Origin of the sequence: Streptomyces sp. SID12488, assembly GCF_010548275.1 — a bacterium.
In the GTDB taxonomy this organism is placed as follows: domain Bacteria; phylum Actinomycetota; class Actinomycetes; order Streptomycetales; family Streptomycetaceae; genus Streptomyces.
Genome location: NZ_JAAGLT010000008.1, coordinates 115,344 through 172,135, shown reverse-complemented (window position 1 = coordinate 172,135; position 56,792 = coordinate 115,344). Strand labels below are relative to the sequence as shown.

Sequence of the window (56,792 nt, the reverse complement as noted above, 5' to 3'; positions counted from 1 at the left end):
TTAAGCGCATCAATCCCAGCGGGAGCACCCTATGCTCGTCCGCCATGGAAGCCACCACCTTGCGTCAACTCGCGGCGTACACGGCCGTAGCGCGGGCCGCGAGCTTCACCGCGGCCGCCGCGGAGATGCACGTGTCCCAGTCCTCGCTCAGCCGCGCCGTCGCGGATCTGGAGCGACAACTCGGCGTCCAGCTCCTGGAACGGGACACCCGCAACGTGCAGTTGACCGCGGCAGGCGTCGAGGCACTGCGTGTCGCCCAGCAGATCGTCACCGCTCACCGGGCGGGTATGAAGGAGCTCAGGCGATACCTGCTCGGCGAGTCGGGAACGGTCGCCGTGGCCACCCTTCCCTCCGTCGCCGCGGTGCTCCTGCCGCGGGTGATATCCGACTTCCGTGAGCGGCGGCCACAGGTGGCGGTACGACTTCTCGACGGCCTGGAGCGGTCGGTACTGGCCCGGGTCCTGTCCGGCGACGCCGACTTCGCGATCACCACCGTCGGCAACCCGCCGGAGCAGTTGGAGCACCGCCCCCTGGTCAGAGACCGCTTCGTCGCGGTGCTGCCGGAAGGCCACCCGCTCGCCGACCGCCACGAGATCACCTGGGACGACCTGGCTCGCCGGCCGTTCCTGGCCGTCGGGCGCGACTCGAGCGTGCGCCGGCTCACCGACGCGGCGTTCGCCCAGATCGACGCGCACGCGGCCCCGGCGGCGGAGGCGGGCAGTATCGCGACCGTGGGAGGACTGGTGACCGCCGGTCTCGGGGTGTCGGCGATGCCCGCCCTCGTGCTCCCGCTGATGGGTGCCGGACCCGTCGTCTGCCGACCTCTTGTGGACCCCGTGGTGGACCGGCGCCTGGACATCGCGGTGCGCGCTCGACGAACGCTCCCCACCGTGACGGAGCGGTTCCTGGAGACGCTGGAAGAGTTCCGCCTCCAGAAGCGTCCACTTCCGCCAGGGGTCTCGTGGGCCTGAGACCGCGTACCAGTACCAACCTCCCTCAATTCATGCGTTTATCGCATTGATTGATGGCCTTCTGATGCTCGACAGGCATTTCCGCCCTCCGGCAGTCTGAGGACAACGGCGACGGCCCCGCTGCACCAACGCGGACGACGCTGTCGGGACTCACGCGATACGCAGGGCAAGGGAGTTCAGCGGTGTCGGACGACGAACGGAACATCACCGGGAGCGGGCAGTTGCGCGGGCTGAAAGTGGTCGAGTTCGCCCATGTGGTTGCCGGTCCACTGGCGGGCTCGATGCTCGCCGACCAGGGGGCCGACGTCGTACACGTGGAGCCCCCCGGCGCCGGAGACGCGGCCCGTGCCATGGGGCCCCAACGTGACGGTGTTCCCCTGTGGTTCAAGGTCGCCGGCCGCAACAAGCGCTCGGTCACCCTCGATCTGCACCACCAGGCCGGCCGGCTCGTCGCCCACCGGCTCGTGGCCTGGGCTGACGTCGTCATCGTCACCCTGCGCGCAGGACGCCTGCGCAGTTGGGGGCTCGACTGGGACTCCGTGCACCGGATCAACCCCCGGGCCGTGCTGCTGCAGATCTCCGGCTTCGGCGCCACCTCGTCTCAGGCGGACGCCCCCGGCTTCGGCAAGGTGGGTGAGGCGCGCAGCGGAGTCGTCCACCTGACCGGCTTTCCCGACGGCCCGCCCGTGCACACCGGCTTCTCGCACGGCGACGCCGTGACCGGCCTGATGGGCGCCTACGCCGTCCTCGCCGCCCTCCACCGACGCGACCACGACCCCGGATTCGACGGCGAGTGGATCGACCTCGCCCTCTTCGAGTCCCTGTTCCGTCTGGTCGAGTGGCAGGTCATCGTCCACGACCAGTTGGGACAGGTTCCCGAACGCTCCGGCAACCAATTGGCGGTCGCCCCGGGGGCCGTGATCAACACCTACCGCTCCCGCGACGGCGAGTGGATCACGGTGACCTCCGCGACGCTGCGTTCGGTCCGCAACATCGTCCGCCTGCTGGGACTTCCCGAACGGGAGTTCACCACGGCCGAGCAACAGTACGACCGCCGCGAACAGCTGGACGAGAACCTGCGGGACTGGGTGGCGCAGCGCGTCACCCGAGAGTGTCTGGAGGAGTTCGCCCGTGCCGAAGTCGTGGCCTCACGGGTGTTCGACGCCGCGGACATCGCCGCCGACCCGGTGTACGCCGAACGCGAGGACATCGTCACTGTCGACGACCCCGATCTCGGGCCGGTGCGTATGCAGGCGGTGATCCCGCATTTCCGGCAGCGCCCCGGGCGGGTCTGGCGGACGGGGCCCGCCCTCGGGCAGGACAACCGCCTGGTCTACGGGCAGTGGCTCGGACTGAGCGCGGACGAGCTGGCCGCCCTGGAGAAGAGCGATGTCATCTAGGGAGTCGTCGAAGAGCCCTGCCGAGGTGGGCGCGGCAGTGGTCGACCGGCCCCCGCTGCGCTCCCTGCTCTTCGTCCCCGGCACCAGAACCGACTGGCTGCCCAAGGCCCGGGCGGCGGGCGCCGACGCGGCCGTCCTCGACCTGGAGGACGCTGTGCCCACCGCGGACAAGCTCACGGCCCGCGCACAGGTGGCCGACGCCGTCGCACGGGCCGCCGCCACGTCGGCCGAACAGGCGGGACGGATGGCGTTGTTCGTCCGCGTCAACCCGCTGGCCGACTGGGCGGGGGCCGAGGAACTGCGGGCGGTCGTACGGCCCGGGCTCGCCGGTGTCGTCCTTCCCAAGGTCCGCTCCGCCGAGGACGTGAGGCTTGCCGACCGCGTGTTGGGCTGGTGCGAACAGGAACAGGGCCTGCCGCCGGGACGGGTCGCCCTGGTGCCCCTGCTGGAGACGGCGCGCGGCCTGCGCGAGGCCTACGACATCGCCCGAGCCGCCTCGCGTATCGCCTATTTGGGCGCTCTCAGCGCCCCCGGTGGCGACGTGGAACGCGCGGTCGGCTACCGCTGGAGCACTGAGGGAACCGAAACGGTGGCACTGCGCTCCCGCGTTCTGCTGGACGCCAGGGCAGCCGGAGTGCCGTGCCCGGTCAGCGGACTGTGGACGCGCATCGGTGACCTGCCGGGGCTGCGCGCCTTCGCCGAGCAGAACCGCTCCCTCGGCTACGAGGGCATGATGGCGATCCACCCTTCCCATGTCCCCGTGATCAACGAGGTGTTCTCTCCCCGCCCCGCCGAACTGGCCCGCTGCGCAGAGCTGATCGCGGCGGTCGAGGCGGCGCAGAGGGACGGGACGGGTGCCGTGATCTTCCAGGGTGAGATGGTCGACGAGGCCATGGCCTGTACGGCCCGCCTTGTGCTCGAACGACACGCGGCACAGGTTCGCGTGGCACCTGCGGGTTAGGCGTCGAGACCTCGGGCCCGCGACGTTCAGCGTCCCCTGACGGACAATCACCCTCCCCCGGCATGAGTCGGGGGCCGGACCGGAGGCCCGTCCCCCGGTGCGTTCAGCCGATCTTGGCCATGTTCCACTGCTGAGCCGAGCCGCCGTCGGCGGACCACTGGATGACAGTGCTCCCCTCCGTATCGACGTTGGCGTTGTCCAGTACCGCGCGTAGCCCTCATGGTGCTCGGCCGTGATCACGAGGTACTTCATGCCGCGTTCTGGGCACGGTACCGCCGGCGAGCGCGCGAACCGCGCGACCTTCCCAGAGGCGGAGTCAGCGCCGGGCCGGGTGACGCCAAGATCGATTTCACGTCATCGACACGGACAGAAGAGTGAAAGGCGGTTCGAAATTTCGCGAGCCGTTCGGAAACCGAAGGCTTCACCAATACCAAGGAGACCATCGAGCATGTCAACACCCATCACCGCACTGCCTCCACGATCCGGCCATTACAGACGTAGCGGAGGTGGCGCATCTACATCATCCGGGCAACTGGCCTGCGATGACATGGGATCAAACATCTTCGAATGTTTCGAAGACATCATCGATTCATGCGAGAGGTATTGACGGGATTCACCGGCCTTCTATCATCCAGAATGCTCGGCAAGCCGATTCGCGTTCGACATCTCGTATACAGAGCAGCCGCTCCGCACGAACCAGCAGGACACCTCTGGGCAGCTCCAACCATCGTCGGCTGGGCCACAGAAGGGGAACGTCACGCGTGCAAATGTCATGGACCCATCACGTCGTGTCCCGTAGCCGCGCACTGCCGGCCGCCACCGGCCTGACCGCCGACGCCCTGTTTCCAGGGAAATGGGCGTCGCCGCCGGCCTTTCGGCGGAGCAACCGGACCTTCCACAGGCGGGGCCGGATCGACTTCACCCACCTCGGGCCCGCCTTCACCATGGGCGACGCCGGCAGTTCTTCATGGGCTGCCGCTTCGCCCTCCTCACCCACGCCACCCAGACTCTCGGCGGCGCCGTCCGCGTCACGCGATTCGCGCTGACCACGCCCTGAAGAGGCCCACCGATCGCACCACACAACCCCCCACCCACCCCACGAGGAGAACGATGAACCCGCTCAAACGGCTCGGCTCTCGCCGCGCCTCGATCCTGGGACTGCTGGCCGCGACCGCCCTGGCGACACCCGGCACCGCGACCGGCGCGGCAGGCACGACCGCCGCGACCGACACGGTTCGGGCCTCCACCCTGGGCGCCCAAGCGGCCCAGTCCGGACGGTACTTCGGAACCGCCGTGGCCGCGGGCCGGCTCGGCGACCGCACGTACACCGGCATCCTGGACCGTGAGTTCAACATGGTCACGCCCGAGAACGAGATGAAGTGGGACGCCACCGAGCCGTCCCGTGGCTCGTTCAACTTCGGCCCTGGCGATCAGATCGTCAACCGCGCGTTGTCCCACGGTCAGCGCATGCGTGGCCACACCCTGGTGTGGCACTCCCAACTGCCCGGCTGGGTCAGCTCCATCAGGGACGCGAACACCCTGCGATCCGTGATGAACAACCACATCAACACCGTGGCGAACCACTACAGGGGAAAGATCCACACCTGGGACGTGGTGAACGAGGCCTTCGCCGACGGCGGCAGCGGCCAGCTCCGCAGCTCGGTCTTCCGGGACGTGCTCGGCAACGGCTTCCTGGAAGAGGCGTTCCGCACGGCCCGGACGGCCGACCCGGGGGCCAAGCTCTGCTACAACGACTACAGCATCGACGACTGGAACGCCGCCAAGACCCAGGGCGTCTACCGCATGGTGCGCGACTTCAAGGCACGCGGCGTACCCATCGACTGCGTCGGCCTCCAGGCCCACTTAGGCGCCGGCGGTCCGCCCGGCAGCTTCCAGACGACGATCTCGAGTTTCGCCGCACTCGGCGTGGACGTCCAGATCACCGAACTGGACATCGCGCAGGCGTCGCCGAACGCGTACGCGAACACGGTCAGGGCCTGCATGAACGTGGCCCGCTGTACCGGCATCACGGTCTGGGGCATCCGTGACAGCGACTCCTGGCGCGGCAACGAGAACCCGCTGCTGTTCGACCGCAACGGCAACAAGAAGTCGGCGTACAACTCGACGTTGACGACATTGGGCGGCACGCCCGCCACCACCCGCAGCGCCCCCGACGCCGCCGCCCTGCCCAACAGGTACTCATGGAGTTCCAGCGGCGCCCTGATCGGGCCGAAGTCCGACGCGTCGCACAACATCGCCGGCCTCAAGGACCCGACGGTCGTCCAGTACAACGGCAAGTACCACGTGTTCGCCAGTACCGCGAGCTCCTCCGGCTACAACCTGGTCTACCTGAACTTCAGCGACTGGTCCCAGGCCGGCTCGGCCACCCACCACTACCTGGACCGCACCGCCATCGGGTCCGGTTACCGGGCCGCACCGGAGGTCTTCTACAACGCGCCGCAACGCCTGTGGTACCTCGTCTACCAGACTGGCAACGCCTCGTACTCAACCAACCCCGACATCAGCAACCCCAACGGGTGGAGCGCCCCGCGCAACTTCTACTCGTCGATGCCGGACATCATCCGGCAGAACATCGGCAACGGCTACTGGGTCGACATGTGGGTGATCTGCGACAGCGCCAACTGCTACCTGTTCTCGTCCGACGACAACGGACACCTGTACCGCTCGCAGACGACCGTCGGCCAGTTCCCGAACGGGTTCACGAACACCGTCATCGCGATGCAGGACTCCAGGAACGCGTTGTTCGAAGCGAGCAACGTGTACAAGGTGCAGGGCAGCAACCAGTACCTGCTCCTCGTCGAGGCGATCGGTTCCGACGGGCGGCGCTACTTCCGTTCCTGGACCGCCACCGGCCTCGGCGGCTCCTGGACGCAGCTCGCCGCGTCCGAGGGAAATCCCTTCGCCCGGGCGAACAACGTCAGCTTCCCCGCGGGCGCCTGGACCCGGGACGTCAGCCACGGCGAGATGATCCGCGCGGGCTACGACCAGACGCTCACCATCCCCTCGTGCCGGCTCCAGTACCTCTACCAGGGCCTGAATCCCAACGCGGGCGGCGATTACAACCTCCTCCCGTGGCGGCTCGGCCTCCTGACCCAGACCAACTCGACCTGCTGACCGACTGAGCGGTGGGGAGCGCTTCCGACGGCAGCGCTCCCCACCCCTACCACCGACCACCGACCACCGGACGTATCCCTGTCAGAGAACCGAGGTACCGTCATGCGCCGCAGACTGCTCGCCCTGATAGCAGCACTCTCCTCACTGCCGCTGGCGCTCGCCGCCGCACCGTCCGCCCACGCGGCGGACCCGACGACCATGACCAACGGGTTCTACGCGGACCCCGACTCCAGTGCGAAGCGGTGGGCCGCCGCCAACCCCGGCGACGGCCGGACGTCCGCGATCAACGCCTCCATCGCCAACACCCCGACGGCCCGCTGGTTCGGCTCCTGGAGCGGCACCATCGGCAACGCCACCGGCGCGTACGTGGGTGCCGCGGACGCCCGGGACAAGCTGCCCGTCCTTGTCGCCTACAACATCTACAACCGCGACTACTGCGGCGGGCACTCCGCGGGCGGAGCCTCCTCGGCGTCCGCCTATGCGAACTGGATCGCCCAGTTCGCGGGCGGGATCGCCGGCCGACCGGCCGTCGTCGTCCTCGAACCGGACTCCCTCGGGGACTACGGCTGCATGAACCAGGCCCAGATCAACGAACGCAGGGCCATGCTCACCGGCGCCCTCGCCGAGTTCAACCGCCAGGCCCCCAACACCTGGGTCTATCTCGACTCCGGCAACCCGGCCTGGGCGAGCGCGGCGACCATGGCCCAGCGCCTGAACGAAGCAGGCCTCCGACAGGCCCACGGCTTCTCGCTCAACATCTCCAACTACCTGACCACGGGCGAGAACACCGCGTACGGCAACGCCGTCAACAATGAACTGCGTGCACGGTACGGCTACACCAAGCCGTTCGTCGTGGACACCAGCCGCAACGGAAACGGCTCCAACGGCCAGTGGTGCAACCCCTCGGGCCGCAAGATCGGCACCCCGACCCAGCTGGGCGGAGGCGCCGAGATGCTCCTGTGGATCAAGGTTCCGGGCGAGTCCGACGGCAACTGCGGCGTCGGAAACGGCTCCTCGGCCGGCCAGTTCCTCCCCGAGGTCGCCTACAAGATGATCTACGGCTACTGATCCGACTGGGACGCCTGGAACCGACGCCACCCGTCGCGCGGCGCGGCGGGCCCGGCGGGGTAGGGCGCCGCGGCGCTGTCACCGGCCGTCGGACGGGGCCGGCCAGTCGGAGACTGGCGAGGCAGAGGGCCATGCGTCCGGTCGGACGGGTGGCCCGGTTGTCGGGGCAGATCCCGCTCATGGTCTGATTCCCGCCCAGGGCCTGGCGTGGCGGACCTGCCGTTCGACTCGGCCTACGACCTGACCAACGTGCCGTGCAGGACGGGCAGTTCCTCCCACCTGTGTTCCGGCCAAGGGTCGCGGTGGGTGAGTCCGGGGTGTATCCCGTCCCAGGCCGACGTGGCCGACTTTCCGTAGCGGGTGGTGTCCGTGGTGGTGCTGCCATCGGGCTCTCGGCTTGTTCCTGCGGGCTCGGTGGCCCCGTCGCGGATCTCTCGTCCCGCGACGGGGTCTGCCCGTCGGTCACACGGACTCGACGTCGGTGGTGGCGAGCTTCGCGTAGACCTCCGGCCGCTTGCGGCGGAGCCGCATCGCGAGGACCGCGCCGATCGTGAAGATGATCGGGGTGAGCGCGGCGAGCATCCAGTTGACGGCGGGCGGGGCGCCGGTGAAGAGATTGAGGCGCGTGCAGACCAGCCCCGTGATCACGGCCAGGAGGAGTGCGGCGGTCGCGGGTGCGGCGACCGTGCGCAGGCGTCCCGCCCCGCCGACACCGGGGTTGCGGCGGAAGAAGGCGACCACGGAGCAGGCGGCCAGCGTCTGCAGCACGAGGATGCCGACCACTCCGGGGGTGTTCACCCACAGCAGGAACTCGTTGTACGGGTGCGCGCCGATCGCGGCGAAGACGGCGGTGACGACGGCCGCCAGCACGGTCTGTGCGACGCCGGACACCCAGGGCGAGCCGTGCCGGGGGTGGATGCGGCCCAGCGGCGTCGGCGCGGCCCCCTCGACGGACAGCGCGTAGCCGTAGCGGGTGATGGCGTTGTGGAAGGCGAGCAGAGAGGCCAGGAGGCTGCTGACGATCAGGACGCGCTGGAGGTCGGTGGCCCAGTCGCCCACGTAGCGGGTCATGGCGGTGAAGAACATCTCGGCGGGGTTCTGCGCCGCGGCCCCGACGGCGTTGTCGTCGCCGAAGGCCTGGACGATGACCCAGACGACGAACGTGTAGAAGAGGCCGAGGAAGCCGACGGCCAGGTACATGGCGCGAGGCACCGTACGGTCGGGATCCCGGGCCTCTTCGCGGTAGAGGACGGTGGCCTCGAAGCCGATGAAGGCGGCGGTGGCGAGGCCCAGCGGTGCGGCCATCTTCGACGTGAAGACGTTGGAGGGGGCGAAGGAGGTCAGGCTCAGTCCGTCCGAGCCGCCCTTGAGGAGGATCGCGCCGGCGAGCAGCACCAGGATGGCGGTCTCCGCGATCAGCAGGACGGCGAGGATCTTGGCGCCCACATGGATCGACCGGAAGCCGAGGAACCACACCACGGCGATCCCGGCGAAGGCGTAGACCGGCCAGGGCAGGTCGACGCCCAGGAGGTCGTTCGCGGTACCGGCGGCGAAGAAGCCGAAGGCGCCGTACACACCGATCTGCAGGGCGTTGTAGGAGAACACCGCCAGCAGTGCCGCTCCGAGTCCGGCAGGGCGGCCGAGGCCCCGGGCGATGTACGAGTAGAACGCGCCCGCGTTGCGGATGTGAGGCGTCATGGCGGTGAAACCGATCGCGAACAGGCACAGAACAATGCCGACCGTCAGGTAGGCGACCGGGGCGCCGATGCCGCCGAAGAGGATGGCGAGCGGGGCGACACCCGCCATCACGGTGAGGGGGGCGGCTGCCGCCACGACGAAGAAGACGATGTCGGTGACGCCGAGCGTGGCCCGCTGCAGATGGCCGGTCGGCTCCGTCCCGGCAGCCGCTGGGGGCTGTTGGGGCGCGTGGGAAGTCTGGGGCTCGGTCATGAGGGTCTCCGCGTGCTGCGTGAGGTGACAGGTGAGTGGTGCTGACCCTGGTGAGCGGTTCGGCCGCGGAAGGCGCCGTGCGGCTACCGTCCTCCGGGAGAAACGGGGAAGGGAGCGTAGAAACCGTGCGTGCGCCGGCCGGCGAGCCAGGTGCCCAGGACGGGCAGGTCCGCGAGGTCGCGGGGAGCGGTCTCGACCGGGTCGGCGGCGAGATGCACCAGGTCTGCGCGCATTCCGGGGCGCAGGACGCCCCATTCCTTCTCCTCGAACGCCTGGTGGGCGCAGCCTGCGGAGTAGGCGGCCAGGGCGGTCGCGATGTCGATCCGCTCCTGGGGAAGCCAGCCGCCCTCGGGGATTCCTTCGGGTGTCTGGCGGGTCACGGCGGTGGCGATGCCCCGCAGCGGTTCGTAGTCGGTGACCGGCCAGTCGCTGCCGAACGCGATGCGTGCGCCGGAGGCGAGCAGAGCGGCGATCTGGTACTGGCGCGCGCCGCGCTTCGGGCCGATCTTCGGCAGGATGAGGTCGGTCATCAGCCGGTCGGGCTGGGCCCACAGCGGCTGGAGATTGGCGATCACCCCGAGTTCGGCGAAGCGGGGCAGGTCGGCGGGGTCGATCAGTTGCGCGTGGGCGACGACCGGACGGCGGTCGCGGGGTCCGTTGACGCGGGCCGCTGCCTCGATGGCGTCGAGGGCGACCCGGACACCGCCGTCGCCGAGCGCGTGGATGTGCGGCTCGAAACCGAGGGCGTCGATCGCGGTGACGGCCTCCGCAAGTTCGCCCGGTGTCCAGTTGGCTATGCCGTGGGAGTGCGGGCAGTCGGTGTAGGGCTCCAGGAGAGCGGCCGTGCCGGACTCGATGACCCCGTCGGCGAAGAACTTCACGGTGTGCGCGGTGAGCAGCCCGGGGGCGGCACCCTCCACGCGTTCGCGCCTGGCGGCGAGTCCGGGGAGCTGCTCACGCCACTGCTCCGGTCCCAGGAAGAAGCCGAGGTCGGCACGGACCGGCAGCCCCGGGCCGTTGGTCGCCGCGGTGATCCAGACCTCGGCGTGCTGCGGTTCCACCCAGGCGTCCTGCACCCAGGTCACCCCGGCGGCGGCGAATCGGGCGGCGGTTTCGCACAGCGCGTCCACGTGCGCCTGGTGGGACGGCTGGGGAACGAGGCCGAGGACGGGAAGCAGGGCGCCGAACTCGCGCAGGGTGCCCAACGGCTCGACGGAGCCTTCCCTGCGCACGATCTCCCCGCCGGCCGGGTCGGGCGTGGCGGCGGTGAACCCGGCCCGGCGCAGTGCCTCGCTGTTCACCCACGCGGTGTGGTGGTCCATGGTGCGCAGCAACACGGGCCGGTCGGGGACGGCCGCGTCCAGCCAGCGGGCGTCGAACCGGCCGTCAGGGGCGAGCCAGGCGTCGAAACCGTCGCCGGTGACCCACTCGGCCTCGGGATGCTCGTCGGCCCACTTCCGTACGGCCTCGACGATCCCCTCCACGGAGGTGCACTCGCGGACCGGTGCTCCGAGCAGGCCCAAGCCGCCCATCACGGGGTGCACGTGCCCGTCGCCGAACGCCGGCAGCAGGGCGCCTCCCCGCAGGTCGACCACGACGGTGCTGCCGCCGCGAGCGGCGAGCGCCTCCGCCCCGAGTGCGCTGATCCTGCCGTCCGTGACGGCGAGGGCGTCGAGGATCGGGCTTTCGGCGGCCCCGGTCCTGATGGTCCCTCCGGTGAACACGATGTCGGCCTGCATGGCGGCGGCGTCCTTTCCGTCGTACGGCAAACGAGTACGGCAAACGAGTCCGGCAAACAAACTGAAACTGATTCGGTTTCGGTAATGTAGGCGTCAGCCGAACGGTCGGGAAGCTCTTTACTGAAATTCATTCGGTAAAGTTCGCGTGACAGCCTCGAGCGGCGGTGCCGCCGCCCGGCGGGGAGACATACGAAGAGGAGCCCACGTGCCAAGGCCTCGCACCCCTCTGCTGGACCGTCGGCGCATCGGCACGGCAGCGCTGAGAATCGCCGATGAGCAGGGCACCCTCACCATTCCCGCCCTGGCCCGGGAGCTGGGAGTCGCTCCCTCCGCGCTCTACCACCATGTGTCCGGCCGCGAGGAGATCATCTCGCTCATGCGGGAAGAGCTGGCCCTGGAGACCGGCCCTGACGCCTGGGACTCGGCACAGCCCTGGGAGCAGGCCCTGGAGGCATGGGCCCGCTCCTATCGCACGGCCTTCGCGACCCACCCAGGGGCGGTGCCCCTGCTGGCGACAGCCCCGCTGGCCGAGCCCTTCATGCACGCGATGTACGAGAAGGTCGCCGAGCTGCTGCTGACCGCCGGCTTCGCCACCGGCCAGGTCATGCCCCTGATCACCGCGCTGGAGAGTTTCATCCTCGGTTCGGCCCTCGACCTCGTCGCGCCACCGGTGATGGTCTCCGCCGTGAGCCGCGAGACCGCCCCCCACCTCAGCGCCGTACTCGACAACACCCCGACCGACCACCGCCGGGCCGAGCTCGCGTTCGACATCGGTCTCCGAGCCCTGCTCACCGGCTTCCGGGAGCTCGTTTCCCGGTGACCGGCTCCGTACGGCCCCCGACCGCCTCCATCACCCGAGGAGCCCCTCATGACCGCCGCCTTCCACGTCCTGACCACCGGCTACGCCGACACGCGGGTGGCCGGCACCGTCACCCTGCTTGTCGACGGCCGGACGGTCGCGATCGCCGATCCCGGCATGGTCGCGGACCGCCGACTCATCCTGGACCCGCTCGCACACCACGGACTGAACCCCGAAGACGTCACCGACGTGATCTTCAGCCACCACCACCCGGACCACACACTGAACGCGGCCCTGTTCCCCCGAGCCCGCTTCCACGACCACATGGCGATCTACCAGAACGACATCTGGGAGGACCGCGATGCCGACGGATACGAGCTGTCGCCGTCGATCACGCTCATGACGACCCCCGGCCACACCGCCGAGGACGTCAGCACCCTGGTCACGGCCACCGAGGGCCTGGTGGTCCTGACCCATCTGTGGTGGACCGCCGAGGGACCCGCCGACGACCCCTTCGCGCCCGACCGCGAGCAACTGCGGGCGGCCAGGGAGAAGGTCCTGGCCCTCGGCCCGGCGCTGATCGTGCCGGGACACGGGGCGCCCTTCACGCCGTCGGCGTCGACGCCCGTCTAGCGAGCCGTCGGCAACCACCCGCACCGTCTCCACCGGAATCTCCCCAGGCTCCTGCGACCGCAGCGACACGCCGACCCTCCCCAAACAGCAAATTCGGCCTCCAAGACCACAACCACGTCTTGGAGGCCGACGTCACGCACAGGCCCGCATTCGCCAACAGCATCCGTGTACCGGGGGAAGGCCGAGGTCGGATCAGGGTGGTGCCCGGATTTCCGGGGCGCCCTCGGACGGGGATCGTCGAGGCCAGAGTCGGCTCGACGCGCGACAACGCAGGTCAGCGACTGTCACCCGGTGTTCTCGCCGCTGGGCTCCGACTTGGCTGCACCGACCTGGTGCCACCGCTGATCGGTGCCACAGGACAGCGGCCGACAGGTACATCCGTACCGTGCGTCACCATCCGTGAGTGAGTACGTCGTCGAGGGCGTCGACGAAGACGTCGGCGCTCGTCGTGGTCAGGCACAGCGGCGGCTTGATCTTCAGGACGCACATCCGGTCCGAAGTCGGCTGCATCAGCACGCCCAGCTCTCGTAGCCGTTCGCAGATGGCGGCTGTCTCCTCGGTCGCCGGCTCCCGTGTCTCGTGGTCTCTGACGAACTCGACGCCCAGATACAGACCACTGCCGTGGACGGCGCCGATCAGCGGGTGCTTGTCAGCGAGTCGCAGCAGCCGCGTTCGCAGGTGTGCGCCGACCGTGCGGGCGTTGTCCTGGAGACCTTCGTCGCGGAGCACGTCGAGCACGGTCAGTCCGACCACCGAACTGACCGGGCTGCCGCCGGCCGATGAGAAGAAGTAGCCCTGCGAACGGAAAGCGTCGGCGATCTCGCGCCGGGTGATCACCGCCCCCAGGGGGTGGCCGTTGCCCATCGCCTTGGCGACAGCGACGATGTCCGGTTCGACGCCCTGCTGCTCGAAGCCCCAGAAGTGGGAGCCCAGCCGACCGTAGCCGACCTGCACCTCATCGGCGATGCAGAGACCGCCGGATTCCCGGGTGGCGGCGTAGACCTGCTCGAGATAGCCGTCGGGCAGAGCCATTCCGCCGGCGTTGCCGTAGTAGGGCTCGCACACGAACGCCGCCGGCGGGCGTCCGGACCTGACCAGGTCGGCGATCACGGCCGCAGCCTCGGGGCCGTAGAGGTGCGACTCCGGGCCGCGGTGCGGGCCGCGGTAGCTGTTCGGGGTGGGGACCGTGTGCACCCACGCAGGGCGGGTGGCCAAGGCGTTCGGGTTGTCGGCCGTCGAGGTGGAGATGGCGTCGCCGGCATCGGTCCAGCCGTGGTATGCCTCCTCCACCGCGACGACATCGCGCCTCCCGGTAGCGGCCCAGGCCAGGCGCAGTGCCAGATCCACGGCCTCGGAGCCGCTGTTGACGAGGAAGACGGTGTCGAGTCCGTCCGGCAGGAGCGCGCTCAGCCGCTCCGACAGTTCCACCACCGAGGCGTAGTGGAAACGGGAGTTGGTGTTGAGCCGCTGCCACTGCCGGTGCACTGCTTCGACCAGTCGCGGGTGACCGTGGCCCAGGACGGTCACGTTGTTGAGCATGTCCAGGTAGCCGCGGCCACGGGTGTCCACCAGGTGGTGCTGCCAGCCTCGCTCGATCTGTGGAGGCGTTTCGAAGTAGTGCTCCTGCACGGTGGCGAAAGACCTCACTCGACGCTCCAGCAGGACGCTCTCCGGCTCCGTGCGCGTGTCCTCCCCGGGGCGGTCCGCCCCGGGGAGGATCAGGCCGGTGGGATCAGGACACATTGTCAGCCAGCCCGCGTCCAGCCCTGGCGGAGTGAAGCGTGGTGCAGTTCCCGTGCCCAGCCGGGACAGTTGCACATCCAACCGATACCGACTGCCCTGTGCGGCGACGGTGCCCAACTGCTGACCGGATACCGCCTCTCCCCCGTCGATGACCGCGACAGCCGGGTTGATCCCGTCGAGCACCAGGTGCAGCCCCCCGGCGGTCAGGGTCACTCCGTGCTCGGCGTGCCGGGTGACCGTGCCGGCCCACGGCGCGTGGACCGCCAGCGGGCTGGTGAGGTGCACCTCCACGCCGAGCGCGAGCGTGGCGCCCTGCTCCGTGCTGTCGACCCGTGTGCGGGTGAGACGGCACTCTCCGTGCCGGGTCAGCACTGCCGTGCCGCCCGAGGCGAGCGCCCGTGCGACCGCGGCGGACTCCGCGTCGGGATCGAGCCAGCCGCCGCCGTGCAGCGCGTCGCTGGTGACGGACAGGTCGAGCACCGTTGCTTCGGAGGGAAGTTCGGGGAGAAGAGGGTGGCTCGAGGTCGGCGGATCGCTGTGCGGGGCGGGTTCGCCGATCACCTGCCGGAAGTGGGCCGCCATCACCTCGGCCGGTATTGAGGCACCGGCCTCGAACATGGCCCACTCACGGTCAAGGGCCGCCGTGGCGTAACCGTTGCCGGGGTCCTGCAGTGCGGCGTGTTGCCCGCATACCACCAGCACGCAGCCGCGCAGCACGACAAGGGGCCACAGCACGTCCAGTTCGTCATCGACGAGCGGCCGTACGACGTGGAACGCGCGGACCGCGGGCAGCACCGCAGCCGGTGTGGCTCCGTGATGATGCAGGACGGAAGTGCAGGCGACCGCCAGCTCGGCCACGGCCCAACTGTGTGTGAGATCTCCGAAGTCGATCAGCCCGACCGGTATGGGGCGGCCGTCCAGGTCCGTCCGGCACACCACGTTGTTGTCGGCCACATCGCCGTGAACGACCTGTACGGGAAGCCGCGCGGCGCGCCGCTCCACGAGTTGTTGTGCCGCGCGGGCGGCTCGCAACACACGCTCGGCCCTTCGCTGGTCGACCATGTGCGGGGCCAGGACCTCGACGACTTCGAGGGCGTTGCGCAGGTCCCAGAGCATCGGCCTGTCCGGAGTCGGCATGTCGAGGCCTTCCAGGGCCGCGGTGATGCTTCCGGCCAGCTCTCCCAGCCGCGCCACCACCCGCGGAGCCAGATAGCGGCTGTCCATGATGGGTTCACCGGGAACATAGTCGAGCAATTGGCAGTCGTAGTCCTGGCCGTCCACGGAGACGGTCTGGATGTGCTCCCCGTCGACTCCAACCCGGGCCCGCGGTAGCCGCAGCTCCGGCAGCGCTCGGGCGAGGCGCTCGATGGCCTCGGCCTGCGCCCTCAGTACCGCGCGGTCGATGACCGGGTTGAAGACCTTGAAGACGTACCCGTGCTCATCCAGACCGGTGCGCACCCTGAAGTTGCGGTCGTGGTTGCTGCCCAGATCCTCGAGTGTCCCCTCGATGCCGAATCGCTCCATGAGGAGGGCTGCGGCCCGCTCCTCCTCGATTGCGACCATCGGCGCCACCTGCCACTCGGCAGAGGAGATGCCCATCGAATTCTCCGTTCATCAGTTGGTTGACCCGCGACAGCCCGGTCATTGCGGATCGGCGAGCGTGATCAGACAGAGGTGATGCAGGGCGGCGGGCCACGCCATCGCGCGGATCACTGAAGTGGGTGCAAAGAAACAAAGAGTTGGAGGTCCGCAGTAGCGTCGAGGGTTTTCCTCGCTGCCTCAGTCCGCCGCCACAGAGTCCATGGATGCCTCACTCGGGTGCGCACCGCGGTACTCCTGGCCCTCGACGACCGCGGCGGTCGATCTTCTGGTGCCCATCGGCGTTCGGCGGCCCGGCACGGTTCGGCGGCGACGTCAAAGGCTGCGCCGCATGGCAGCCAGTTGGGGCGCTGCTCAACCGACGTTCCAGAAGAACCGGTGTGTGTGAATCCCGAAGTAGGGGAAGCTCTCCACCCCTGTCACGCCCTCGATGGGACGCACGACGTCGTTGACGAAGTCCAACAGGTCACGCGGATCGCGACAGACCGCCTCAGCGAACAAGTCGAAGGAACCAGCGGTCAAGACGGCGTAGACGACCTCGTCGTGGTGTGAGAGTTCGTCGGCCACCGCCCGCGGATCGCCGTCGACGCGGAGCCCGAGTAGGGCCATGGCCTGCCCGCCCATCGCCATCGGGTCGGTGACGCCGACGACCTGCACCGCCTTGGTGTCGATCAGCCGCTGCAGCCGCTGCCGAGCGGCCGACGCCGACAGGCCGACCTTCGGGCCGAGATCGGCGTAGGGGATGCGACCGTCGGTCTGCAGTTCGCGCAGGATGGCCCGATCGATGTCGTCCATAAGGACACCTCCTAGGTGCGCGAACAGCTAAGCATGCAATCGATTCACGCGCAATATGTATTGCTCACCATCGAATCCATCGCCCAAGGAATCGAATCGATCGTTGGAATCTCGGAAGCCACGTGGCACCGGACATGGAACCTGCCTCGCCGACAGCCCTGCCGAAGCCCCGGCCAGGAGGCCCTGCCAAGACCCAGTGACCGACCGGCCACTCACGTTCGGCGCACGACCTGGCGGCTCCGGGCGGGATCGCCATGTCCCCCAAACGTTCCGGCTCCGCAGTTGACGCGGAAGCAGACCGATTCGACGACAGGCGGCCCTGCTCGCCGAGCGAGCCGGGCTGCAGGATGTTCTGGATCGACAAGGGCCGCGCGATGGCCGGGCGGCAGGTGCCGTGGCAGCGCGTACCGTCTCCCGTCGACGAGGCTCTCGTTGTCGCTCCGACAGGCCCGAACGTGCCGCTCGGCACCGGGATACGACACCGCTCGGAGGGTCTCCGCAGGGCGGGCGCTCCCACGCCGCTTCAAGCCGGGCGTCTTCCTTGGACCCTAGTGGCCACTTGGCCCCAAGGGCTCGTCTCTACCTCGGAGAAAGCCCCGAGAAGCCGCACGAGACTCACGGTCGCGGCCACGTCTCCGGAAGACCGTGCCCGCCATCGGCCACGAGAGCCGATCCGGTGACGAACGACGCCGATTCGTGCGCCAGAAACATGACGCAAGCCGCGATCTCGTCCGGTGTGGCACTGCGTCCGATCGGGCCCGCCGCGGCGGCCGCCGCCTCGAACTCCAGCTGGGAGCCGGTCGCAACATAGCCGGGGGCCACGACGTTCACGGTGACGCCGTACGACACCACCTCAAGGGCGAGCGCCCGGGACAGCCCCAGCAGCCCTGCCTTCGCGGCCGTGTAGGTGGCCTGCCCCGGCATCGCGCTGACCGTGCCGGTGGTGGAGCCGACCGAGACGATACGGCCGTACCGGGCAGCCCTCGATCCCTCACCCCTCGCGCTTTCCACAGCCCTACCCGTCGCCTTCCCCCTTGGCCTTCGTCGAGGCCGACGGCGACGCCACTGCCGAAAGCGGCCTGGCGATGTCCTCCAGTGAGCGTCGCTCGGCGTTCACCGCGAGGAACGCTGCGACGAGCCCGGCCGCGCACATCAAGCCGGCGCCGATCTGGAAGGCGAGCACGGTCTCCCCGACCACGCCGGACGCGGTGAGGTCGGCGAAGACCAGCGGACCGGTGATGCCACCCGCAGCGGTACCGATGGCGTAGAAGAAGGCGATGCACATGGCCCGCGTCTCCATCGGGAAGATCTCGGAGACCGTCAGGTAGGCGCTGGAGGCGCCCGCCGAGGCGAAGAACAGTACCGCGCACCAGCAGGCCGTCAGCGTGGTCGCAGTCAACGAACCGCGGTCGAACAGCCACGCCGTGCCGAACAGCAGCACGCCTGAGAGCAGATACGTCGAGGAGATCATCACCCGGCGGCCGACCGTGTCGAACAGCTTGCCCAGCAAAAGCGGGCCGAAGAAGTTGCCGACCGCGATCACGGCGAAGTAGTAACCGGTGTTGCCGCTCGGGACGTCGAAGAACTTCGTCAGGATCGCGCCGAAACCGAAGGTGATCGCGTTGTAGAGGAACGCCTGGCCGATGAAGAGGGAGAAGCCGAGCACGCTGCGCTTGCGGTAGGTCGCGAAGACCGTACGGGCGATCTCGCCGAAGCCGATGGTCTCACGCTGCTGAATGGTGATCTCGTGCTCGGCTTCCGGAAGCGGTTCGCCCTTCTCGGACTCGACCCTCCGCTCGATGGAGGAGACGATCTCCTCCGCCTCACGTTCCCTGCCGTGGATCAGCAGCCAGCGTGGACTCTCGGGGACGTGCCGTCGTACGACGAGGATGACCAGGCCGAGGACCACGCCCAGGGCGAAGGTCAGCCGCCAGCCCACGTCCTTCGCCAGGATGTCGGTGTTCAGCGCGACGATCGACAGCAGCGAACCGCCGACCGCGCCGATCCAGAAGCTGCCGTTGATGATGAGGTCGACGCGACCACGGTAGAACGACGGGATGAGCTCGTCGATCGCCGAGTTGATGGCCGCGTACTCGCCGCCGATGCCGAAGCCGGTGAGAAAGCGGAACGCGAAGAACCACCAGGTCGAGAAGGACACCGCGGTCAGCGCGGTGGCGGCCAGATAGACCGCCAGCGTGATCATGAACAGCTTCTTGCGGCCGAAACGGTCGGTCATGCGGCCCCAGAAGAGGGCGCCTACGCAGGCACCAGCCACGTACAGGGCTGCCGCGACCCCCGTGACCTGACCTGAGGTGATCGGCAGACCGCTGCCGGGCTCCGAGAGCCGGGCGGAGATGTTGCCGACGACCGTGACCTCCAGGCCGTCGAGGATCCATACGGTGCCGAGACCGATCACGATCGTCCAGTGCCAGCGTGACCAAGGGAGGCGGTCGAGGCGGGCAGGTACTGAGCTGGTGATGGTACGGCCGGTTCCGGCCGGAGCGGTGGCGCTGGACATGGGCTCCCTCCTCGTCGAACGAACCTCGGCGAACGAACCACCTCCATGTGCCCCTGCCCTGGCGCTTTACGCTCCGGCGCGGATCGTTCTGCCGACGGTCGCCGTAGAACTTCCACCGGAGGATCGCGTTGTTGTCGACTGTGCCGGAGAGCGTTCCGGCACAGCCCAGGTAGTTCACGGGCGGGGTGAGTGCGGGTATGCGACTCGCCAGGTCCGCGGGCCCAGCCCGGGCCGTGCGGTGCCCGGAGTGAGCCTGTCGGCTGTATCGCCTCACGCCGTAGAATCCGCCAGCCTCTGCACCTCAGTGGCTGACACACTGCCGGTGGCCACGGGGATGAAGTGAGCGTCGTCTACGTGCGCTTGTGCAGTTCGATGGCCAGCGGTGTGGCCGTGAACATCGAGGAGTACGTGCCCACCACGAGGCCGATGAGAAGGGCGAGGGCGAAGTCGGTCAGGGTATCGCCGCCCAGGACGGCCAGTGCGGTGAGGATGAAGGCGGCTCCCATGCCAGTGTTGACGGTGCGGGGCAGCGTCTGCAGGAGGGCCTGGTTGGCGATGCGGGCGAAGTGCTCCTTGCGGTCAAGTCGGCCCATCTCCCTGATCCGGTCGAAGACGACGACGGAGTCGTTGACGGAGTAGCCGATGACGGTCAGCAGAGCGGCCAGGAAGACGCCGTCGACGGGCTTGCCGAGCCAGGCGAAGGCGCCGATGAGGATCACGACGTCGTGGGCGAGGGCGGCGACCGCGGATGTTCCCAGGAGCCGGCGGAAGCGTGCCGTGAGATAGATGAGCTGGGCGCCGAGGGCGACGACGAGGGCGACGAGGGCGCCTTGACGCAGTTCCTTGCCGAGGCTGGGTCCGATGGCTTCGTCGCGGATCTTGTCGGTCTGGCGGGCAAGGTCGGTGATGGTGTCGGTGATGGTCGCTGCCTGGGTGTTGCTCAGGTGGTGGGTGCGGACGGTGAGCCGGTTCTCACCGGAGGTCTGGACGACTGCCCGGGGGAATCCGGCGTCGGCGAGCGCGGTGCGGGCCCGGTCGGGGTCGACGGGTGTGGCCGTGCTGTATTCGATGAGGCGGCCACCGGTGAACTCGACGCCGAAGTCGAGGCCGCGTGCAGCGATCCCGGCGGCGGCCAGGACGAGCGCGGCGGCGGAGGCGGCCAGCCACCGGCGCGGGTGGCGCATCAGGTTCGGGTTCGTACGGGTGAGGCGGTCGCGGACGGCGCCGGTGTGGGCGATACCGGTGAGGTGGGGGCGGCGGCGCAGGCGGGGGCGGGCGACGGCGTAGTCGGCGAGGGCGCGGGTGATGACCAGGGCACTGAGCATGGAGGCGAGGACGCCGATGCCCAGCGTGACACCGAACCCGCGCACTGGCCCGGAGGCGAGGAAGAACAGCAGGGCAGCCGCGATCAACGTGGTGATGTTGGAGTCGGCGATCGCACTGAAGGCCCTGCGGAATCCGGCGGCCAGGGACGACCGGGGGGGTAGGACGGTGACGCGAGGCGAACTCCTCGCGAGCGCGTTCGAAGACAAGCACGTTGGCGTCGACCGCCATCCCGATGGCCAGCACGAATCCGGCGAGGCCGGGCAGGGTGAGGGTGGCACCGAGGGCTGCGAGGGTGGCGTAGGAGATGAGGCCGTAGCAGGCCAGGGCCACGGTCGCCAGGGCGCCCATGATCCGGTAGACGGCGATGATGAACAACGAGGTCAATCCGGTGCCGATGACGGCGGCCCAGACACTGGCCGTGATGGCCTCGGCGCCCAGGGTCGGGCCGACGGTGCGCTGCTCGATGGTTTCGACCGGCACCGGCAGCGCGCCACCGTTGATGAGCAACGCCAGCTCCTTGGCCTCGCTGTCGTCGAAGGATCCGGTGATCTGGGTGGAGCCGCCGCTGATGCCGGACCGGCAGGAGACGGACGGGTCGACCTGCGGCGAGGAGACGATCTTGTTGTCCAGGACGATGGCGACCCGACGGGCCGGATCCCCGGCCGTACGGCAGGCGGCATCGCCGGTCAGGCGGGCCCACCCCTTTTCGCCCGATCCCCTGAAGTCGACGGTGACGTGCCATCCGGCGCCGCCCTGCTGGTCGAAGCGGGCGGCTGCCTCCTCGACGTCCTTGCCGGTGAGTGAGGCCGCCTGAAGTCGCAGAAGTTGGCCGGACTCGTCAGCCATCACCTGTTGGCGGGGCCGTTTGGGCAGCGGTTCGGGTTGGTCGTCGGCGCCGGTTGCCACTCCGACCACCTGGTGGAAGGTGAGCTGGGCGGTGCGGCCGAGCACGTCGGCCGCGTTCCGGGGATCTTGCAGGCCGGGTAGTTCGACGACGATCCGGTCGCTGCCGGAGCGGGCGATGGTGGGTTCGGCGACTCCGAGCGCGTCGATACGGCCGCGCAGCACCTCCACGGTGCCGTCCGTGGCCTCGTCGTCGGCGTCGGCAGCGGTGGTGGGGCGGGTTTCCAGCACGATCTGGGTGCCGCCCCGCAGATCGAGTCCGAGGTGGACGGGCACGGTGAGCGCGACGTACAGGGACAGGGCGACAGCGGCGAGGGCGATCAGTCCTCTGATGTGCGGGGATCGGTTCACAGCGGGCCTCCGGCAGGCACACCGCGGCCAGGAGAGTGGCGGCGGTCAGGAAGGGAGAGGGAAGGTTCAGATGCCGGAGAGTGAAGGTGGTGCCCGTACGCCGTGCCGGATTGCCGGTTGCTCCGATGCGGGTGGGGCTGTCGCCGAGAGCGGGGCCCGCGCGGGCTGGAGCGGACCGGTCGCCGCATCCATTGACACGCCCGGGGCGGAGACCGACGGAGCATGACGCTCGCCGGTGGCATCCCGGTGGCTGCGAACGGCAGCGGTGGAGTCGGCCTGGTCCGCGTTTTCCGCGTACGGCTCGCCCTGTGCCGGCGTGGCCTCGGCGGCGGACACTGCGCCGCCCGGTACCCGGAGGTGCTCACTGCCGAGAGTGGACGGGCCGAGCAGGGTGATGAGGACGGCGACCAGCACGGCCCACATCAGGCCCGCGCCCGCACCACGGGCGCCCGGGACGGTGCGCGTGCAGCGGACCACCCCCCTCCCCCTTCCTTACGGCCAGCAGACAACAGACAACAAACGGCGGACAGCAAACGGCGGACTCAGGCTTCGATGAGGCCGGCGCGGATCGCGTAGCGGGTGAGTTCCAGCCGGTCACGCATGCCGAGTTTGTGCAGCATGTTCTCCCGATGCCGGTGGACGGTCTTGATGCTGATGAAGAGCATCTCGGCGATCTCCTTGGAGGAGTGGCCCTCCGCCACGAGTTTGAGGACCTCCTCCTCGCGCGCGGTCAGCACCTGCTTGGGCAACTCCTCGCCGTGGCGGACCCGGTCGAGATAGTTGTGGATGAGCGCGGTGACCGCGCCCGGATACAGGAAGGGCTCGTCACGCATGGCCGCCCGGCAGGCCGCCACCAGGTCACGGTCCGCCACGGACTTCAGCACGTATCCGCTGGCGCCGGCCTTCAGCGCCTGGAAGAAGTACTGCTCGTTGTCGTGCATCGTCAGCATCAGCACCCGCGCTCCGGGCTTCAGCGCGAGGAGTTCCCGGGTGGCCTGCAGGCCGGTCATCCGGGGCATGGAGATGTCCATCACCACCAGGTCGACCTCGTGGGTGCGGGCCATCTCGATGGCCTCCGCGCCGTCCCCGGCCTCGGCGACGACCTCGAGGTCCGGCTCCCGGTCGAGGATCAGCCGCACCCCTCGGCGTACCAGCGCGTGGTCGTCGGCGAGGAGGATGCGGATCACGGATGTGTGCGGCGTGGTCATGGCTGCTTCCTGAGGGGGGCACGGTCAGCCTGACCGTCGTACCGGCCCGGGGCTGGGAGGTGACGTCCAGCGTGGCGCCGATCAGCAGGGCCCGCTCGCGCATTCCGCGAATTCCCGCGCCCTCGCGTGCGATCCCGGTTCCGCGGCCGTCGTCGGCGACGGCCAGCACCACGGCCTCGCCGGTGTGGTGCAGGCTCACCTCGATCTGGCCGGCCTCGGCGTGGCGGGCCGCGTTGGTGAGGGCTTCCTGGGCGACGCGGTACAGCACCAGCTCCGTCTGCTGGTCCAGCACGGGCAGGCCGGCGTCGAAGCGACGCACCACGCGCAGTCCGGCGTGGGTGGCGAACCCGGTGGTCAGCGAGGTCAGGGCGCTGACCAGACCTAGGTCCTCCAGCACGTCCGGCCGCAGTCGGCGCACCAGGCGCCGTACCTCGTCCAGGCTGCCTCTGGTGATCTCCTGTGCTTGCCGCAGTTCACCGCGCAGGGGTTCGTGTGCGTCGGCAGCGGCTCGCTCAAGTGCCAGCAGGATCGCGGTCATGCTCTGGCCCACCTCGTCGTGCAGTTCCTGGGCGATACGGCGCCGCTCCGCTTCCTGCGCGAGCAGGACTCGCGCGCTGCTGGACGCCCGTTCGTGCTCGAGGCGCTCGAGCATGGCGTTGAAGGTGCGGATCAGTTCGGCGGTCTCACCGCGTCCCCCTTCCGGCAGCCGTTGCCCGGGGCGCAGCAGATCGACGGTGGCCATCAGCCGGGTGAGCCGGTCGAGTGGGGCCAGGCCGATCCGCAGCAGGGCCGCGTTGGCGACCAGCATGACGGCCAGGCCGGCCACGAGGATGACGGCTTCGGTCAGTGCCACCGGCACGGAGACGGTCACCGGAGCCCACAGCAGAAGCGCGGTGGCGCTTCCCAGCACTACCGCGTTGAGCGCGAAGATCCGCCAGAACAGTGACAACGGGATGACGCCTTTCTGCGTGTGACACGGCTTTGTCTCTACTGTCGGCCACCGCGCACCCCGAGCGTGAGCTGCGGCCACTGGTCCTCACCGGCCCGTGTCCAGGCTGCCCGCTGCCGGCTCCCACGTCGATGGGCTCCAGTGCCCATTTCGCGGGCCTGGCCCGCACTCGCCGCGATGGGTACTGGCCATGGCGCAGATGGGTATCGCGCCCGATGTGTTCTACGGGGCATTGCGACCACGGTGGAGGCATGAAGAACCGCCGCCCCTGACTCCCCCGGCCCTCTCCCCCGACGACGTCCTGCCCGGCGCGCCCCGCCGCCGCCTCGTTGAAAGAAGGAATCGCCATGTCGCTCGATACGCCCCGGACCGAAACCCGTCGTGAGCGGCTGACGGCCCACGAGGCGCTCCAGCGCCTCGAACACGAACGCGCCTCCCGCCTCACCCAGTTGCGGGCCATCGACGAGGCCGGGCCTGACGCGGAGAAGCTGATGATGTCCACGCAGAGAGCCATCATCCGGCGGGTCCTCACCGAGGTGGAGGCCGCCATCACCCGCGTCCAGGACGGCAGCTACGGCGTCTGCCGCAACTGCTCGGGCCCGATCCCGGTCGAGCGCCTGGAGATCCTGCCCTACACACCGTTCTGTGTGCCCTGCCAGCGCGACGCCGCCTGACGACCGCCCGTCCACCTTCCCTTCTCCGCCCTGCCCAGGGGGTGACTTGGTGAACCACCAGACCATCGACGACCGCAACACCACTCTGTCGACCGAGGACTTCGCCGCACTGCGCGACAACCTGCACGAACAACGCCTGTTCCGCCGGGAACAGCTGCAGCAGCTCTCAGCCGCCGCCACGACGCGCGCCGACGCGCTTCTCGACCGGCAGGCCACCTCCCAGATCGAGGTCCGCGTGAAGCTCGCCGCCTCCGCCCGTATGGTCCTCGACGACGTCGAAGCCGCCCTCACCCGCATGGACCACGGCAGCTACGGCACCTGCCACCTGTGCCGCAGGCCCATCGCCCGCGAACGGCTGATGATCGTGCCGCAGGCCCGCTACTGCGCCCGCTGCCAGCAGGTCAGGGAGGCGGGCCGGTGACCACCGCACCCGGTCCCCGTCCCCCGGGCGCCCGGCACCGCTCGTGGCCCTGGTGCCGACAGTGCAGCGGCATCGCCCTGGACCTGGGCAGCGCCCGTACCCGCGCCTGGACGTCCGGACGGCGAGGTGCCCTCCTCGCCGGCGGGGGCGCACTACGGCCCGACATCACCTACCACCTCACCGGGCAGCTGCACGCTCCCCTTCAGCCCGTCCCCGCCCCGCACACCGCAGCGGTCCGCGGCGCCGCGAAACTCCTCCAGGCCGTCCACACCCACCCCTCCACCATCACGGTCACCGGGTCCGCGCACCCCCGCTGACGCACCGCTCCATCCTCACCCCCGGCCTGGCAAGCCCCTGGCGACGACCGTCCGGACCGTCCTGATCCACGGCGCGGCCCACGCTGTCGGCTCGGTCGCCGTCCAACCCGCCCGCGAAGCCGGAGCCCGGGTGGTCGGCAAGGGCCGCGCCGCCGACCGGGACACCGTGCTCGACCTGGGCGCGCACGCGTTCCTCGACCTGGAGACCGACCGGTTGGAGGACGCCGGGCAGGCGGACGTCGTGTTCGACGTGATCGGCGGCGACATCCTGGGACCACTCGGCTTCGCTCGTACGGACCGGCGGCACGCTTGTCACCGTCTCCCACCCGCGGCGCGTCCCCGGCCGCAGCATCATCCGGATCACTGAGGGATTGAGGGCGCGTGCGGAACCTGACGAGGCGGCACCGGTGGGGCCGGTCGCCGCACGATGCGGAAGGCAAAGGCCTGGTCTGCTCCATGCACTGCAGGTTCTTGTCAGGGGCTGTTTTCGCCTTCGGGCCGTCCCTCGATCTTCCGCAGGAGTCCCAGCAGCGTCTCTCGCTCCGTCTCCGCCAGAGCCTCGAAGCACTCGGCGAGCACCGAGTTCGCCACGTCGTGGCCCGCCTTCAGCACCCGCTCCCCTTCAGGGGTGAGGTGATGCTCGAACCGTCGGCCGTGCCCGGGGCGCCGGTCCACCAGTCCCTGTGCCACCAGTCGGCCTGCGAGCGTGCCGAACGCCTGCTCGCTCTGGAATGTCGACGCCGCCAGCTCCCGGGCACTGGCGCCGGGCGTGCGGCCGATCGCGCGTAGCGCGTCCCACTGCGCGAGCGTGCTGCCGACGGACGCGAGGCGGCTGTCGAGCGCTCGGTGCTGGCGGTACTGGGCGGCCTTCACGGCCTTGCCGAGGATCTGCGGTTCAACGGGCATGTCCAGCAGACTAACACGCAAACTAAGCTTGCTTATATAAATATCTTTAGTTACAGTCCTGGCCATGACTTCAGAACTGACACTCACTGCATCCGGCCCCACCACCGCCCGCCCTGTCCTCGTCCTGCACGGCGGCGGTGGCCCCGCCACCGTCACCCCGATCGCCGAACACTTCAGTACGACGGCCCACACCCTGCTGCCCACCCACCCGGGCTGGAACGGCACCCCCAGGCCCGACCACTTCACCACGGTGGCCGACCTCGCCGGCGCCTACCTGCGCCTTCTCCGCGACCGCCACCTGTCCGACGTCCTGGTCGTCGGCTCCTCGCTCGGCGGCTGGATCGCCGCCGAACTGGCCACGGCCGACACGGAGGGCCTGATCAGCGGGATCGTCCTGCTGAACTCGGTCGGCATCGAGGTCTACGGCGAACCGGTCCCAGACTTCTTCGCCCTCGACGCGCAGGGCGTCGCCGAGCACGCCTTCCACGACTCCGAGCGGTTCTACGTCGACCCGGCGACCCTCCCGGCCGAGCGACTCGCCGTCATGCAGACCAACATGGCAGCACTGCGCGTCTTCTCCGGCGGCCCCGCCATGAGCGACCCCACTCTCCGCCCCCGCCTCGCGGCCGTAACCGTTCCCACCCTCGCCGTGTGGGGCGAGAGCGACCGCATCGTGACCCCGGCCTACGGCAAGGAGTACGCCGCGTCGTTCGCGAACGCCCGCTTCGAAGTCGTGGCGGAAGCAGGCCACTTGCCCCATCTCGAACAGCCGGCGCGCACCTTCGCCCTGCTCGACACCTTCGCCGCCGAGACCGGGCGTCACTGACGAGTGTCCAGGTGGCCCATCGAGATCCATAAAGGCTTCGAAACATTCGAAAAATGGGTCTAGAGCATTTACTCCGAACTTCAGAGGAACGCCAATTGGAGTCACCGATACCCTTGCCGATCGAGCCAATTGCGTCACTGAACAGGAATTACCTGTCCCAGGTACAGTCATCAGGGATTTCGAATGTTTCGAAGTGAATACCGAAACTATTGACACCTGACGTGACCCGGCCAACACTGTCGCGTGTTCAGCAGCCCCCATCGGTCCCATGAGGACGAGGAGGAAACACGCACATGAACAAGGCACCCGCACCCGTATCCCGGCTCAGGCTTCTCATCAGCGGCATCACCACCATGCTGCTGGTCGCCGTGGCCGGACTGAGCCTGCCCGGCACCGCACAGGCCGCCACGGTCATCACCACGAACCAGACCGGCACCAACAACGGCTACTACTACTCGTTCTGGACCGACGCCCCTGGCACCGTCTCCATGACCCTCAACTCCGGCGGCAACTACAGCACCTCATGGAGCAACTCCGGGAACTTCGTGGCCGGCAAGGGCTGGAGCAGGGGCTCACGCAGGACCGTGAGCTACTCGGGCAGCTTCAACCCGTCCGGGAACGCCTACCTGGCGCTGTACGGCTGGACGTCGAACCCGCTCGTCGAGTACTACATCGTCGACAACTGGGGCACCTACCGGCCCACGGGAACGTACAAGGGCACTGTCACCAGCGACGGCGGTACGTACGACATCTACCAGACCACCCGCTACAACGCCCCGTCCGTGGAAGGCACCCGCACCTTCAACCAGTACTGGAGCGTCCGGCAGTCGAAACGGACCGGCGGCACCATCACCACCGGCAACCACTTCGACGCCTGGGCCCGCGCGGGGATGCCGCTGGGCGGCTTCAACTACTACATGATCCTCGCCACCGAGGGTTACCACAGCAGCGGCAGCTCCAACATCACGGTGGGCTAGCCATGACCCTCATGGAAGCAAGGCGTCTCCCGTTACTGGCCGCCGCCGCGCTGGCCGCCGCCACCGTCCTCACCGGCCACCCCGCCGCCCCTGCGCAGGCCGCCGCCTGCAACGGATATGTCGGGCTCACCTTCGACGACGGCCCGTCCACCAACACGACGGCACTGCTGGGCGCCCTCACGCGGAACGGGCTGCGGGCCACGATGTTCAACCAGGGTCAGTACGCCGCCGCCAACCCGTCCCTGGTCCGCGCCCAGGTGAACGCCGGCATGTGGGTCGGAAACCACAGCTACACCCACCCGCATCTGACCCAGCTCGGCCAGTCGCAGATCGACTCGGAGATCTCCCGGACCCAGCAGGCCGTCGCCAACGCGGGCGGTGGCACTCCGGTGCTCTTCCGACCGCCGTACGGCGAGACCAACGCGACGGTGAAGGCGGTCGCCGCCAAGTACGGTCTGACCCAGATCATCTGGGATGTCGACTCGCAGGACTGGAACGGTGCCAGTACCGACGCGATCGTGCAGGCCGCCGCCAGGCTCACCAACGGACAGGTCATCCTCATGCACGACTGGTCCGCGAACACGCTCGCCGCGGTTCCGCGCATCGCGCAGGGCCTGACAGGCCGCGGCCTGTGCGCCGGGAAGATCTCCCCGGCGACCGGCCGGGCCGTAGCCCCGTAGTCAACGCCTCCCAGTACAGCGGTACCCCGCACCGGTGGCGCGGCAGCCCACAGCTGCCGCGCCACCGCCCGCATACCCACCACCATCGACGACCGCGCTCCCGGGGTCCCTCCGGCCTCACCGAGGCGCCGACGACCACCTGGACGCCATCTGGCCGAACATCTGATGCCGGCCGGCCCAAGGCACGCGTGGGAAGGCGTCCGCTTCGCCGCCTCTTGAGGATCACGTGCTGAGCTGGACATCGTCCTGCTGCGCGCTGGTGCTGCGTCTGGAATCGGTCAAGAAGGCCTGGCCGCCGATACGGCGGTGACGGTCACGGTGTCGTCGCACTCGGCGAACTGCCCGTCGTCCAGGGCCACCTGGTGCGCCCCGGACCCAGGCAGCCGGACGACCATCGTGGGATACACCACGGGCGCCGAACCGGACACGCAGTATCCGTCGCCCTCTCCCTGCACCTGCACGAACGTCAGCTTCACCCACGCCTTGCCGCCGGGGGACACCTTCACCGGCGCCGCGGCTCCGGTCTGCTTGACGGTGAGCGGCACGTTCATCTCGGGAGAGCCGTTCCCGGCGCCGGCCACCGTGGGGTGCCCCTTGAGAACGCACGTCCGTCCGGACACATTGGTGAACTCGACAACGGCCGCCCCGGTCCCCGTACCGGGCGGCCGCACTGCGGCCTGACGGGCGGTCGCCTTCAGACTGCCCGCGGAACAGGTCGCTGGCGAACCGCCCGGAGCGGGTGCGGACGACGGGGCCGTGGAGGAGTCGGGCGCGGAGGATGCGGGCCGGGAGGCGGAGGGTGTCAAGGGGCCGGAGGGCGTGGAGGAACCGGAGGCGGAGCTGCCGGGCTCCGGAGCGCCTGGCGTGGAGGAGGACGCTGAGCTGACGGCCCCGGACGGGGTGACTCCGCTGTCTCCGGTGTCCGCACCGCCCCCATCGGGCTGACATCCCGCCACCGCCAGCGCCGCCGAAACCACGATGACCGCCACCGCCGAACCGCGCATTCCGTTCACGTACCGCATGCTGTCCCCCGAGTCTCAGTTGTCCGGAGCACGGCTCCTCGCCGCCCTCGTCGAACCAGACACAACCGTGGAGCTGGCAGTTCTCCCGCACTCCGACCTGTGACCCCCCGGTGACGAAATCCGGCCACAATCACCGTGGAACGCCCCGGCAGACCGAGTTCCTGACCTGCGGCCTCCAGGCCGCGGGCGTCGTTCTTGCGCACCGGACGCATCGGTAAAGATCTCCAGCGCCATGTCGCCGAGGACGAACTGCGCAACCCGGCCCGGATACGGGTTGCGCGGTCAGCGCCGACGTCGCCGAGCCACTATCGGCTCTCCGGACAGGGGGCACCGTTCCCCCTCGGGCATGAAGTGCTGGGCAAGAAGTTTTTTGTGCGTGATCCGGACCCAGGTACCGCACGCGCACTCGTAGCTGTTCCTCAGCTCCGGGCCGGTCAGGACCACTTCCCCGGGCTTCGGGCAGATCCCGGGGCGCCCCGGCACCGAGTGCTCGTAGAGGTGACGTTGCGCAGGCTCGCCTTCGTCGGGGCACCGCACTCAGGACAGACGCACACCTTCGTCGGTGCAACGCCGCACCTCGGCCTATGGTCACCCTTCATTCAGCCTGGCCCTGGTCCTCTGCGTTCCCGGCCAACTCACCTCATGCAGAAGGTCGTTACTGAGGATGAACTCGTGGAGTCGTAGGGGCTGACGACTCGTCGCCCGTGCGGTGTCACCGAAGGCATGCGGTATCCACAAGGGGGCGGGCTGACCGCCGAACGGCAGCAGTTCCGCGAGGAGTTACGGCTCAAGGCGTCCGAGAGGTTTGCCCAGGGTGAGGCGAGCTCGGCGATCGCGAAGGACCTGCGGGTCAGTGTCCGGTCGGTGCAGCGGTGGCGGCACATGTGGGACGAGGGCGGTCCGCGGGCTCTGCGGTCGCAGGGGCCGGCGTCGCTTCCGAGGCTCAGCCAGAAGCAATTCGCCCAGCTGGAGGCGGAGCTGGCCAAGGGGCCGGCCGCGCATGGCTGGGAAGACCGGCGTTGGACGCTGGCGCGGGTCAAGACGGTGAGCGGACGAGGCCGGTTCCATGGTCACGTCCCTCTCCGGCGGGGCGGGTTGGGCAGCCAAACGGCGAACCCCCGGCGCGCGGCCGGGGGTTCGGGCGGAGCTACCAGGTGCTCGGGGCGTACTTCTCGATCAGGTCCGTCAGCCACTCGGGCGTGGCCTCCAGGCCGAAGAGGTTCGTGCTGCGCAGCGTGATGCCGGCTGAGTCCATGTCGACCTCGCCAGTGTCCAGGACGCGGTAGCCAGAGACGGCGGCCTCCCAGGTGTGCTTCGAGGCACACTCGTAGAACTCGCCCCGGAAGCGTGGCGCTTCCGCGACCGCTTCCCTCCGGGCAGCAGACTCACCTCACGGCCTTCGTCGGGGTCACGTGCACCTTGGTCGGAGCACATGATCAGACGAAGGCCGCCTCCACGTCCGGCGAACTCCCAGGTGAGGACTCAGTTCGAGACGCCGTTCGAGACCGGAAGAAAAAGAAAGCTCAGTACAGCTTGTTCACCGCCGTGACGGTCGTGGCCTTGAAGTCGGCCACCTGGGCGTGCTGGAAGGTGCCCATCTGGCCCCACCGGACGACCGTCACGGTGGCGCCGTCGCGGCCGACCGAGAAGAGGCCGATGTCGGAGGAGCCCCAGGCGGAGGCTGTGTGGATGCCGTAGACGTCGGCGCCCTCCTCGACGTTCAGCCGGCCGTAGTACTTCTGCGTCGCCGTGATGTCCGGGTCCTGCTGCATGAGCTTCTTCGCGCAGCCGGCCAGGTCCTTGCGCAGCAGCGCCGCGAAGTCCTTCGCCCACTGTTCGCTGCGCCCCTCGACCGTGAGCTGCTGGGCGTTCGTGTCGTACTCCGTCCAGTACTCCCGGTGCGTGGTGGTGGACGGCAGCGCGTCGCCCACGCACATCGGCAGCGGGTCGGGCTGGCCGGCCGTGACCGCTCCGGCGTACCACGGCGAGGACGGGTGGGGCGGCAGGTCGGCCGGCTCCAGGAACCGCGGTGTGTCGGAGGCCGGCGTGGTGGCGGCGGCCGGGACAGCGGCTGCGGCGACACCGGCCACGGCCGCCAGCGCGGCCACGGTGGTACGGATGCCTCGGGTACGGATCTGCATGGTCTCCCCCATTGGTTCCCCGGTCGAATGCGCGGGCTTGTGCCCTTGCCCCCCGTACGACCCACCACGCCCCGTGACGGTTGCCCTGTACGTCCGCTACGGATCCGTCCCGATTGTCACCGTCCTGCCACCGGGTTCGAGGCCGGTGATCTCTCACTCCCGCCCGTGGTCGGCTCAGGTTCGGCGGTTCAGCTCACCGCGCTGAAGCAAGCCGCCTCATAGTCACTCAGCTGTCTACGGGTTGAGCGGTCCCAGGTAACGACCCAGTGTGCCGCGGGTCCCGGGTGCAGCTGTCATCTGCAGATGGGGATCAGGGTGTGCGAGGGCAGCGCGATCGGGTTCGTCGACGACCGTGGAAGTCGCACGATGCTGTCCTCGCCTGCGGTGGCGAGGAGGTGGCCGTCCGGAGAGAACACCACCGACGTGACGGGCCCATCGTGGTCAGTGAGTGGATCGCAGATTCAACAGGTCTGTCGGTAGGGGACGTTCGGGAGGTAGGTCTTCCAGTCGGACTTGGACAGTCCCGAGCCGGTGCGCTTGCAGACCGTGGTGACCAGGTGCTCGGGAGTCAGGTCGTACTTCTCCACGGGCACGTTTGTGCCGGCGGCGTACAGGGTGGTGTCGTCCGGGTCGAAGGCGAGTGCGAGTACCTGGTCACCCGGGGTCGGCAGCGTGGAGCCGAGGAGTCGGGAGGACGCGACGTCCCAGAGCTGTAGGGTGCCGGCCTCCCCGGCGACCGCCAGTGTGCCCCCGTCGTGTGAGAAGGCCAAGGCTGATATCCCGCCGGTGGTGTCCGCACCGGCGTCGGACGAGGAGCTGTCCAGCACGCCGTGGCGTGTGCGCAACGCCCCGTCCCAGAGGGTGATGCGGCCCATGGCGTCACCGACTGCGAGAAGGGTGCCGTCGGGGCTGAACGCCGCGACGCTGGCTATCTCATCGCCCAGCACGCGCGATTCCATGCGTTCCTTGCGGAGGTCGGTGACCGTGCCCTCCTGTGTCACCAGGCTGCCTCCGTCGGGGCGCAGAGCCAGGCGCACGCCAAGGGAGTAGAAGCCGCCGGCCGGGGACAGACTGCCGCGTATCGTCTTCACGCGTTTTTCCCTGGTCAGGTCCCACACCTCGACGGCCAGGGGATTGGTGGCCCGATACACCAGCAAGGTACGGCCGTGGAGGTCGAGGGCGAGCCCGTTGACAGCGATGGAACCCTCGGCGTCCGGCCGGATGTCCACGGTGGCGTGTGCGCGACCGGTCCTGACGTCCCACACCGTGATGCGTGTCTTGTCCGACGCCCCCTGGTGGTGGTTGCGCACGACGTATCTGCCGTCGCCGCTGAGTGCCAGGAGGTCGGCGCAGGCTTCCCCGGGCCCGGTGTCCTTGCTGGGGCACGCGGGTGTCGGCGGCTCGAAGAGGATCCGCCCGTCGCGGGTGTCCACGACTTGAAGGTGTCGTGCACGGTCCTTTACGGCGAAGCGTGCCAGGACCTGGCCGTCCTCGGAGAGTTCGGCCCGGTCCGCCGTGTGCTGCACCCACCCCTTTGTCGTCGCCGTGCCGATGGCCAGCGAGCGGACGACGGTGCCGGAGCCATTGAGGTAGCGCACGGCTCCGGCGACTCGGTCGATGGCGACGTCGTTCCAGTCGCCGAGGGTCAGCCGCTGACGCAGTACGGGTAGATAGGGATGTGCCAGCCGCCACACGAGGAGTTGGCGGGGTCCCGTGGCCACCAGGAACCCGCTGTCGGATCCGGACCACACCTTGGTCAGCCCGTCCGCTTTCAGGTGCAGCGTCTGGTGCCCGGTACGCAGATCCCATCCTCGGATTCCGTCGTCGGCGACGACCGTAAGTGACCTGCTGTCGGGAGTGAAGGCAAGGGTGTCGTCGGTGCAGTCACCGGCGCGGACCTTCACGGCCCAGGGCGCGGAAGCCTTCCGGCGCTGCGCAATGTCCCAGAGCTCCGGCGGGTGCTTGTCCTGGCACAGGGCGAGCCATCGGCCGTCGGGGCTGGCGGCCAGGGTGGGCACGCTGTCCTCGGGCAGGGAGATCCGCAGCATCCGACGCTGGGTGCGCAGATCCCATGCCTGGACGGCACCTCCCTCCCAGTCCACTGCTACCAGAGTGTGCTTCCGGAAGACGAGAGGTGCCTCCATCGCATCCACGCCGGTGAGTGTCCCTGTCACCCGTGCGGCCCGTACGTCCCACAGCTTGATCTCGCCCTGCGTCAGGAGCGCCAGCGTCAGTCCGTCCGGGCTCACCGCGACCGGGGTGTCGTCCAACGGCGGTCTGGGACCCCGTGCGGAGAGTGTGAGGCGGCGCGTGCGCAAATCCCAGATTCGGACCCGGTCTTTCGTGAAGGACACCACTGACCTGCCGTCGCCCGTCAGCCGGCGCACCTGGTTGCCGGAGCCATCGAACCCGGCGTCGGCTCCCGGGACGGCGAACGTATCCTCCTGTGGCTGGGCCATCGCCCCGATCAGCGCCGACCGTGTCTCCGTGGTGTCGGCCAGCCGCCACGCGGCCACGCTGAGCTTCATCGCCGTGACCGGGTCGGAGAACCGCATGCTGTCCGCGACCGCCGCGATGCGGCGGGCCTCGGCCTCCCCGTGGCGGCGGTCGCTCGTGCGGTTCTGCTGCCATGCGGTGAGGGCGGCGACGAGACTGAGGACGACGAGGACAGACAGGGCGGCCGTGCGGGTGTGCCGCTGGCGGCGGTGCCGGTTGCGTGCGGCGAGGCTGGTGGTGAGGAACTGCCGTTCCGTCGGGGTGAGATCGTCCCGCTGTCCGGGGCCGGCCCAGTGGTCCTCGGCGACGGACAGGCGCACTCCCCGGTAGAGGGAGCCGGGGTCCTGGCCGAGTGTCTGCCAGGTGTGGGTGGCCTCGGTGAGGTGGCGCTGGGTGCGCAGCCGGTCGCGGTCCTCTTCGATCCATGCGTGAAGCCGGGGCCAGGCGGACAGGACGGCTTCGTGGGAGAGGTGGACGGTGTCCTTGTCGAGGGTGACCAGACGGTCGTGGGCCAGACGGTCAAGGACCAGGTCGGTGTCGGACGCGGCGGCGGGGCCCAGCTTCGTGATCTCGCCGCGGTCGGCCGGACGGCGGGTGTCCTGGTTTCCCTGGCCGGGCGTCACCAGCCGCAGGAGGATCCGCCGGGCGGTCTCGGCCTGTTCCGGGGTGAGGTGGCCGTAGAAGTCTTCCGCCGTGCGGGCGATCGCCCCCTGGATGCCGCCGGCGGCATCGTAGGCTGCCTCGGTCAGGACTCGGCCGCTGCGCCGACGCCAGGTTTCCAGCAGGGCGTGGGACATCAGGGGCAAGCCGCCGGCTTCGTCGGCGACGTCCCGGATGATCCGGGTGGTCAGGGCGCGTTCGACGACGAGCCCGCCCAGTGCGGCCGGCCGGACGATGGCCTCCCGCAATTCTTCGTGGTTCATGGGCGGGACCAGCAGGGTGGCGTCCTGGGCGGCCTCGGCGATACGGCGGTGGTGGGTGAGGTGGCCGTAGAAGTCGGCCCGGACGGCGACCACGACGCGGATGCCCTGATGAGCGGACCGCAGGTCGCACAGCAGATCTAGGAAACGGGTCCGCTCGGCCGGATCGGTGCAGAGCGTGAAGACCTCCTCCAACTGGTCCACGACGATCACTGTGCTGGCAGGGGCCGTCCCGGGATCCAGGTTTCCGGCGTGCGTGCGGGCCGGGCTCGGCCCGGGGGTGAGGACACGGATCGCGGCAGGTCCTTCCTGCCGGGATGCGGTCCGCTGTATTCGGGCGATCAGTCCGGCGCGCAGCACAGAGGACTTGCCGCTGCCGGAAGGCCCGGTCACCACCACCAACTGCTTGTGGCCGACCATGTCCACCAACTGGTCGACGAGCCGGTCCCGGCCGAAGAACCGCTCGTGATCGTCGATGCCGAAACGGGCCAGACCCCGGTACGGAGGCTCACTGCCGTCCTCGGCCTCGCGGGCCTGCCCGGACACTTCCCGCGCGGTCTCGCGCCACCGCTGCTTCCACTCCGCACGGTCACCACCGCACGCTTGGGCATAAGCCAGGGCGATGGACAGCGACGGCAGCCGGTCCCCGGCCGCAGCCTGCGCCAGGGTCGCAGCAGAGTAGTGCGCCGTGCCCGCCATCACCCGGTAGGTGACGCCACCGGCCTCCTGCCGCAACTTCCGCAACTCATAAGCGAACCGCGCGACCGGACCCTCCGCCGGATCCAGCGGCCGTTCCCGACGCCCCATGACTCCCCCGTCACTGCACCAACGTGCCTCACCTGACGCTAACCCCTGCCCCTGGGCATCCCCAACACCCGCTCAGCCAGGGCCTGCAGATTGTCCGAAGTGGTGAAAGGGACCTGCCAGACAATCCGCCGACCGCCAAAACTCTTGTCCAGCGCCCCACAAGCGGACGGCGCATCGATCGAAGCCGGGGCCTCCCCAAGCCCGCGCTCCGACGTAGCGAAGGAGAAGGTATGCGTGGCACTTCAATGCTCGGCGACCGCCTGTTGAGTGTGGTCACCCCCAACACCGGCGCTCACGCGCAATCGTCCGGAGCCCAGGCCTGCTGGATCGAGCAGACCGTCTGCAGCCCCGACTGCGCGTTCTGGTAGCGGAGCGGCGACTGTGACCAGGAGACACGCCTTGCCCGGTGCGGAGACGCCGGGTCGGCGGCAACCGGAATCGCTTCTGCGATCATGGCGACCACATCGAGGGAAATTCAGCATGGAAACGATCATCGTGCAGCCGCCCGGCCCGTCACGGCCGGGTGAAGCCGGCGCGTCCGGGACCGAGTTACTGCATATGGGGCCGGGCGACGTGGCCGACTTCGGACGCGGGGTACCCGGCGGCCGGGAGGTCTCCATTGTTCTGCCCGATCCCGGGATCTCCCGGCGCGCTGGGCGGCTGGAGGCGGCCGAGGACTACTGGCGGCTGTCGAACTTCAGCCGTGACACCGCGTATGCGGTCGAGAACCTGGAGGGTGCCGGAGAGTACATCACCGTCGCGCCCGGTCGGCTCGGAGTACCGGTGCCCTTCGAGTTCTCCCGAGTCGTCCTGCCCGCGCTGTCCGGGACCGTCGACTTCAAGGTGTTCGCTCCGCAGCACGCCTATCTGGACGAGCAGTCCTCGCCCTGCGCGGAGGAGTCGACCGTGCACCCCTACGCGCTCGATGCGACGGCGAAGTACTTCCTGGTGCTGGTAGCCCTGTGCGAGCCGAGGCTGCGCGCCCCCTCGGACGGCACGCTGCCGGGCGTCGGGGACATCGCGGAGAGGCTCCGCCCGCTGGAGAGCTGTCGTGGGCTGACCCGTTCCGCGGTGAACTACCACATCGACTATCTGACCTTCGCCAAGCTGCGTCTGGACGTCGGCGGCGAGCCCGGAGCGGACGGCAACACCCGCACGGGTGCCAAACGTGCCCGACTCGCCTCACTCGCCCTGCGCTTCGGCCTGGTGCGTGAGGAGCATCTCGCCCTGTTGCCGTCCCGCAGACGGCCCGTCCCGCAGACGAGCGGCGCGTGAGCACGCCAGGTGCCGAGGAGGGTGCCCTCGGGATGCCGCGGCTGCCGACGGGTTTCCGGATCGACGGCTGGGAGTTGGACGCCGTCATCGGGTCGGGCGGCTGGGGGACCATGTACGGCCCGCGCTTTCGCGGACGGCACGGTCGCGGCAGTTTAGGTGCTGCCGACCGGTGCCCTGGCGCCCGGTCAGCGTGCCGCGCTCGGTGAACTGGTCGCCCCCGAGGTGTGGTTCAGCGCCGAAGCGGACCATCCGCACCTCGTACGGACGCATGCCGTGTGCACTGTGGACGCGCCGGTCTGCCCGCGCTGAACGGGGCGATCGCGCTCATCATGGACCGTGCCGAGGCCAGTCTGCGGCAGGCGCTGGACACTGCCGGGACAGGCGGACCGATCCTGGACGCCGTGCGGGTCCTGTTCGGCGTCGCCGCCGGGCTCGCCCATATGGACGGCGCCGGCTGGGTGCACGGCGACCTGCGCCACACCGCCGCGAGCCTCTCGGTCCGGATTGAGCAACTGGCAAGCCCGCGTGGCCGACGCCGGCTGATGCCGGTCGCCGCCGTGGCGCTCGCTGCGGCGTCGGCCGCGATCGCCGGGGCCGCGCTGCTCGGGGGGGGCGACGGAGGCGGGGATGACGACGACTGGGCGCGCGGCACACCGGCCGTCGTCACCGACGCGCACAGCCCGGCCGCCGGGGAGATCCCTCAGGCCTCCGACGTCGCCGAAGCACTGCGGCCGGTCATCGTGAAGGCTGCCCACCGCTGCACCGACGCGGAGGTCACGCCCGCTTTTCTCGCCGCCATGCTCAAGGAGGAGAGCGGTTTCGACGTGAACGCGGCCCGCCCGGCGAGCGAGGAGTACGGCATCGCCATGTCGACGCTGTCGGCGTTCCGGGCCTGGGCGGTCGACGGCGATGGCGATGGCGATGGCGATGGCGACAAGGACTATCGGTCGCCGCCGGCCGCGATCTCCACGATGTCGCTGTACGTGTGCCGGCTCGACCAGCAGTCCAAGAAGGCCGACATGCCTGCCGAGAATCTTCCCGCACTGATGGCGGCCGGCTACCGCACGAGCGACCGCACGGTCATCACGGAGGGCGGCGTCCCCGAACGAGTGCGGCCCCACGTCGAGAAAGTGCTCCGCTGCCTCGCCGCCTACGAGCGGTGAGGCAGCGGAGCTGTCGCTCAAGGCCATTCAGCAGTCCTTGACGTCCGGCATCTTGTTGTCGGGCGAGTTGATGTAGATGTTGGAGATCCAGCCGTTGTACTGCGGGAGGTACGCCCACCACTCGTTGGTGTACGGCGGTACCCTGACCTCCTCACCCCTTGCCTGGCAGCTCACCAACACCTCGACGCCTGCGGGGAGTTGGGTGATCGGCGAGGTGTCCGTGTCGGGGTTGGGACGGACGTTCACATGGTCGCTCCACGTGCCGTACCACCATCCCGCGGCCCGCGCGGCTCCGGGGACGTTCAGGGAGCGGGTCAACCGGCCGATATCCGTGTACGCCTTCCCGTACGACGTGCCGACGGGATGCAGCGTGAACACGGCCACGATGGAGCGGTCACCGGCGCCGACGGTGCCCGTGCTGTGCAGCGCAGGCCGGGTCAGGTCCACGCCCGCGGGGGCGGCCGGTGCCGGGCTCGCGGTGCCCGTCGCGGTAGCGGCGCGCGGCGGGCCGCAGGTGCCTTTCTCGTACGAGGACCCAGCCCAACCCTGCTTCACCGCCCAAGGTTTCTCGAACGCCCCGGCGACACCGAAGTGCTGGTCGAACCTGTCCGAGGCGCAGCGGGTGGACTGGCGCAGGTTCCCCATCACGAAGTCGCGCATGGGGCCGGGCGCCGAGTCCAGGAGGTAGCGGTAGATCGTCACCGTGTCGCGAGCGGAGAGCGCGGTGTAGCCCCAGTAGCCCTCGTAGCCGGTGGGCGGTGGTGCCGTGTCCTTGAGGCCGAGGCGGCTCACCATGCGGGTGATGATCGCCGTACCGCCGTTGTCCGACCAGTAGTTGTTGGCCGCGTCGTCGTTGCTGCTGCGCAGCATCGGCTCCAGCCATGCCCGGTCGGCTGAGGGCACGGTGTAGTCGGGGCCCCGGTTCCACAGGTAGTCCAGCGCCAGGAGCAGCTTGACGACCGAGGCGGAGCGGAAGCCCGCGCTGGAGTTGAACTGCTCGGTGAAGGTACCGGTCCGCCGGTCGAAGACGGCGACCCCGGCGCTGACGCCGGCGGGCACCTCGACGGACGCGGCACGGGGCTGCACGGGCTGCCCAGCCGGGGTGTCGGCGGCTGCGGGCCCGGCCGCGCCGCCGATCAGCAGCAGCGCGGCGGCAGCGAGAAGACGGAGCTTCACAGGTAGTGCTCCCTGAGATCGATCGAGTTGCGGAGGAGACGACGTGGTGTGGCTCGGCTGCGGTTGTCGACCGGGATCTGATGTCCGATCGTCGTCCCAGGCGTTGGCACGCCAGTGATACAGGCGTCCTGGAACGAGACAGGCGCATGGGCCCTGTAGGGCGTCCCAGACCTTGACGTAGGCGATGTCGTCGTTCGCCCGGTCACCCACATACAGGGTGGCGGAGCCGAATTGGCAGAAGGTGGTCCGGCCGTCGTTGAGGACGGCCTGCTGTTCGTCGCAGTTGTTGTACGTCTCGAATGACGAGATCGCGGAGCGCGACAGGCCGGTGTCGAGAAGGCGGCCTGCTGCGTCACATGGGCCGTGGTCTCCCCGTACACGTGGGTCATGTCGCCGCCGAGGTCTCCGTGCCTCCCTGTCGTAGCCGGCCCTGACGGGGCGGCGGAGGCCGCCGCCCCGTCAGTCCGATGAAACTCCACGGCCACGGTGAGACGCGTCATGACCACGTACTTCTGTCGTGCCGTGGCAACGCGCGTTCTCACCCTGGTGGTCAGGGTGTTCGTGGGACGTCCTGCCCGGTGGTCCGCCTCACCACCAGGTGGAGCACTGGACCACGCCGTTCGACTTCAGCGAGCCGCATACACGGAACTGGTAAGCCGAGTCGTTGCTGGTCCGCCGGAAAGGAGTGGTCAGGCTCTGCTTAGCCGTCCCGACCGTGAAGGGCCCGCACTGGAGCCACGGGGACTGGGCGTTGGGCTCGCCGATTCGCGCCTTCCAGTCCATCCACAGGTTGTCGCCCGGGTGGGTGGTACCGCTGATCTTGCCGAAGCCGATCTGCGTGTCGTCCCACACGCCCTTCTCCAGGGTGAGTACCACGCCGTCGCCCAGCTGGACAGTTCTGGGCTTCGCCGTGTCCCCGGACGCGTCGTCCGGGTGGTCGTGGAATCCGTTGGCGCCTTTGACGCAGTCGACGGTCCCGGCCCGCGCCACGACGGTGCCGCCCGCGAGGGTGACTCCCGCGGTGAGTACCACCAGCGCGGCGGCCGAGGCGAGAGTGGGCCTCAGTGTGAATGCGAACATCGTCATCCGGTCCTTTCGGAAGAGAAATGAAGCGCCAGCGCGGGGAGCCGCGCGGCCGTGGTCAGCAACTGTCGGTCCACGAGTGCGAGGCGATGTTGTTGTAGAGCGGCTGGCCGTTGCCGGTGCCCCAGTGGTCGAAGTGCTCGGCGTGGATCGACAGGTCCAGCCAGTGGTCGCCCTGGCCGAGGCAGGCGTACGAACCGCCCTGGTCGATGCCCCAGTAGAGGTTGACGTCGTCGTACGACCCGCTGTAGCCGGTGTTCTCCAGCGAGGTCGCACGATTTTTCATGCTCAGCCTGAGTGAGGGCGCGGGGCGCGGCCGTGGTGGGGCCGGGGTTGGCGGTCGCCGGGGTGGCGGCCTCTACGGCCGGGGGTCCAGGGGTGCACGCCGTCAAGGCCGGCACCGCCAGGCTCAAACAGACGGCGGAAGCTGCCGCGACCCGCCCGGTGCGTCCGATCATGCTCTCTCCCCCATTCCGACATTCCGAAGACGTTCGCCAGCAACGCCCTGAACGCTAGGAGGACGAACGCGTCGGCGGTCCTGACATACGTCAGGGCCACCGGCGGACCGCGCGGGAAAGAATCAAGGAAAGGAGGTCAGCGGAACACCATCACCGCGAGGTACGCCGTGCCCCGCGTACCGAAGAACGGGTGGCGTCCCGCCATGTGGTGTAACGGATCAAGGCGCCGGAATTCGCAGGTCATCGCCGCGCATGGTGTTGACGGCAGATCAGCCGCTACGCGACCCGGGAGCCGTGTCCCATGGGGGGCCGACGCGCGGCTTACCGGAGCGCGTCGAGCGAGGTCTCTTACACCACGAAGCGGGACACGACCGAAGAACGACCGAAGTTGAGCCGCGCCGCTCCCACTCAGCACGGTCAGGCGGCGGTCGCCACTTCCCCACAGAGCAGGCGGACCGGCCGGACGGCGACGTCCGGCGCGAGCTCGGCGGATCCACTCGCGCAGAGGATCCGCTCGTTCGCCGATGCGGACCAGGTGCTTGCCATACGCGGCTTGAAGGCTTCTCCGGGCATCCCAGGTCCGAAGACCTTCGATACCCGGACTTACCTGAGACAGGACAAGCGGCGCCGAGGCGTTGTACGCAGCCACCAGGCCGTTTGGTCTCGGCCCTCGCTCTCAGCGCCGTCGGCCACCGCAGGCCCGGGTGACTACCCCAGGCGTCGCCATGGCGTCCCAGCAGGTCGATGCTAGAGCAGCCGACAACTTGAACGCCGGCATCGTCGGCGTCTCATCGCAGGCCCTCAGTCCTTGCCCATGCACCGCCGCCTGCCTCTACACCGACACCTTCTTTGGTGGACGAATGTTCGGGCTGTATCAGTGCGGGCGCTACACCCTTACCAACTGGGACGGCTGGGGGTCGGTCTACAACAACCAGACCCGTCACCCGCGGCCTCCCGTGTGCAGAACCGATCCGCCGTCACTCGATCGAGAGTAATTGTCAATTCCTGTGGATCGCTGATTTAGGGCAAGGGGTTGGTGCCTTCGATGACCTGCGACCTGGAGGCCAAGGTTCCCGACTTGAGATGCTGAACGCCCTGTCCTCGGAGCGTCACGAAGGCGGTAAGGCCAGTGTCGAGTTCGGCCACTCGATGCCCGTAGACGACGGCCTGCGTCAGCGCCAGGTCGATTGCTTGGGCTGAACCGCTGAGCCGGTTGAAGCGGACACCGCGACGGACCGGTCCCCGCAGGCAGCGCACATGGACAGTGGCCTGTTCGAGGGATGCGACGATGACCCGTTCAATCCGCAGTTCTACGCTGCTACGACGACTGCCGGGGCCGGGGATCTCGCTCACGCGGCTGCCCCCTCTCGCTCGACCAGGACGCCGTTCTTGAACCGGGTACCGCGCGGACCAGAGGGACGAGGTGGGCGCCGGTGGGCGCCGGTGATCGCGCGCCAGCGGGCCTGGGCCGACTCGACGAGCTTGAACACCATCGCGAGGGCCGCGGCCGGGCTTCCGGCGCCGCGGGTGACCTTGGTGCGGAGCTTGACGGTGGAGAACGTCGACTCGATCGGGTTCATGGTCCGCAGGTGGATCCAGTGCTCGGCCGGGAAGTCGTAGAACGCCAGCAGTTCCTCGGCGTCGTCGGTGATCTTCGCAACGACCTTGGGCCACTTGGCGCCGTAGGTGCGCGCGAACGCCTCGATCGCCTTCTCGGCGTGGGCCCGGTCCTCGGCGTGGTAGATCTCCTGCATCGCCTTCGTCGCGCCCGGCTGAGCGGACTTCGGAAGGCAGTTCGTGACATTGCGGGCCTTGTGGACCCAGCACCGCTGATGCCGGGCCGCCGGGAACACCTCGGCCAGCGCCTTCCACAGTCCCATCGCACCGTCGCCGACGACCAGCCACGCAATCCGCGCACAGGCTGGAGACGAAGGCGTACCCGGAGCTGGAGACCCGCCCGTCCCGTCCCGTCACGTCTGCCGGGACGGGAGCGCCTGCGTCCCAGAGAACGGCTCGCCGATCGGGTCGGGGCCGCCCAGCCGGCCGGCGAGGTGAAGTGGTCGGTGACCGGGCTGTTGTCCGGCCGGCCGACCTCGAACTCCCCACCGTCCACCGACATCCGCCGCCTGCGCATCGGATCACGCAACGGTGAAGTCGGCGGCCTTGGTGACGAGCTTCGTGTCGCCGTCCTTCGCGGTGGCCAGCACGGCGACGTGCCACACACCACGCTCGGACGTCTCGGCGTCGGCGCGGGTCACGGGAACCGTGTAGGTGCAGCGCACGGTGTCCCCGCCCGACGGCTTGCACACGGCCGACTCCACGGAAGCCATGTCCTTGGCGGTCAGCCCCTGCTTGGCGAAGAAAGACGAGTTCGACGGCCAGGCCAGGACCTTCACGCCCTTGACACCGGCGGACGCCGTGACGTCAGTGGTGAAGGTCAACGAGCCGGCACGGTCACCGACAGGAGCCGCATAACGGGCGGCACTGTGCGCCACCGAAAGAGGCTGCTCCCCGGCATAGGCGAGAGCAAAGGCTCCGGCACCACCGAGAACGACGACACCGGCAGCCACAGCCAGAACGATACGACGCGCCATGAGAAATTCCCCCAACAGGATCAGCAGCTTCGGACCGGCGCTCTTGTCCGCGCCGTTGCACCAATCCTGTCCGCCCGGCAGCCGCCGGGAATGAGCACACGTACTCAACTCCCGCCTGAGTAACAGCTGTTCGGCAATGAGAACGAACGCGCGGGACCGGCAGACCTACAGGGCTGCGTCCGACTCGGCGGCGCGGGCATGGTTGCGGGCCGCGATCAGGCCGGTGTCCGGGGGTTGGTGGCGGGGACGCCGAGGGCGAGCAGGGCGGTGTCGTCGTCGAGTCCGTCGGCGAAGCTGTGAAGCAGGCCGATCAGGGCCTGGATGACGGCTTGCGGGGTTGTACCGGCGTGATCGGCGGCGAAGGCGAGGAGCGCTTCGTCTCCGAAGAAGGCGGTGCGGTCCTCGCCGATGCGGGCCTCGGTGAGGCCGTCGGTGTAGAGAAGGAGCGTGTCGCCAGGGGCGAGGACGGTGGTGGCGGTGACGAAGTGCGCGTCGGGCAGGACGCCGACAAGGAGACCGCCGGGGGTGGGCAGGAAGGCGGCGGTGCCGTCGGCGCGCAGGACGAGGACCGGTGGATGGCCACCCGAGGCGAGCCGGACGGCGACGTGACCGGTCGTGGGGTCGGGTTCGAGGAGTCCGAAGACGGCGGTGCAGTAGCGCGGGTCGCCGCTGCCGGAGTAACGCTCGTGCAGCACCTTGTTGAGCGTCGACAGCGCGGCGATCGGGTCGGAGTCGTGCAGAGCCGCGGCGCGCAGGGTGTAGCGCGTCAGCGAGGTGACGGCGGCGGCCTGGGGGCCCTTGCCGCACACGTCCCCGAGGAAGAAGGCGAAGCGTTTCCCGTCGACGGGGAAGACGTCGTAGAAGTCGCCGCCGAGCCGGTCGGGGGAGGCTGTGTGGTAGTGGGCGGCCGTCTCCACGCCGGGCACCGGCGGCAGGGTGGCGGGAAGCAGCGACTGCTGGAGCACGGCCAGGGCCTCTTGGAGGCGGGCGCGGTCTGCCTCGGCCTGTCTGCGTGCTTCTTCGGCCACCTTCCGGCCGCGCAGGAGTTCCTCCTCGTAGGCACGGCGGTCCCGGGCGTCGAAGACGGTGCTGCGGATCAGCAGCGGCTCGCCGTTGGCGCCCTGCTTGACGACGGAGGAGATCAGCACGGGCATCCGGGCGCCGTCGGCCTGCTTGATCTCCAGGGCGATTCCGCCGATCTGGCCCTGCATCCGCAGCAGCGGCGCGAAGTGCGTCTCGTGGTAGAGCTTGCCGCCCACGGTCAGCAGGTCGGTGAACCGCATCCGCCCCACCACCGCGTCCCGCTCCAGGCCGAGCCAGCCCAGCAGCGTGGAGTTGATCTTCGCTATGGTGCCGTCCATCAGCGTGGACAGGTATCCGCACGGCGCGTTCTCGTACAGCTCCTCGGCACCGTCCTCCAGCAGTGCGGCGAACGCCGCGTTCGCGGTTCTCTCCTCGCTCGTGCCGTGCGGGTCGGGCTGCTGCCCGGTACGGCACATCAACGCAGGCCCGCCAGGAAGTCGGTGAGTGCTTCGTTGGTGGCCTCGGGTGCGGACAGGTGCGGGCAGTGCCCGGTGGCATCGAGGGTGATCAGCGTCGAGCCGGGGATCGCCTGGTGGACGAAGGCGCCCACCTCCCGGGGAGCGATGACGTCGTGGGCGCATTCCAGCACCAGTGTCGGCACGCTCACGCTCTTCAGCTCGTCCCTCGAATCCGACAGGAACGTGGTCCGGGCGAAGACGCGCGCCATGGCGGGGTCGGTGGCGCAGAAACTGTTCGTCAGCTCGTCGCCGAGCTCGGGACGCTCCGCGTTCCCCATGATCACCGGTGCCATCGCCGCCGACCAGCCCAGGTAGTTCGACTCCAGGGATCCCAGCAGCTCATCGATGTCCTCCGCACTGAACCCGCCCCGGTAGCTCTCCTCGTCGATATAACGCGGAGACGGGGCGACCATCACGAGCGCCCCGATGCGCTCCGGAGCCAGGCCGGCGGCCAGCACTCCGATCATCGCGCTGACCGAGTGCCCCACGAACACCGCGTCATGCAGGTCCAGTGCCTGACAGAGCTCGACCACGTCGCGGGCGTAGCCGTCGAGGGAGGCGTAACGCTCCTCCGAGAAAGCGGACGGTTCAGCGCGGCCTGAACCCACGTAGTCGAACAGCACCACTCGGTAGTCCTCGACGAGAGCCGGCACCGTCAGCCGCCACATGTTCTGATCGCAGCCGAACCCGTGAGCCAGCACCACCGTCGGCCCCTGGGGGTTGCCGATGACGTTGACGTTGTTCCTGCGGCTGATGTCCATCCGGCCAGTCTCCCAGGTCCCGCTCATCCTTCCGCCGAGGCTGCCCATTGGTTCCACGACCCGTACAACGCCCCCACAACGCCGAGCGGCCGAATCGAAGCGGGCCCGGCAAGCCCATGAACAAGCCGACAGCGGGTAGGCGAAACCATGCGAGAGCGACAACCCGCGATGAAGAAAAAACGATCCACGGGAAGAGTTCTATGGTCATCCCACGTAAAACCCGGGCATCGGAGGAACAGGCACCGACGGCTTTGCGATACAGCGCCGCCTGGGACACGACAGACGCGTCGCTCACGGACGCCCGAGCGGCCGTGCGCACGCTGCTGGCCGATGCCGGCCACGACCCCGACCACCGACCGAGCCAGGACGCCCAGCTCGTCGTCAGTGAGCTGGTCACCAACGCGCTGCGCCACGCACCCGGTCCGGGCGGCCTGGCGCTGGAGGTGACACCCGACGCAGCCCTGCTGCGCATCACCGTGCGCGACAGCTCCCCCCGGCCACCCGAACTGCGCGCGTACGACGTCCGTCGCGTCGGCGGGCACGGACTTCAGTTGGTCACCCGTCTGTGCGACCAGTTGCACACCATCGGCCTGGAGACCGGCAAGCAGATCGTCGCCCACCTGAGCCTGCCACGGCCCGTCGGCTAGCCGGCCAGGACCAACCGGGTGGTGGGGCGCTGGAACGCCCCGGGCGAGCGGCCCGGAGAGCGGGGCCCCGCCGAAGGTCGCGACAAGCGGCGGCCGGTCGGCTCGTGGGGTTGGAGGGTTCAGCCCGTCAGCCCAGTCGCCTCGACGCCCGTTGGAGAAGTGTCCGCAGGACCTGGCAGAACGGCGACGTCGGGCTCACCCCCGGCTTCGACGGCGACACCGAGGCGGCGCTCGGCTCCATTCAGAGCGACCACGCCCGACATGCCCGCCGAGAAGGACCTCTACTTCCCGCCGGAGGACGAGGCCTGGGCCGTCAGTCACATACCGGGCGCCGAACTCCGGGTGATCCCCGCCATCTGGGGCCACTTCGCCGGTCACGACAGCAATCCCAAGGACACCGAGTTCATCGACGCGGGTCTGAAGGAACTGCTGGCCAAGCCGGGCGGGCTGGCATGACCAGGGCCACCGGCCGCATCAGACTGCCCCACGAGGTCAGCGCGTCGATCGTCGCCTTCGCGACCGTCTTCCGTCCTGCGGGGCGGGAAGTGTCCGTCCCAGGCGGGCGAGCGGGGAGATCGCCATCAGCACGGGTGACAGCAGCATCCCTGCGGCTGTCACCAGGAGGCTGGTGCGCAGTCCCCACTCCTGTGCCAGGAATCCGCCGAGCAGCGAGCCGAACGGGGCCAGCCCCATGCCCACAAACGTGATCGTCGCCGCGGCGCGGCCCTGCATCCCGTCCGGAGTGACGGCCTGCCGGACGGCCATGACCGTGACAGTCACCAACTGACTGCCGGTCCCGAACACGAAGCCGGCCGCCAGCAGCACGGGAACGGTCACCGCGGGGGAACCGTCCAGCGCGGGCACGCAGAGGAACGCGCCGTCGCCGAGTGCCGCCGCGGTGACGAGTACCGTGCCATGGCCGAACCGGCTCGGCAGGCGGGCAGCCAGCATCGAGCCCAGGAGCGCGCCGGGCCCCGTGGCGGCGAGCGCAAGCCCGACGGCGGTTCCCGACAGGTGCAGTTCGCGCGGCAGGAAGAGCAGGTAGACGGTCATCACGGCCGCGAAGGAGAACTGGAAGGCGGCCGAGGCGAGACACACGGCTCGCAGCGAGGGGTCGCCGACGACGAAACGGAGGCCATCATGAATCCGCCGCCCCAACCGAGGAGGGCGTTCCGAGTGCTCCGGGATCGCTTCGGTCCGGCGGATCCGGCGGATCGACAGAAACGACAGCGCGAAGAACAGCGCGCTGGACGCGGCAGCGATGGGCGCCGACAGGATGGAGACCAACGCACCGCCGAGGGCGGGGCCGCCGATCTGGGCCGCGGACCGGCTGCCCTCGAGCGCGCTGTTGCCCCGCACCAACTGCTCGCGTGTCACCAACCGTACGAGAGACGACTGGTACGCCACGTCGAAGAACACGGACAGGGCACCGACGGCGAAGGCGACCACGAACAGCTCCGGCAGGCCGAGCCGGCCGAAGAGGCCGGCCACCGCGGCGGCGCCCAGCGTCAGGGTCCGGCCGATGTCCGTCAACACCATCACCGTGCGGGTCCGCCATCTGTCGACCCACGCGCCGACGAAGAGCGAGAGCAACAGGACCGGCGCCTGCCCCACGGCGCGGAGAACACCCAACTGGTCGGCACCGGCGTCGAGCGTCAGAACGGCGAAGAGCGGGAGAACCACCAAGGTCGCGTGCTCGCCGAGTTGGGAGGCCGTCTGACCCACCCACAGTCTGCGGAAGTCGCGGTCCCGCCACAGGCTCGGCGGAACAGGTCGACCGGAATCGGGTACGGCGGAAGATGCGGACGGCACGGCGATCCCCTTGGTTGCCTCGTACGACGCCCGCCGGCCGGCGTACGGAAGGCGCACCGGATACAGGCGGGGAAGGCTCGCTGTGCCACAACATCAAGGGCAGCACGCGATGACTGGCCGATCTGGGCCTACGACGTCAACGCGCGCCTGGACGACCGGGCATGTCCTGGCTCCTCATGGGTTGCTCGCTGGAGCCTGACACTAGCCCGCGGCGGCCCGGCACGAAAGGCGATTTCCCCGGCGCACACGCGGACCCAGCACGGTGTGGTTCGGGCGATGGTGTGGTGTCGGCCCGCCCGGTTGCCGGGCTGACAGGATGGCGGCATGGAACGTGTGCTGGGAATCGGTGGGTACTTCATGCGGGCGTCCGACCCTACGGCCCTGAACGCGTGGTATCGCGATTGTCTGGGCCTGGGCGCCGATGAGAACGGCCTGTGGCGTCAGGGAGCAGGGCCGACGGTGTTCGCGACGTTCGAGTCCGAGACCGACTACTTCGGGTCCCGCACCCAGCAGACCATGCTCAACTTCCGGGTACGCGACCTGGATGCGATGCTCGCGCAACTACGCGCCAATGGGGCGGACGTCGCCGACGGTACGCAGGACATGGACGGTGTCGGTCGATTCGGCTGGGTCACCGATCCTGAGGGCAACCGAATCGAGTTGTGGCAGCCCGCCTGACCGCTTCCGGACGAACCCGACGGCCCGGTTCGGCTCCTCGGCGCGCGACGCCGCGATCCCGGCGGCCGGCGGCCGGGACATCTCCCCGGGCCAGGGCAGCGGCCTCGCGCAGGAGGTCCCGGCCGGCCTGAAGCCGTCCGGCCGGGCCTAGGCCACTGGGCACCGATGTTTGAGACACGCTTTACGCGGCACACGCAACTGCGGCCCACGCCGTCGCCGTCTCACAGTGCGGCAGGCTCGTCAGGGCCACAGAGCGAGAGAGCGGGGCAAGTCGTGCGACGGCGCAAGGGCAGCATAGGGATCGCACTCGTCACGGGCGTGATGCTGGTGGGCGCGAGTGCCTGCGGCGGGGGCGGCAGTGACAAGGCGAGCGGCGACGACGCGAAGGCCCCGGGAAACCCCAAGGCGAGCTCGTCGCCGTCACCGACTAAGCCCGCGGGCCCGCCGATGCTGCTGGAGACGATCACCCCGCAGACGGGAACCACGGTAGGCGTGGCCATGCCCATCTCGGTGGTCTTCACGAACCCGGTGGCGGCCAAGGCGCGGGCCACGGTCGAGAAGCACATGAAGGTGAGCACTTCGCAGCCGGTGGCCGGCGCCTGGCACTGGTTCGGCGACCAGCGCGCAGACTGGCGCCCCAAGACTTACTGGCCCTCCGGCACGACGGTGAAGATCGACGCCGACATGAAGGGCGTCAGCAACGGCAACGGACGTTTCGGCGTACACGGATACACGCACACCTTCAAGATCGGTGACGATGTGCGCGCGGATGTCTCGGTGACCGGACACACCATGAAGGTGACCCGGAACGGCGCGCCGGTGCGCACCCTGTCGATCAACGCGGGCAGCGCCGAGTATCCGACGTGGAACGGCACGATGGCCGTCATCGACAAGCAGGAGAAGGTCCACATGACCTCCTGCAGCGTCGGTATCAGCTGCGACAAGGGCAGCCCCGACTACTACGACCTGACACTCCCCTGGGACGTCCACCTGACCCAGTCCGGCACCTACGTGCACTACTCGACCGGCGACCCGAACCCGGGCGGCGGCAGTGCCCGCGGCTCACACGGCTGCGTCCATCTGTCCATGTCGGACGCCAAGTGGTTCTACGACCAGGTCAAGCAGGGCGATCCCATAACCGTCACCGGCTCACCGCGCGCCAAAGCCTCGCCCGACAACGGCTACGCCGACTTCAACCTGGGATGGACCCAGTGGCTCGCGGGCAGCGCCGCCGGTGAGGACACGACCGCGACGCTGTGACGCGCTGCGGCGGCGAGGAAGGGCTTCACTCGGTGCCGCCGACCCCTGAGAAAGCGACGATCCACAGCCGGTCGTGCGTGGTTGGGGGTCTTCGTGCCCATGGTGCGTGCGGCGACGCGATGATCGCCTCACCAGCGGGCGAACTGCTCCTCCCGCATCGACAGTTCACCGGCGCGGCCCGGCCACCCGGCAGCCCGACCGTACGCGGGCTCAGCTCCAAGTGGCGCTCCTTGACGAATCTCCCAGCTCACTGAGGGGAACGTTGCTGGTCATGCTCCCCAGCATGAGTGCGCGCCCTGCGGCCGGACCGGCTGGGGCCGGCGCTCGGCGCCGCGATGCTGATCATGGGCGGTGGGCTGGCGACGTACACCTGTGTCACTCCGTGGCCGACCTGCCGTACAGGCGCCCGGAAGGCGCGGTTCCGCTCGTCCGTGTCGCCTTCTCCTTCGGCGTCGGCTCCCTGGGCGGTATCACCAGCGGGGGCCGCCTGGGGGACCGCCGCCCGATGGACCACCACCCCCACCGCCGCCCCGGCCACCGCTACGACAGGCCCTCGACCTGCCCGTCGCCTATGTGCGGGCGACGGGCTCCCTGCGTACCCACGACGAACGCCTGCGACTCCTGCTCACCGATCGGCCTCGGTCTCGGAACCCGCAGGCCCGAGGCGGCTGTCTCCATCACCGCGGAGATCATCGGGCAGGTCAATCAGGTCATGGGCCCGGACCCTGGCCCAGATCACCGGCAGAGCCCGCGCCGGGAACGCCGAGAAGTGACGACGATCGGCGCCCTCGCTGGGGCTCTCAGCCGGCAGCAACCCGCTCCGGATCGTCGGCCGGCGTCCCGACGCGCAGCCACCGGTACCCGTAGGCGGGCAGTTCGACGCTGAGCAGACCGTCGTCGGACACCGTGAGCCCGGCGTGGTCCTCGGCAAGGAGGTCGGTCAGCCTGTCACCGGGTGCGGTCTCCGGGAGCCGCAGTCGTACGGTGAGGGAGCGGCCCGCGAAGTTGTGCAGGGCCAGGACCCTCCCGTCCGGGGTACAGCTGATGTGGGCGAGCACGGAACGCTCCCCCGTCTCCACAAGGCGGTACTCGCCCCAGGCCAGCTCGGGAGCTTCCCGGTAGCGCTCGACGAACAGCCGTATCCGGCTCAGGAGCGAGCCGGGGTCGCGGCTCTGCTCGTACACGTTCACCTTCTGGGGTGCGTACGCGCCGTCCGCCAGCGGGTTCGGGAAGGTGTCCGGCGCGGCCGTGGAGTAGCCGGCGCCATCCTGCGGGGTCCACTGCATGGGGGTGCGTACCGCCTGGCGGCCCTCGGCGGCCAGGTTCTCGCCCATGCCGATCTCCTCACCGTAGAAGAGCACGGGGGTGCCCGGCAGGGTGAAGAGGAGGCTGTAGGCGAGTTCGATACGGCGCCGGTCACCGTCGACCATGGGAGGCAGCCTGCGTCGCAGCCCCCGGTCGTACAGTTGCATGTCCTTGTCCGGGCCGAAGGCGGCGAAGACCTCGGCACGTTCGTCGTCGCTCAGCTTGTCGAGGGTGAGTTCGTCGTGGTTGCGAACGAAGGTGGCCCAGTGGGCGTCGCGCGGGGCGGCGGGGCGATCACGCAGCGAGGCGGCCAGCGGCCCCGCCTCCTCGCGTGCCATCGACAGGTACATCTGCTGCATCCCGACGAAGTCGAAGCACATGGTGAGTTCGTCGCCTCGGTCCGAGTCGGGATCGCCGAAGAACCGGACGAGGTCGCCGTAGGGCAGGTTCACCTCGCCGAGCAGCACCGACTCACCGTTGCGGCGGCCGAGGAAGGCGCGCAGGTCGGCGAGGTACTCGTGCGGGTCCGGCAGCGCGCCGGCGTCGTCCTGGCCGTCCGTCTCCAGCAGGAAGGGCACGGCGTCGACCCGGAACCCGGACAGTCCGAGCTGCGTCCAGAAACCCATGATGCGGGCTATCTCGTCCCGTACCTCGGGGTTGGCGACGTTGAGGTCGGGCTGCTCCTTGTAGAAGCGGTGCAAGTAGTACTGGCCGCTGCCTTCGTCGTACTCCCACACGCTGTCCTCCGCGTCGGGGAAGACCACGCCTTCGGGGCTGTCCTCGGGAGGCTCGTCCTGCCAGACGTACCAGTCACGGTGGGCCGAGTCCCGGCCGGAGCGGGCGTCCTGGAACCAGGGGTGGTGCTCGGAGGTGTGGTTGACCACGAGGTCGGCGATCACGCGTATGCCGCGGTCCTTGGCCGTGCGGACGAACTCGGTGAAGTCGCCCAGGGTTCCCAGGCGGGGGTCGACACCGTAGAAGTCGGTGATGTCGTATCCGTCGTCACGTTCCCGGGTCGGGTAGAAGGGCATCAGCCACACACATGTCACGCCGAGGCGGACCAGATGGTCGATGCGCTGGGTGAGGCCCGCGAAGTCGCCGATCCCGTCTCCGTTGCCGTCCTGGTACGTCTCGACGTCGAGGCAGTACACCACCGCGTTCTTCCACCACAGGTCGGATGTGCGGGTCAGACGCATCGGTACTCCTTCGCCGTGGCGGGAAGCGGGCGGGTGACGTCGAGTCGGGGCAGTACCTCGGCGCCGAACGTGTCGATGAACGAGGCCTGTTCACGGCCCACGTGGTGGAGCATCACGGTGTCGAACCCGAGGTCTGCGTACTCCTGGAGCCAGGCGGTGTGCCGACCGAGGTCCGACGACACGTTGACCGTGCCCGCCACCTGTTCCGGCGTGACGTGCTCGCTGACGACGTCGAACAGTTCCACGGAGTCCAGGTCCCAACTGACCGGGGGCGTATGCACGTTGGTCCGCCACTGGTCGTGTGCCAGCGCCAGGGCATGGTCCTCGTCGGGTGCCCAGCTCAGATGCACCTGGAGATGCAGGGGCCCGCGGCCACCCGCGTCCCGATAGGCGTCGGCGATCTCGCGCAGCCGTTTTGGCGGGGCGTTGACCGTGATGAGGCCGTCGGCCCACTCGGCGCACCAGGCGGCGGTGGCCGTGCTGCACGCGGCTCCGATGAGCGGCGGCACTTCGGCCGGCAGCGTCCACAGCCGGGCCCGGTCCACGGTCACCAGTCCGTCGTGGCTGACCTCCTCCCCTCCCAGCAGTGCGCGGATGATGTCGACGCATTCCCGCAGGCGGGCGTTGCGCAGATCCTTGCGCGGCCAGGGGGCGCCGGTGATGTGCTCGTTGGAGGCCTCACCGCTGCCGAGCGCCGCCCAGAAGCGGCCCGGGTACATCGACGCGAGGCCGGCGATCGCCTGGGCGACGATCGCGGGATGATAGCGCTGCCCCGGCGCGTTCACCACGCCGAACGGCATCCGGTCAGTGGCCTGGAGCGCGGCACCGAGCCAGGACCAGGCGAATCCCGACTCGCCCTGACGGACACTCCAGGGTGAGAAGTGATCCGAGCACATGGCGGCGGTGAATCCCGCGCGTTCGGCGTGCACCACGGCGTCGAGCAGGCCTGCGGGCGGGATCTGTTCGTGCGAGGCGTGCAATCCGTAGACAGTCATGTCCCGGCGGGTACCCCCGCGATTGATCCTCAGCGGTGATGCCACAGGGCTGATCCCGGCAGCCCGCGGGAGGCGGGCTGCCGGGATCAGTGGACGTGCGCCTACTTGGGCTTGATCGCGTCCTTGGCCTTCTCCTTGGCGGCACGCAGGTCTCCCTTGGTCTCCTCGGCCTCTCCCTTGGCCTTCAGAGACTCGTTGCCCACGGCACCGCCGACCACCTTCTTGACCTTGCCCTTGGCCTGCTCGCCCTTGGCCTGACTCTTTTCGTCGGCAGCCACAGTCACTCACTCCTGTCTCGCTCGAAAGAACCTTCCTTCCCCCGTGTCGCCTGAGATTCCTCTCTCAAACGGGTCTCTGGGCACGCAAAAATTGCTTCATAGGACTGTTCGGCCACACCACACCGACCCGGGAATCCGGTGCTCACCTGCGCGGCGATCCCGCCCGCGACCTCCACGGCGATCTCGATCGCCCGCGCCGCGAGTGGGGAGTGAGTGCCATGCGCCTGCCACAGCAGGAAGATCTCGCGTGGCGGTAGTCCTGGCTTGAGCTCGTGGACACACAGTGACGCATCGGAGCCGATGTCGGCGCTGAGGAGGGCGAGTTGCGGCAGGATCGCCGAACCCATACCGGCGCGCACCATCGACAGCACGGTCTCGTTGCCCGCGGTGCGGAACACGATGTGCGGCCGAACACCGGCCCGTGTGAGCGCCTGCTCCATCCGGGCCTGGTCGCAGATCGGCGGGTGCGCCACCATCGGTACGCCGTCGAGTCGGGCCGGGTGCACCGGCCCGTCGGGAAACGTGCCGCGGCGGGCCACCAGCAGGTAGGGATCGTCGAGCAGTTTGCGGTGTTCGACGTCGCCGTCGACACGGCCGTCGAAGAACATCAGGTCGAGCTCCCGGACTTCCGGCCGGTCGGTCTCCTCCTCGAACAGCCTGATGTCGCAGCCGGGATGCTCGTCCCGAAGCTCTCGTACGACCAGCGGCAGGATGACGTTGGACACGCTCTGGAAGGTGCCGATGTCGACCCGGCCGTCGCCGGCCTTGAACCGGTCGACGGCTGCCGCCATCGCCTGGGCCTTCGCGAGCAACTCGCGTCCGTGTGCCAGCAGCACTGTGCCGAGTGGGGTGATCCGCACCGGTTTCGGCCCGCCCGGCCGGTCGAACACGGCACCGCCGACGGCCTTCTCCAAAGCCGCGATCTGCTGGCTCACCGTCGACTGGGTGTACCCGAGCCGTCCGGCCGCCCGCCCGAAAGACCCCTCGTCGGCCACGGCGGCCATCGCGGCGAGGTGCCGCAGTTCAACATCGGACATGAGCCCACCATAGCCAATAGCATCGCAAAACGCGATTGAATTGATCGAAATCAATCGCTTTTCACGATGAATCTCCAAGTCTAGCGTGATGTTCATGACCGATCACCATCACCTTTCGCACGGAGAGAAGCTCGTCGAGATCGACGATGTCGAGCTGTGCTTCGAGACCTTCGGGAACCCCGCTGACCCGGCGATCCTGCTCATCGACGGTGCGACCGCCTCGATGCTCTGGTGGGAAGCCGAGTTGTGCGAACAGATCGCGCGCGGCGACCGGTTCGTGATCCGCTACGACAACCGGGACACCGGCAGATCCACCAGCTACCCGCCGGGGCGCCCTGGCTACGTGTTCACCGACCTGGCCGGGGATGCGCTCGGCATCCTGGACGCCCTGGACGTCGAGCGCGCACACATCGTCTGCCGGTCCATGTCCGGCGGAATCGGGCTCATCATCGGGGTGGACCACCCCGACCGGGTGGAGTCACTGACGTTCGTCTCCACCTCCACGGGCCAGGACGGTCTCCCAGCGCCGTCGGCCGAGCTCGCCAGCGGCGTCCCCGCCGACCCGGACCCCGCCGATTCCGGCGCGGTGGTGGACTTCGTCGTCGCATCGGCAAAGGCGTGCTCGGGAGGCTCGCCCTACTTCGACGAGACCGCCGCGCGCACGCTGGTCGAGCGGGACGTGGCCCGCACTCGCGACATCGCGTCCACCCTCGTCAACCACTACGCGATGGCCTTCGAGGGGTCGTCCCGCGACTTCGCCTACATCGACGCACCGACCCTGGTGGTGCACGGCGACCACGACCCGGTTTTCCCGCTCCCCCACGGACACGCGCTGTGCGACGCGATTCCCGGATCGACACTGCTGGTCCTGGAAGGCGCCGGGCACGACCTGCCGAAGCCGCTGTGGGACGTGTTCGTTCCGGCCCTGCTCCAGCACACCCGAGGCGGCCGGCGATGACCCGGTTCCGGTCGGCGCTCTGGCTGCCGATCTTCGACGCTCGCCGACCCGGTGGTGGTCGCACGTCTGGCCGCCGAGGCGGAGGAGGCCGGCTGGCACGGCGTGTTCGTATGGGACCACCTCCGCTGGCGGGAGCCGGTCCGGCAGGTGGCCGACCCGTGGATCACGCTGGCCGCGATCGCCACCGCCACCGAACGCCTGCGGTTCGGCCCCATGGTCACACCCCTTGCCCGGCGTCGGCCGGCCAAGGTCGCCAGGGAAACCGCGACCCTGGACCGGCTCGGCGACGGCCGCCTCACACTCGGTGTCGGTCTCGGCAGCGATCGCTTCGCCGCCGAGT

The 56,792-nt window shown here is 69.2% G+C and carries 51 protein-coding genes and 5 pseudogenes (1 of these 56 only partly in view); 27 read left to right on the top strand and 29 right to left on the bottom strand.

The window, feature by feature from the left end; translation table 11 throughout:
- The first annotated feature begins 44 nt into the window (after positions 1-44).
- The 5 genes from G3I56_RS15695 (at position 45) to G3I56_RS15675 (ending at position 7,535) form a co-directional block, all read left to right on the top strand.
- Positions 45-971 (top strand): LysR family transcriptional regulator, encoded by a 927-nt coding sequence (locus G3I56_RS15695; protein WP_164409590.1) that lies wholly within the window; start codon positions 45-47, stop codon positions 969-971.
- A 182-nt stretch (positions 972-1,153) separates the two neighbouring features.
- Positions 1,154-2,371, top strand: a complete 1,218-nt coding sequence (locus G3I56_RS15690) for a CoA transferase (protein ID WP_164409589.1) — start codon at positions 1,154-1,156, stop codon at positions 2,369-2,371.
- Positions 2,361-3,332 carry a CoA ester lyase gene (locus G3I56_RS15685; protein ID WP_164409588.1) on the top strand — a complete coding sequence of 324 codons (972 nt, stop codon included), beginning with the start codon at positions 2,361-2,363 and terminating at the stop codon, positions 3,330-3,332. The genes G3I56_RS15690 and G3I56_RS15685 overlap by 11 nt, the downstream gene beginning before the upstream one ends.
- Positions 3,333-4,442: 1,110 nt before the next feature.
- A complete protein-coding gene (locus G3I56_RS15680) occupies positions 4,443-6,467 on the top strand; it encodes a non-reducing end alpha-L-arabinofuranosidase family hydrolase (protein WP_164409587.1) in 2,025 nt (674 codons plus the stop codon).
- Positions 6,468-6,569: 102 nt separating this feature from the next.
- Positions 6,570-7,535: a glycoside hydrolase family 6 protein gene (locus G3I56_RS15675; RefSeq protein WP_164409586.1), complete on the top strand. Its 966-nt coding sequence runs from the start codon at positions 6,570-6,572 to the stop codon at positions 7,533-7,535.
- 462 nt (positions 7,536-7,997) lie between these two features.
- Here G3I56_RS15675 and G3I56_RS15670 read toward each other — a convergent pair whose 3' ends face one another.
- Both G3I56_RS15670 and G3I56_RS15665 read right to left on the bottom strand, forming a co-directional pair.
- Entirely contained in the window at positions 7,998-9,485 is a 1,488-nt protein-coding gene (locus tag G3I56_RS15670) for an APC family permease (RefSeq protein ID WP_164409585.1), read from the bottom strand.
- An 83-nt stretch (positions 9,486-9,568) separates the two neighbouring features.
- Positions 9,569-11,254 (bottom strand): amidohydrolase, encoded by a 1,686-nt coding sequence (locus tag G3I56_RS15665; protein WP_239134913.1) that lies wholly within the window; start codon positions 11,252-11,254, stop codon positions 9,569-9,571.
- Between the two features lie 175 nt (positions 11,255-11,429).
- On the opposite strand from G3I56_RS15665, the gene G3I56_RS15660 reads away from it, so the two are divergent.
- A complete protein-coding gene (locus G3I56_RS15660; protein WP_164409584.1) occupies positions 11,430-12,044 on the top strand; it encodes a TetR/AcrR family transcriptional regulator C-terminal domain-containing protein in 615 nt (204 codons plus the stop codon).
- A gap of 48 nt (positions 12,045-12,092) precedes the next feature.
- Complete coding sequence (locus G3I56_RS15655; protein WP_164409583.1) at positions 12,093-12,656, top strand: MBL fold metallo-hydrolase; 564 nt, start codon at positions 12,093-12,095, stop codon at positions 12,654-12,656.
- A 390-nt stretch (positions 12,657-13,046) separates the two neighbouring features.
- Here the strand turns inward: G3I56_RS15655 and G3I56_RS15650 are convergent, their stop codons facing one another.
- The 8 genes and pseudogenes from G3I56_RS15650 to G3I56_RS15615 form a co-directional block, all read right to left on the bottom strand.
- Complete coding sequence (locus G3I56_RS15650; protein ID WP_164409582.1) at positions 13,047-15,998, bottom strand: aminotransferase; 2,952 nt, start codon at positions 15,996-15,998, stop codon at positions 13,047-13,049.
- Positions 15,999-16,352: 354 nt separating this feature from the next.
- A complete protein-coding gene (locus G3I56_RS15645; protein WP_164409581.1) occupies positions 16,353-16,793 on the bottom strand; it encodes an Lrp/AsnC family transcriptional regulator in 441 nt (146 codons plus the stop codon).
- A 615-nt stretch (positions 16,794-17,408) separates the two neighbouring features.
- On the bottom strand, positions 17,409-17,804 hold the full coding sequence (locus tag G3I56_RS15640) for an SDR family oxidoreductase (RefSeq protein ID WP_164409580.1): 396 nt from the start codon (positions 17,802-17,804) through the stop codon (positions 17,409-17,411).
- A gap of 4 nt (positions 17,805-17,808) precedes the next feature.
- Complete coding sequence (locus G3I56_RS15635) at positions 17,809-19,311, bottom strand: MFS transporter (protein WP_164409579.1); 1,503 nt, start codon at positions 19,309-19,311, stop codon at positions 17,809-17,811.
- A gap of 350 nt (positions 19,312-19,661) precedes the next feature.
- Positions 19,662-21,891 (bottom strand): annotated as a pseudogene (gene secD / locus G3I56_RS15630) (protein translocase subunit SecD).
- 66 nt (positions 21,892-21,957) lie between these two features.
- Positions 21,958-22,368 carry a hypothetical protein gene (locus G3I56_RS15625; protein WP_164409578.1) on the bottom strand — a complete coding sequence of 137 codons (411 nt, stop codon included), beginning with the start codon at positions 22,366-22,368 and terminating at the stop codon, positions 21,958-21,960.
- A gap of 65 nt (positions 22,369-22,433) precedes the next feature.
- Positions 22,434-23,099: a response regulator transcription factor gene (locus tag G3I56_RS15620; RefSeq protein ID WP_164409577.1), complete on the bottom strand. Its 666-nt coding sequence runs from the start codon at positions 23,097-23,099 to the stop codon at positions 22,434-22,436.
- Positions 23,096-24,048 (bottom strand): annotated as a pseudogene (locus tag G3I56_RS15615) (sensor histidine kinase). Before G3I56_RS15615 ends, G3I56_RS15620 begins: the two are co-directional and overlap by 4 nt.
- Positions 24,049-24,395: 347 nt before the next feature.
- Between G3I56_RS15615 and G3I56_RS15610 the strand changes: the two are divergent.
- The 4 genes and pseudogenes from G3I56_RS15610 to G3I56_RS43840 form a co-directional block, all read left to right on the top strand.
- Positions 24,396-24,722 (top strand): TraR/DksA C4-type zinc finger protein, encoded by a 327-nt coding sequence (locus G3I56_RS15610; RefSeq protein WP_164409576.1) that lies wholly within the window; start codon positions 24,396-24,398, stop codon positions 24,720-24,722.
- Between the two features lie 46 nt (positions 24,723-24,768).
- Positions 24,769-25,143 carry a TraR/DksA C4-type zinc finger protein gene (locus G3I56_RS15605; RefSeq protein WP_164409575.1) on the top strand — a complete coding sequence of 125 codons (375 nt, stop codon included), beginning with the start codon at positions 24,769-24,771 and terminating at the stop codon, positions 25,141-25,143.
- Positions 25,140-25,460 carry a hypothetical protein gene (locus G3I56_RS15600; RefSeq protein WP_164409574.1) on the top strand — a complete coding sequence of 107 codons (321 nt, stop codon included), beginning with the start codon at positions 25,140-25,142 and terminating at the stop codon, positions 25,458-25,460. Before G3I56_RS15605 ends, G3I56_RS15600 begins: the two co-directional genes overlap by 4 nt.
- A gap of 43 nt (positions 25,461-25,503) precedes the next feature.
- Positions 25,504-25,789 (top strand): annotated as a pseudogene (locus tag G3I56_RS43840) (zinc-binding dehydrogenase); the annotation flags it as partial.
- 145 nt (positions 25,790-25,934) lie between these two features.
- On the opposite strand, the gene G3I56_RS15590 reads toward G3I56_RS43840, so the two are convergent.
- A complete protein-coding gene (locus G3I56_RS15590; protein ID WP_164409572.1) occupies positions 25,935-26,366 on the bottom strand; it encodes a MarR family winged helix-turn-helix transcriptional regulator in 432 nt (143 codons plus the stop codon).
- 64 nt (positions 26,367-26,430) lie between these two features.
- Here G3I56_RS15590 and G3I56_RS15585 point away from each other — a divergent pair, with 64 nt between their 5' ends.
- The 3 genes from G3I56_RS15585 (at position 26,431) to G3I56_RS15575 (ending at position 28,849) form a co-directional block, all read left to right on the top strand.
- Positions 26,431-27,192, top strand: coding sequence for an alpha/beta fold hydrolase (locus tag G3I56_RS15585; RefSeq protein WP_164409571.1), 762 nt, complete (start codon positions 26,431-26,433; stop codon positions 27,190-27,192).
- A gap of 293 nt (positions 27,193-27,485) precedes the next feature.
- On the top strand, positions 27,486-28,169 hold the full coding sequence (locus G3I56_RS15580; RefSeq protein ID WP_275406729.1) for a glycoside hydrolase family 11 protein: 684 nt from the start codon (positions 27,486-27,488) through the stop codon (positions 28,167-28,169).
- Positions 28,170-28,171: 2 nt separating this feature from the next.
- Positions 28,172-28,849, top strand: a complete 678-nt coding sequence (locus tag G3I56_RS15575; protein WP_164409570.1) for a polysaccharide deacetylase family protein — start codon at positions 28,172-28,174, stop codon at positions 28,847-28,849.
- A gap of 278 nt (positions 28,850-29,127) precedes the next feature.
- Here G3I56_RS15575 and G3I56_RS45050 read toward each other — a convergent pair whose 3' ends face one another.
- The gene (locus G3I56_RS45050) at positions 29,128-29,520 is read right to left on the bottom strand and encodes a DUF4232 domain-containing protein (protein WP_343239963.1); all 393 of its coding nucleotides are present in this window, start codon (positions 29,518-29,520) and stop codon (positions 29,128-29,130) included.
- 85 nt (positions 29,521-29,605) lie between these two features.
- Between G3I56_RS45050 and G3I56_RS45045 the strand changes: the two genes are divergently transcribed.
- The 3 genes and pseudogenes from G3I56_RS45045 to G3I56_RS43835 all read left to right on the top strand — a co-directional run.
- On the top strand, positions 29,606-29,794 hold the full coding sequence (locus G3I56_RS45045; RefSeq protein WP_343239965.1) for a hypothetical protein: 189 nt from the start codon (positions 29,606-29,608) through the stop codon (positions 29,792-29,794).
- A 33-nt stretch (positions 29,795-29,827) separates the two neighbouring features.
- Entirely contained in the window at positions 29,828-29,974 is a 147-nt protein-coding gene (locus tag G3I56_RS15565) for a hypothetical protein (protein WP_164409459.1), read from the top strand.
- Positions 29,975-30,594: 620 nt separating this feature from the next.
- A pseudogene (locus G3I56_RS43835) lies at positions 30,595-30,810 on the top strand (helix-turn-helix domain-containing protein); the annotation flags it as partial.
- Between the two features lie 584 nt (positions 30,811-31,394).
- Here the strand turns inward: G3I56_RS43835 and G3I56_RS15555 are convergent.
- On the bottom strand, positions 31,395-32,024 hold the full coding sequence (locus G3I56_RS15555) for a hypothetical protein (RefSeq protein WP_203689947.1): 630 nt from the start codon (positions 32,022-32,024) through the stop codon (positions 31,395-31,397).
- A 449-nt stretch (positions 32,025-32,473) separates the two neighbouring features.
- Positions 32,474-36,235, bottom strand: coding sequence for an AAA family ATPase (locus G3I56_RS15545; protein WP_164409566.1), 3,762 nt, complete (start codon positions 36,233-36,235; stop codon positions 32,474-32,476).
- 230 nt (positions 36,236-36,465) lie between these two features.
- On the opposite strand from G3I56_RS15545, the gene G3I56_RS15540 reads away from it, so the two are divergent.
- From G3I56_RS15540 to G3I56_RS15530, 4 genes are all read left to right on the top strand, one after another.
- The gene (locus tag G3I56_RS15540) at positions 36,466-36,603 is read left to right on the top strand and encodes a hypothetical protein (protein WP_164409565.1); all 138 of its coding nucleotides are present in this window, start codon (positions 36,466-36,468) and stop codon (positions 36,601-36,603) included.
- 112 nt (positions 36,604-36,715) lie between these two features.
- Positions 36,716-37,510 (top strand): serine/threonine protein kinase, encoded by a 795-nt coding sequence (locus G3I56_RS15535; protein ID WP_164409564.1) that lies wholly within the window; start codon positions 36,716-36,718, stop codon positions 37,508-37,510.
- A gap of 156 nt (positions 37,511-37,666) precedes the next feature.
- Positions 37,667-37,819, top strand: a complete 153-nt coding sequence (locus G3I56_RS43830) for a hypothetical protein (protein WP_239134912.1) — start codon at positions 37,667-37,669, stop codon at positions 37,817-37,819.
- Positions 37,786-38,673 (top strand): hypothetical protein, encoded by an 888-nt coding sequence (locus G3I56_RS15530; RefSeq protein WP_239134911.1) that lies wholly within the window; start codon positions 37,786-37,788, stop codon positions 38,671-38,673. Before G3I56_RS43830 ends, G3I56_RS15530 begins: the two co-directional genes overlap by 34 nt.
- Positions 38,674-38,700: 27 nt before the next feature.
- Here the strand turns inward: G3I56_RS15530 and G3I56_RS15525 are convergent, their stop codons facing one another.
- The 9 genes and pseudogenes from G3I56_RS15525 to G3I56_RS15490 form a co-directional block, all read right to left on the bottom strand.
- Positions 38,701-39,849, bottom strand: a complete 1,149-nt coding sequence (locus G3I56_RS15525; protein ID WP_164409563.1) for a hypothetical protein — start codon at positions 39,847-39,849, stop codon at positions 38,701-38,703.
- Positions 39,850-40,437: 588 nt separating this feature from the next.
- Complete coding sequence (locus G3I56_RS15520; RefSeq protein ID WP_164409562.1) at positions 40,438-40,929, bottom strand: hypothetical protein; 492 nt, start codon at positions 40,927-40,929, stop codon at positions 40,438-40,440.
- Positions 40,930-40,990: 61 nt separating this feature from the next.
- Positions 40,991-41,218, bottom strand: coding sequence for a hypothetical protein (locus G3I56_RS15515; RefSeq protein WP_164409561.1), 228 nt, complete (start codon positions 41,216-41,218; stop codon positions 40,991-40,993).
- 589 nt (positions 41,219-41,807) lie between these two features.
- Complete coding sequence (locus G3I56_RS44715; RefSeq protein ID WP_275406728.1) at positions 41,808-41,936, bottom strand: hypothetical protein; 129 nt, start codon at positions 41,934-41,936, stop codon at positions 41,808-41,810.
- A 474-nt stretch (positions 41,937-42,410) separates the two neighbouring features.
- Positions 42,411-42,743 carry a hypothetical protein gene (locus G3I56_RS15510; RefSeq protein ID WP_164409560.1) on the bottom strand — a complete coding sequence of 111 codons (333 nt, stop codon included), beginning with the start codon at positions 42,741-42,743 and terminating at the stop codon, positions 42,411-42,413.
- Positions 42,740-43,291: pseudogene (locus tag G3I56_RS15505) on the bottom strand (transposase); the annotation flags it as partial. The gene G3I56_RS15510 and the pseudogene G3I56_RS15505, both read right to left, overlap by 4 nt.
- 237 nt (positions 43,292-43,528) lie before the next feature.
- A complete protein-coding gene (locus G3I56_RS15500) occupies positions 43,529-43,984 on the bottom strand; it encodes a DUF5707 domain-containing protein (protein ID WP_164409559.1) in 456 nt (151 codons plus the stop codon).
- Positions 43,985-44,199: 215 nt separating this feature from the next.
- Positions 44,200-45,483: a SpoIIE family protein phosphatase gene (locus G3I56_RS15495; RefSeq protein ID WP_164409558.1), complete on the bottom strand. Its 1,284-nt coding sequence runs from the start codon at positions 45,481-45,483 to the stop codon at positions 44,200-44,202.
- Positions 45,483-46,286: an alpha/beta hydrolase gene (locus G3I56_RS15490; protein WP_164409557.1), complete on the bottom strand. Its 804-nt coding sequence runs from the start codon at positions 46,284-46,286 to the stop codon at positions 45,483-45,485. Before G3I56_RS15490 ends, G3I56_RS15495 begins: the two co-directional genes overlap by 1 nt.
- Positions 46,287-46,537: 251 nt before the next feature.
- On the opposite strand from G3I56_RS15490, the gene G3I56_RS15485 reads away from it, so the two are divergent.
- A complete protein-coding gene (locus G3I56_RS15485) occupies positions 46,538-46,933 on the top strand; it encodes an ATP-binding protein (protein ID WP_239134910.1) in 396 nt (131 codons plus the stop codon).
- 261 nt (positions 46,934-47,194) lie between these two features.
- Entirely contained in the window at positions 47,195-47,389 is a 195-nt protein-coding gene (locus tag G3I56_RS15480) for a hypothetical protein (protein ID WP_203689946.1), read from the top strand.
- Positions 47,390-47,425: 36 nt separating this feature from the next.
- Here G3I56_RS15480 and G3I56_RS15475 read toward each other — a convergent pair whose 3' ends face one another.
- The gene (locus tag G3I56_RS15475) at positions 47,426-48,745 is read right to left on the bottom strand and encodes an MFS transporter (RefSeq protein WP_164409555.1); all 1,320 of its coding nucleotides are present in this window, start codon (positions 48,743-48,745) and stop codon (positions 47,426-47,428) included.
- Between the two features lie 324 nt (positions 48,746-49,069).
- On the opposite strand from G3I56_RS15475, the gene G3I56_RS15470 reads away from it, so the two are divergent.
- The gene (locus tag G3I56_RS15470) at positions 49,070-49,423 is read left to right on the top strand and encodes a VOC family protein (RefSeq protein WP_164409554.1); all 354 of its coding nucleotides are present in this window, start codon (positions 49,070-49,072) and stop codon (positions 49,421-49,423) included.
- Positions 49,424-49,744: 321 nt separating this feature from the next.
- Positions 49,745-50,683, top strand: coding sequence for a L,D-transpeptidase (locus G3I56_RS15465; RefSeq protein WP_164409680.1), 939 nt, complete (start codon positions 49,745-49,747; stop codon positions 50,681-50,683).
- 540 nt (positions 50,684-51,223) lie between these two features.
- Here the strand turns inward: G3I56_RS15465 and G3I56_RS15460 are convergent.
- The 5 genes from G3I56_RS15460 to G3I56_RS15440 form a co-directional block, all read right to left on the bottom strand.
- A complete protein-coding gene (locus tag G3I56_RS15460) occupies positions 51,224-51,364 on the bottom strand; it encodes a hypothetical protein (RefSeq protein WP_164409553.1) in 141 nt (46 codons plus the stop codon).
- Positions 51,365-51,483: 119 nt separating this feature from the next.
- Positions 51,484-53,184 (bottom strand): alpha-amylase family protein, encoded by a 1,701-nt coding sequence (locus tag G3I56_RS15455; protein WP_164409552.1) that lies wholly within the window; start codon positions 53,182-53,184, stop codon positions 51,484-51,486.
- A complete protein-coding gene (locus G3I56_RS15450; protein WP_164409551.1) occupies positions 53,175-54,179 on the bottom strand; it encodes a TIGR03885 family FMN-dependent LLM class oxidoreductase in 1,005 nt (334 codons plus the stop codon). Before G3I56_RS15450 ends, G3I56_RS15455 begins: the two co-directional genes overlap by 10 nt.
- Positions 54,180-54,280: 101 nt before the next feature.
- On the bottom strand, positions 54,281-54,457 hold the full coding sequence (locus G3I56_RS15445; RefSeq protein WP_164409550.1) for a CsbD family protein: 177 nt from the start codon (positions 54,455-54,457) through the stop codon (positions 54,281-54,283).
- Between the two features lie 2 nt (positions 54,458-54,459).
- The gene (locus G3I56_RS15440; protein WP_239134909.1) at positions 54,460-55,590 is read right to left on the bottom strand and encodes a LysR family transcriptional regulator; all 1,131 of its coding nucleotides are present in this window, start codon (positions 55,588-55,590) and stop codon (positions 54,460-54,462) included.
- On the opposite strand from G3I56_RS15440, the gene G3I56_RS15435 reads away from it, so the two are divergent.
- Both G3I56_RS15435 and G3I56_RS15430 read left to right on the top strand, forming a co-directional pair.
- Positions 55,589-56,452, top strand: coding sequence for an alpha/beta hydrolase (locus tag G3I56_RS15435; protein WP_164409549.1), 864 nt, complete (start codon positions 55,589-55,591; stop codon positions 56,450-56,452). The two genes, G3I56_RS15440 and G3I56_RS15435, sit on opposite strands and share 2 nt — an antisense overlap.
- Before the next feature lie 51 nt (positions 56,453-56,503).
- Positions 56,504-56,792, top strand: partial view of an LLM class flavin-dependent oxidoreductase gene (locus G3I56_RS15430; protein WP_343239948.1) — the beginning only. The gene runs 503 nt beyond the window's last position; the window shows 289 of its 792 coding nt (coding positions 1-289); it begins with the start codon at positions 56,504-56,506; the stop codon falls past the right edge of the window.

Bases quoted from the DNA above. Each gene is read 5' to 3' on its own strand.
- G3I56_RS44715 (WP_275406728.1), bottom strand. From the start codon at position 41,936: ATGGCAAGCACCTGGTCCGCATCGGCGAACGAGCGGATCCTCTGCGCG.
- G3I56_RS15575 (WP_164409570.1), top strand. From the start codon at position 28,172: ATGACCCTCATGGAAGCAAGGCGTCTCCCGTTACTGGCCGCCGCCGCG.
- G3I56_RS15645 (WP_164409581.1), bottom strand. From the start codon at position 16,793: ATGGACGACATCGATCGGGCCATCCTGCGCGAACTGCAGACCGACGGT.
- G3I56_RS15535 (WP_164409564.1), top strand. From the start codon at position 36,716: ATGGAAACGATCATCGTGCAGCCGCCCGGCCCGTCACGGCCGGGTGAA.
- G3I56_RS15565 (WP_164409459.1), top strand. From the start codon at position 29,828: ATGACCGCCACCGCCGAACCGCGCATTCCGTTCACGTACCGCATGCTG.
- G3I56_RS15480 (WP_203689946.1), top strand. From the start codon at position 47,195: ATGCCCGCCGAGAAGGACCTCTACTTCCCGCCGGAGGACGAGGCCTGG.
- G3I56_RS15470 (WP_164409554.1), top strand. From the start codon at position 49,070: ATGGAACGTGTGCTGGGAATCGGTGGGTACTTCATGCGGGCGTCCGAC.
- G3I56_RS15490 (WP_164409557.1), bottom strand. From the start codon at position 46,286: ATGGACATCAGCCGCAGGAACAACGTCAACGTCATCGGCAACCCCCAG.
- G3I56_RS15580 (WP_275406729.1), top strand. From the start codon at position 27,486: ATGAACAAGGCACCCGCACCCGTATCCCGGCTCAGGCTTCTCATCAGC.
- G3I56_RS15515 (WP_164409561.1), bottom strand. From the start codon at position 41,218: ATGAAAAATCGTGCGACCTCGCTGGAGAACACCGGCTACAGCGGGTCG.
- G3I56_RS15635 (WP_164409579.1), bottom strand. From the start codon at position 19,311: ATGTCCAGCGCCACCGCTCCGGCCGGAACCGGCCGTACCATCACCAGC.
- G3I56_RS15520 (WP_164409562.1), bottom strand. From the start codon at position 40,929: ATGTTCGCATTCACACTGAGGCCCACTCTCGCCTCGGCCGCCGCGCTG.
- G3I56_RS15500 (WP_164409559.1), bottom strand. From the start codon at position 43,984: ATGGCGCGTCGTATCGTTCTGGCTGTGGCTGCCGGTGTCGTCGTTCTC.
- G3I56_RS15650 (WP_164409582.1), bottom strand. From the start codon at position 15,998: ATGGGCATCTCCTCTGCCGAGTGGCAGGTGGCGCCGATGGTCGCAATC.
- G3I56_RS15450 (WP_164409551.1), bottom strand. From the start codon at position 54,179: ATGACTGTCTACGGATTGCACGCCTCGCACGAACAGATCCCGCCCGCA.
- G3I56_RS15555 (WP_203689947.1), bottom strand. From the start codon at position 32,024: ATGGGGGAGACCATGCAGATCCGTACCCGAGGCATCCGTACCACCGTG.
- G3I56_RS15465 (WP_164409680.1), top strand. From the start codon at position 49,745: ATGCTGGTGGGCGCGAGTGCCTGCGGCGGGGGCGGCAGTGACAAGGCG.
- G3I56_RS15455 (WP_164409552.1), bottom strand. From the start codon at position 53,184: ATGCGTCTGACCCGCACATCCGACCTGTGGTGGAAGAACGCGGTGGTG.
- G3I56_RS15435 (WP_164409549.1), top strand. From the start codon at position 55,589: ATGACCGATCACCATCACCTTTCGCACGGAGAGAAGCTCGTCGAGATC.
- G3I56_RS15670 (WP_164409585.1), bottom strand. From the start codon at position 9,485: ATGACCGAGCCCCAGACTTCCCACGCGCCCCAACAGCCCCCAGCGGCT.
- G3I56_RS15495 (WP_164409558.1), bottom strand. From the start codon at position 45,483: ATGTGCCGTACCGGGCAGCAGCCCGACCCGCACGGCACGAGCGAGGAG.
- G3I56_RS15545 (WP_164409566.1), bottom strand. From the start codon at position 36,235: ATGGGGCGTCGGGAACGGCCGCTGGATCCGGCGGAGGGTCCGGTCGCG.
- G3I56_RS15585 (WP_164409571.1), top strand. From the start codon at position 26,431: ATGACTTCAGAACTGACACTCACTGCATCCGGCCCCACCACCGCCCGC.
- G3I56_RS15610 (WP_164409576.1), top strand. From the start codon at position 24,396: ATGTCGCTCGATACGCCCCGGACCGAAACCCGTCGTGAGCGGCTGACG.
- G3I56_RS15540 (WP_164409565.1), top strand. From the start codon at position 36,466: ATGCGTGGCACTTCAATGCTCGGCGACCGCCTGTTGAGTGTGGTCACC.
- G3I56_RS15685 (WP_164409588.1), top strand. From the start codon at position 2,361: ATGTCATCTAGGGAGTCGTCGAAGAGCCCTGCCGAGGTGGGCGCGGCA.
- G3I56_RS15620 (WP_164409577.1), bottom strand. From the start codon at position 23,099: ATGACCACGCCGCACACATCCGTGATCCGCATCCTCCTCGCCGACGAC.
- G3I56_RS15590 (WP_164409572.1), bottom strand. From the start codon at position 26,366: ATGCCCGTTGAACCGCAGATCCTCGGCAAGGCCGTGAAGGCCGCCCAG.
- G3I56_RS15695 (WP_164409590.1), top strand. From the start codon at position 45: ATGGAAGCCACCACCTTGCGTCAACTCGCGGCGTACACGGCCGTAGCG.
- G3I56_RS15440 (WP_239134909.1), bottom strand. From the start codon at position 55,590: ATGAACATCACGCTAGACTTGGAGATTCATCGTGAAAAGCGATTGATT.
- G3I56_RS15675 (WP_164409586.1), top strand. From the start codon at position 6,570: ATGCGCCGCAGACTGCTCGCCCTGATAGCAGCACTCTCCTCACTGCCG.
- G3I56_RS15655 (WP_164409583.1), top strand. From the start codon at position 12,093: ATGACCGCCGCCTTCCACGTCCTGACCACCGGCTACGCCGACACGCGG.
- G3I56_RS15680 (WP_164409587.1), top strand. From the start codon at position 4,443: ATGAACCCGCTCAAACGGCTCGGCTCTCGCCGCGCCTCGATCCTGGGA.